This window comes from Candidatus Protochlamydia phocaeensis (assembly GCF_001545115.1).
Lineage (GTDB): Bacteria > Chlamydiota > Chlamydiia > Chlamydiales > Parachlamydiaceae > Protochlamydia_A > Protochlamydia_A phocaeensis.
This window is the reverse complement of sequence record NZ_FCNU01000010.1, coordinates 1-57,267: the sequence shown is the minus strand read 5'-3', so window position 1 is coordinate 57,267 and position 57,267 is coordinate 1. Positions and strand designations below refer to the sequence as shown.

Below are 57,267 nucleotides of genomic sequence, written 5' to 3'. Positions count from 1 at the left end.
AGTTCATCACATCCATTGTCACGGCTTGAGTCGGACATTTTTCTGCACATAGCCCGCAACGAATGCAAAGGTCTTCATCTTTAAGCATGGCCGTTCCCATCTGAGCCAAGTCCTCATCAGTCATAGAGGCCGAATCAACTCCATAGAAGTTATCGACGGCCGCACGCAAATTTCCTTCTCCTAGATCCAAATTGAGCTTGCTGATGGGAACCTGCTTAAGGCAATTGCATGGGCAAACATCGACGCAGCCATTGCACTTAATGCATAAAGTACCGTCAAAAACAGGGGAAATATGGCATTGCAAACAACGGTTGGCCTGCTCGTGGGCCTCTTCGTCCGTGTAATTATTCTCCACCATGTTGAGGTTTTTCACGCGCACGTCCGGCGGCTGCATAGACGGCAAAGCCCATTTGGTGCGCAAATAAGTCTTATCCCGCATAGGAGGGATTTCAGTAAATTCTGCCGAAAATTCCTGATAGGGTTTGGTTCCTCTCAGGTCACTATCGATCGAACGGGCCGCTTCTTGGCCATGGCGAATAGCCGTTATAAACAGCGCCGGTCCAAAAGCCGCATCGCCACCCGCGTAAACGCCTTTGACAGAAGTACGTCCCGATTCTCTTTCGGTTTTAATGACCCCTCGCTCTATTTTCAATTCATCTTTTTTATCCCATCCGTCAAATACGCTTAAGTCCATGGCCTGTCCGATTGCCAAGGCAATGGTATCGCAAGGAATAACGTATTGGCTATCGGGGACATATTTGGGCGCAAATCGTCCCGTATGGTCGAAAAGGGAATAAATGGGCTGCACCCGCAATCCACTCACACGTCCTTGTGCATCGCGCTCGACAGCAATCGGACCGACACGGTTGATGATTTTGATGCCCTCTTCTAGGCCATCCTCAATTTCGAACTCATCAGCAGTCTGCTCGTCGCGCGATTCCAAGCAAACCATGGTCACGGTCTTAGCGCCGTTTCTGACAGAAGTGCGCGCAACGTCGAAGGCAACGTTTCCTCCTCCCACAACCACCATGTGCTCGCCAATTTTCCAAGGCTCGTCTGCGCAGCGCACGCGCAAATACTCAATTCCTCGAATGATATCCGGCTCGTCCGCTCCAGGAATGGGAAGATCGCGGGACTTCCATAAGCCAACGCCGATGAAAACGGCATTGTATGTCTGCATCAGCTCGGTCATTGTAATATCGCGGCCGACTTTCATGTCGTAGTAAATTTTAGCGCCCAAATGTTCAATGGCATAGCATTCATTGATGGCAATTTCATTCTTAAGGCGGTAGGTAGGCACGCCATAGACCAGCATGCCACCCGGCATGCGCATCATTTCGTAAACATCGACGGCATAGCCCAAACGCAGCAAGTCATGCGCGCAAGTCAAAGACGCCACTCCAGCTCCAATGCAAGCGACGCGCAGTCCATTCGGCTGTGGATGGGTCGACCCGCGCGCATAGCTGAATTCAAGCGATTTGATGTGGGCTTCTTTGTCTAAGCCAAACCACTCATCCAAATAGCGCTTCTGCGCACGGATAGTCAGCGTTTTGTCCACGCGGTCGCGACGGCACGTCACCTCGCAAGGAGCGCCGCAAATCATGCCGCAGATGGACGCGAAGGGATTGGGGCCGCGCGCAATTTTATAGCCTTCCAATAAATTGCCGGCATGCAAGGCCAACATATAGCCGCGGCCGTCTGTTTTAACAGGACATCCATCCCGGCAATCAATCTGACGGATAAAATAATCGAGATCAGGCACTGTGACGTCATACAACTCCTTGTATGCCTGAATGATTTTTGTCTCTTGTTCGTCCGTCATGCGCCTTATCTCCCGCTCGCTGCCCTGTCCAAGTCAAATGGATAAGTAAGATAAATCCATCAAAAGCCCTATCCAAATTAAAACTTGTTTTTGTTAGCAATCTAGCAAACTAATTTGTTTTTGAAAAAGATTTTATGATTCTTTTCTACAAGAAATCCAATGCATTTATTGAGGAGACAAGTTGATTATATATATCTTTTTTTTTAACTTTACCTTAAGCCATGCATCCACTTTCGCATGGCAATATCTAAAATTCACCTTTATTTTGGATTGATTTGCCTGGAATTTAGCGTGCAAGCCAAGGCAGAACTGTCTCATTAATAAAAACTGCAAAAGGCAATTTAAATTAAAGATTGCAAATCCTTAAATTCCAAATCAATCATTCCAAAGTTCGGGTTAACTAAGGAGGATAAATTAAGATGGCAACTTTAGATCCAACATCTTCTGCCTCTAAACCTGAGACAATCATAGAAATAAGACCGGAGCCGCACAGAAGGAACAATTCCCTTTCCGGGCAAGACTTGACCGTTCGGGATGTGGCCAGGCATTCGATCAATGCAACAAGCGAAGAGCCTTCAAGACACGGGGTATTAAAATCTGCGGTTAGCTTTTTAAAGGCTGTAACCCCCTCTTCTACAACGACGACTGTCATAGGATTTGTGGCGACAGGCGTCATATGGGCGGCTGGACAAGGTTGTTTATCGGCAGGCCAGCAAATGAACAATCCTATTCTCTATGCAGTTGGGACAGGCTTAACAGATCTTGGCCTATTTATTGTAACGGGAGGCAGCGCTGTAGTGGGAGGCACGATCGCAGGCTCGGTCATCAAACAGGCAATTAAGGAGGAAATTGTTCCTTTGCTTAATGCGCAACAGGAGGCAAGGCTTCCGGTTTGAGTGCCTAAGGAATAAGGATGGCTTGCTTGAACACCAAAAAGCCTCAGAAGGTTTCTTAACACTCATAATCGCCTATATTTGAATTTATTTCCTTTTAAGGGAAAATAACTCGAATCTAAGTCATTAGCGATTTTAGGATGGTTTCTTAGGCTTTTTGGTTTTTGAGGGCATTTACGCTTCGCGAGCTAAATACAGGGACTCGGTTCCCACTTGCAATTGACCAAAGCGAATAGGGTGCTCCACCAATTGAGAGGGATTGACAACCCACTTATTTTCGCGATTTACCTCTTTTTCAATAATTTCAATTAAATGCGGATCTGTCGGATGATTTTGCACACTGACAGAGTGGGTAGCATAGGCTCTGCCAAAGAGGAGGTCTTCTTCAGGATTTTCGCTAAAACGCACGATTTTGCCGTTAAGAGTGATGTAATCGCATTTATAAGCTTCCATTCTTGTTACTAAATTGATCATTCTTTTGCATCTTATTCCTGCAATTCCTTCACGCGTGCGATCATAAAGAGGCGTTCCATCCATAAAATGATGCACTTTTTCGGCAACAAAAAGGGCCGGATGGGTTTGATCCAAATTATTGGCAAGATTCAGGATTGCAAGCTTGTACTCTAACCGTCGGTTATAAGCGGCATACAAATAGCGACATAAAAAATCTACTATTTTTTCAAATGCATTAAGCGCCATATGATTGATTTTTTTATCAATCAAGCGTTCAAAAAAAGGACGCAATGGCTCTACAACAGAGATAGCCATAATCGGCTCGGGAGAGCAACCACTTTGAATTGGATGAACCATAAAACCTCAACGCTATTAACCTGAGTGTAGAGTTTTTTTGCCCTTTGGACTGACGTGAAAGCTTTTGCCATTTGTTCATTTCCGCGGCTTTGGTTCAATCGAAAGGGCAAAAAAATTCCACACTCAGGTTATTTATTATTACTTATTTGTCTTCAAAAGAATTAACAGATAAATTTAAAGATCAAATAAAGGGTAATCATTTTACTAAGGGAAACGTTTATGTCCTCCTCCTTACAAGAACTCGTCAATCTATTGAATGAAATTGGCATGCTCGCCCATGTTCCCCGTTCCGGCTTTGCCTTCTTAGGATCGGGAGAGCAATCTGTTGCTGAGCACAGCTTTCGGGTTGCCCTTATCGCTTATGCGCTGGCTCATCTGTCTTCCGAGCCGGTCGATCGCTACAAACTCATCATGTTATGCCTAGTCCACGATTTGCCGGAATCACGCATTGGCGATCTCAATTACGTTCAAAAGAAATACGTCACAGCCCATTTAAACAAAGCCTTAGAAGATTTAAGCAAGGGATCCGACCTGGGCCCTGAAATTGTCAGTTGGATCGAGGATTATGAGCAAGAAGAAAGCCTTGAAGCGCGCCTGGCCCATGACGCCGATCAGATTGAGCTTTTACTTGTCCTCAAGCGAGAGCAAGAATTGGGAAATGCCCGTGCGCATGACTGGTTTCAAAATGGCCTTAAGCGCATTAAGACGAAGGAGGGAAAACAGCTGGCAGAGGCCATTCAAGAAACAGCTTCGGACCATTGGTGGATGGGCGATCGCGAGGACCCACATTGGATTGATGGCGGTAAAGGAAAAAAGCCTTCTTCCTAGAAGCTGTCCAAAAACCCATAATAACCTATATCACGCCGACTTCTAGAGACAACTCGGATTCAAGCTATTAACCGTTTTAAAGCAGTCTTTTAATCAACTTCTTTCCTATGAAGGCAGACCTAGTTCTGCTTGGAAACGCCTTTCTAAAGAAGGATGAATTTGCAGCGCTTGCTTAAAGGCCGCATATTTTTTTAGCGCTTGCTCGGAATCAATATCTTTTGAACGTCTAATGGCGCGAATGAGTAAATTTTTAGGCGTATGCTCAAGATCGATAAATTCCATTACCTGGGTATGATAGCCCAAGGCCTCTAATAATTGAGACCGGGCTGCATCTGTTGCCAAAGCAGCAAAACGCTCTTTTAAGATGCCATGGTCGAGCAGAGGGGCCAAATCCGGATTGCGCACTTGTTTAAATAACTCATGTTGGCAACATGGCACGCACAAAATTGCCTGGGCCTGCCAGCGGATGGCTTTTTCCAAAGCTGCATCTGTTGCCGTATCGCATGCATGCAAAGAGACGACTAAATCGACAGGCTGCGCCGTTTCATAGCGGTTGATATCGCCTAAAAGAAATTGCAGGTCTTCATACCCCAGCTCTTCGGCCAATTGCTGGCAGTGCTGGATGACGTCTTGCTTTAAATCCAGGCCGATCACATTCACTTGCCGCTTCTGACTAAATTTCAAATAGTGATAGAGGGCAAAAGTCAAATAAGCCTTGCCGCAACCGAAATCAATGATATGCAAAGGGCGGTCTTGCGCTAAATGAGGCAGCACATCATCAATCATTTCAACAAAACGATTGATCTGACGGAATTTATCCATCTTCTGTGCCAATACCTTCCCTTGCGCATTCATGATGCCCAAGCTAACCAAAAAAGGAATCGGCATGCCTTCTGGAAGCAAATATTGCTTAGCTCGGTTATGAGTCAGTGAAAGAGAGTTGCCGGATTTGGAAGGGGGTTTTTGCAAGATCGTTGCCTGGTGCTTCTTGTTGATGAGAATATGGTAATCAGCCTCGGACGTATAAAAAATGCCTTGTTTAAAATGCGCAAACTGCTCTTTGAGAGCGCTCGCGCATTCTTGAGCGGACAGGTTGTAATGAAGGGCTTTCTGCCCGCGCATTTCTGTCGCCTGATAGCAAAGCTGGCCCTGGATCAACAAAGGGCGCAGCGTTAATTTTTGGCTTTCTTGCTTTTTTCTAGGCGAGCTTAAAACAGCTAAAATTAAACACCGCTCTTCAAAAATTCTTTTTAAAATGGAGTCCAAGCTTTCTTTCTGCATGGGCCTCAAGATAGAAAAGAAGAATTGACGAGGCCGGCTTTTTTCCAATCTTCAGCGAACTGCTGCACGCCTTGAGAGGTAAGTGCGTCGTCCTCTATCATTTTTTCAAAAATCTCTTCCTTAAGCGTCACTCCGTAAATCCCTGCTTCTGCGCATTTGATCACTTGCTCGGCACTGCTAAGAGAAGCGCCCAATACCTTGGTTTGCAGGCGGTAATTGTGAAAAATATGCAGGATGCAAGCTAACACTTTCCAAGGATCTTCGCCCGCTTTTTCGATGCGGTTGATATAAGGGGCGACGTAATTGGCTCCTGCCAGGGCGGCCATCAAGGCTTGGCGTGGATGAAAGACGACTGTAGCCATAGTAGGAATGCCTTGCCTAGCTAATAAGTGGATGGCTTCCAGCCCGTTTTTTGTGACGGGAACTTTGACGATAAGGCGGTTGGAAAAATCATATAAGGTCTGCCCTTGTTGGACCATTTCAGTTGTACTTTCAGCAACGACCTGGGCTGCCACAGGCCCTTCCTGATAGTGAAGCAAGTCTTCCAAAATATCTTCCATATTGCGCTTGGCGTAGGCTATGATAGCCGGATTGGTCGTTACTCCTGATAGCAAACCAAAGCGCACCGCTTTTTGTAGTGTTTTAATATTCGCCGAATCAAGCCAGATATCCATTTTTTTTCCTTTTCAATAAGTTAGAAAGCGCCTCAACATGAAGGGATATACCAAGCAACTAGCCGGGATAGAGTTTATTGAGAACGCATTTTTTTCAAAATAAGCCTAATTCCCAAATAACAGACCACAATAACGACCAAACCAATAAAAGCTTCGTCCATGTCTATCTCGATATGCTCAAAAAGAAGAGAGATCCAGGTTGGCCCTAAAAAATATCCAATGGAAAGAAAGGTGGAGGCCCAAAAAATAGCACCCGTATAGGCATATAAGGCAAAGTGTTTAAAGCTCAACTCTGCCATGCCGGCAGAAAAGCCTGTAAAATGGCGCACTCCCGGAATAAAATAGCCAATAAATAGGGTCCACTTGCCAAAACGCTCAAACCACCTTTCGGCTTTTTGAAGATGAAGCTCTGTTAATCCAAAAAAATTTCCATAACGCTGAATAAGGTAATGACCAAGCGTTCGGCCCAATAGATAGCTGATGCTAATGCCGCATAAACTACCTGCATAAGCAGCAATAACGGTTGCAGGAATATTCAAATATCCCTTGCTCATAGCAGTGCCTGCTAGGACCATGAGGGTCTCTTCAGGAACGGGAAGAGCAACAATGCCAATGGTAAGCAAAACAAATAGGGTAATGCTGCCATATTGAACCAACCAAAGAGACAGGGTTTCATGATCGGGTAAATAATCCATTTAATCTGTATGCTCTTATTAATCGTGCTTATTCCAAATAATTTCAGCTTTTTATTTTAATGAGTTGTGTTCATAATTTTCAAAATAAAAGAATAAAAACTACGTTGTAGACGGACGTTTTTGATAGTAATCAATAAATTGTTCTACAATTTTCTCAAATTGCCTGACATAGTGCTGGGTATTCATCCTTTTTTCATATTGTTCAATGGCATGTTTCGACCATTTCTCATACATTGCTTTATCTTGAATGAGTTGGCAGGCTAAGTTAATATAATCTTCTATTTTTCCTGAACGAACGACGTAGTCAATTCCAAAATAAGTTGCTGCATAACGCGCCTGTTGAGGGCCTTTTTCATCGTACATGGAGACGACGGGGCATCCGGCTGCCATGGCATCTAAAATTCCCAGCCCGCTTCCAAAAGGAAATTCATTTAAATATAAGTTCATAGATCTTGCATACTGGCTGGGATTTCGGCACTGCCCTAAAAAGATCACCCGGTCGTTCACGTTATATTCGGCAAATATTTTCCGCCAGACGCTTTCTTTACGAACTTCTCCGATCGGTGCATAAACGGCTTCTGGGCAGCGTTTGAGAATTTCACCGATGGCATGGCACATCTCCGGCGTTAAGCGATTATCCAAGTGATTAGAAATAGTTGTCATGATAAAACTGTCTTTCGGCAGTCTTACAATCTCTCTTGGAAAAGGAAGCTCTTCCCAGTCTTGCCGGATATCAATTGAAAAAGGCAGAACGCAGCTTTCCATCCCTTGCCTGCGAAAAGCGTCATGATTCTGATTATAGGCTTCCTCCGTGCTCAAAATGATCAAATCAAAGCAAGGATAGGAAGGAAGCGTTCCATGATCAAATAAAATACGGATAGGAATATCTGTTGAAGAAGCAACGACGCTGTTAATTTCATCCGGACCATGAAAAACGGCAATGTCGATTTGATGCTGTTCAAGTTGGGATTGAAGTTGGTCCGCGGCCATTTCATAAGTCGAAGACTCGGGATCAATCCAGACGGAGACGAGCGAGGATTTAAGCAAATTGATCGTCAGCTGGCCCCTATGCCATGAGGAAGGGGAAATATAAGGCGCAATCGGATAGGATAGCAAATGATCGCTGATGCGCTCCGAGCTAAAAACAAACAGGTCGAACCACTCGTTGTCAGCAAATGTGCAAAGCGTTCTTAGAAGCTTTGTCGGGGCATGGCCTCCATCGACGATTTGCGGGACAATATGGGCCAGGCGTATCTTGGTTTTAGGAGCGAATGCTCTGGCGATCCTTTTTTGATTGTTTTCTTGGATAATATCCCGCATATAATCCACAGGCAAGGGGCCTAGATCGGCCAGATCAGGAGCCGGGCCTTTATGGGGGTCATACCATTTTAAAAAACCTTGTTCGATGCTAACGGCCATTGCCCGGCTTTTCCCATATCGTTGCGCTTCAATAGAGGAAAGCATTCGTTTTGCCACTTGAAAGAGCCAATTTCCGCTGGGCGTATCTACTTCTAGTTCTTTTTTCGACTGTGTCAAACAACTTGTCAGGGCTTGCATGAATGCCGGCAGCGCGGCTTCTAAAAGAGGAGAAGAAATCATAAAAATCGGCTGCAGCGTTTTGGGAACGTCCCAACGAAGATGCTGACCGTTAAATTGTTCGTTGGGATACAATTCCATGATATACAGGTGGACATGCGGCTCTACCAATAGCGCTTGCAAATCAGTAAATTGCAGCATATGAGAAAAATGCGCAAAGGTCTGAAAGACCAAAATGCACGCCTTTTGACAATAAGGCTGCAGAAAAGCGCGATAGTCCACTCCTTCTAAAGGCTCCAAAAAAATAAGGGGAACCTCTCCTGCTTGTATTTGAATAGGTTGAAGGGGAAGAGCATAGCTAAAAACATGCCAAGGCTGTCTATAAATCCAATATTCTTCTTCTATCAATTTGCCAAAATCAGGCTTTCTCTGCTGCAGCTGTTCCCGTCCTTTCTTTATCTGCCATTTTTTTTCAAATAAAGGCCGATACAAAGGGGGAAGCGGATCTAGAAATCCCTCTTTATTCTCTATTTGTTCTGCTGTTTGATGATTGAAGGCTATAAAGAATTCTTTTAGAGAGTCGGGCGCCTCTAAGTCTTTAAGAACATCCAAGGGGGCAAGATGGCAAGAAAAGAGGACATATTCTTGTTTAATAACGTTCAAAAATTCATTTAACAAAATTTTTAAATGGGACGATTCCTCGCATATGGCTTCCAAGACTAGGCAAGTATGCTTAAATTCCAAGCCGCCTTTAAAGACACAAGCATCCGCATAATTGGCAAAGCGGGAGAAAATTTTCTTCTCTTTAGAATACAGGGCATCATACGCAATAAAAGGATGCGAAATGATTGTGCGCAGGGCTTCCGTCCATTGTCCTCTTTCGTAGAGGTCGATAAAGGCATCGAAGACATCTATTTCTTTTTCTTTCATGCGCTTATTTATTCCTTTTTTAGAACGTGTAGTCAATTCGACATGGGCCCGGATTCGGGGTTATTTTTTCCCTATAACCTGAGTTTAGACTTTTTTTACCCTTTAGACTGAATCAAAGCTGCGGAGACGAACAAATGGCAAAGTAGTCCCTATTAAAAAATAGGGACCCTCTTGTCATTTTCATCTGCAAGAGCTTTCCCATCGCTCCAAAGGGCAAAAAAAACTCCACACTCAGGTCTATGAGAAGAATTCGAATATAGGTTCCTTAGCTAAGCAAGCTTTGTCACAACGACAATAAAAAATTTAAGTAATAAGGACAATAAGATGCCATCTTAATAAAAAATTATTTATTAATAAAGAAGACGTCATTTTATTAAGAAACAATCGCCGACTCGCTAATTGTCTCTCTTCAAAATTATTTTCCCCCGTTAGGGAAAAGAACTCAAATCTAGGCCATTAGCCGTTTTAAGAAATCTTTTAAAACAGAGGCTATTTAAATTGGGTGAAGCATGGTCAAGCAGGCTTTGATTGAATTTACCTCCCGCGGCATTTATTGTCCTAAAGGCCGCTTTTATATTGATCCTTGGAAGCCTGTCAATAAGGCCGTCATTACGCATGCGCATGCAGACCACGCTTATGGAGGCTGCCGCCACTATTTGGCTCAAAAAGACAGCCTTCCCCTTCTAAAATACCGTTTGGGATTAACTGATAGGCAGTGCTATGGGATTGATTATGGAGAGCGCCTTCTCATCAATGGCGTCAAAGTCTCCTTGCATCCGGCGGGACATATTATCGGGTCTGCACAAATTCGCTTAGAAGCGCAAGGAGAAGTATGGGTGGTGTCCGGAGATTATAAGCTTGAAAATGATGGCCTCGCTCCTTCTTTTGAGCCCGTTCCTTGCGATGTCTTCATTACAGAATCCACCTTTGGCCTTCCTTGCTTTCAATGGGAGCCGCAAAAAGCGGTCTTTGAAGAAATCAATGCCTGGTGTCGCTTCAATCGCCAGCAGGGCATCACCTCTATTTTACTTGGATATGCGCTGGGAAAAGCGCAGCGGCTATTGAACGGATTGGATCCCTCTATTGGTCCCCTTTATGCCCATGGAGCAGTTTGGAATATGACAGAGATTATTCGTCAGCAAAGTCCTCTTGCCTTTCCGCCCCTTCAAAAAGTAACGGTTGAAATCCCCAAACAAGCGCTTTTAGGTGGAATAGTGCTTGCCCCTCCTTCCGTTGCGCAAAGCGCATGGATCAACCGCTTTCATCCTTGCCGTACCGGCTATGTATCCGGCTGGATGAGCCTGCGCGGCATTCGTCGCCGAAGAGGAGCAGACCGCGGCTTTGCGCTCTCCGATCATGCCGACTGGCCTGCCCTACAGCAGGCCATCCAAGCCACAGGTGCAAAGCGCATTATCGTGACCCATGGCTTTACCTCTGCTTTTGCCCGCTGGCTGACCGAGCAAGGATATGAGGCGCAAGAAGCGTTTACCATTTATGGAGAAGGAGAGGGCGACCAAGAGGATTGATATGAATGACTTTGTAGAGCTATTTTTAAGGTTAGATCAGACAAATAAAACGCTGGACAAACTTCAGGCCTTAGAAGATTTCCTGCGCCAAGCTGCTCCGTTGGACCGCATATGGATGATTGCCCTTTTTACCGGAAGGCAGCCTAAGCGGACAGTCAGCAGCCGTTATTTAAAGGAATGGGTTCTGGAGAGCACTCATTTGCCCGAATGGCTTTTTGAGGAAACCTATCACGTCATTGGAGACTTGGCAGAGACAATCGCCTTGCTTCTTCCGCCTCCTGCACAAGCAATCCCAAGCTCTTTATCTCAATGGATGCAAAGAATTGAAAGCCTGGCGCAGCAAACGCTTCTCGAGAAGAAAGCCTCTATTTTGGAGTTGTGGAACCAATCGCATGCCAAAGAAAGGCTCGTCTTCAATAAGATCCTCGTTGGAGGATTCCGTTTAGGCGTTTCCCAAAATCTTCTTGTCCGCGCCCTGTCTCAGGTCACGGGCATTGAAAGCAATGTAATTGCCCACCGTCTCATGGGCGAATGGAAGCCGACAGACATTAATCCCGATTTTCTAACTGTCCAAAGCGAAGAGCAAGCGCATTTAACGCGTCCTTATCCTTTCTGCTTAGCTTATCCTCTTGATAAGGAGCTAGAGAAATTGGGCCCTGCCTCCGATTGGTCGGCCGAGTGGAAGTGGGATGGAATCCGCGGACAGCTTGTCCATCGGCAAAATTTTTTAACCATTTGGTCGCGCGGAGAAGAAATAGTCAACGACCGCTTTCCCGAGCTCATGAATTTAAAAGATTTCTTGCCTGACGGCTGCGTCCTGGATGGGGAAATTTTGGCCATCCAAAACGGCTCTCTCCTTCCCTTTCAAATCCTGCAGCAGCGCATCGGACGCAAAAAAATTACCCCTGCGATCTTGAAGCAAATTCCCGTCATTTTTCTAGCATACGACCTGCTGGAATGGAAAGGCGAGGACTGGCGGGCGTATCCTTTTCAGCGCCGCCGTCAGCAGCTGGAACAGCTATTCCAACAACTACCCGCTCAACCCTTTTTAGGCCTCTCTCCCTTGCTTGCCCACCAAAGCTGGGATGAGATTCGAGAAAAAAGGCAAGAGTCGCGCGCGCATATGGCTGAAGGGATCATGTTAAAAAAGAGAGATTCGCCTTATCATGTCGGACGCAAAAAAGGAGATTGGTGGAAGTGGAAAATTGAATCTTTTACCGTTGACGGCGTCCTGCTGTATGCCCAAAAGGGTCATGGATGGCGTGCAAATGTGTATTCGGACTATACCTTTGCCGTTTGGGATCAAGATCAGCTTATTCCCTTTGCCAAAGCTTACTCGGGGCTGACGAAAAAAGAGCTAGCCGAAGTCGATCGCTTTATCAAAACGCATACTTTAGAAAAATTCGGTCCCGTTCGCTCAGTCAAGCCCGCACTTGTTTTTGAAATCGCCTTTGAAGCGATCCAACCCTCCAAGCGCCATAAATCAGGCGTGGCTGTGCGCTTTCCCCGCATTCAACGCTGGCGCCGGGACAAGAAGCCCGAAGATGCCGATACGCTTGAGACCTTGAAAGCCCTGCTTTCCATCCCGAAATAAAGGCTCTCATTCAAAGTTTATAAGAGTTCCTTTCTCCTGTAGACGAAAGCGCTAAAAAACTGTCATAAACCACTCATAACCTGAGTTTGGATTTTTTTGCTTTTGAGACCGAGTTGAAAATGGTCTCAAATGAAAAAGGACAAGCCGGTCAATATTTTTTAATATAGACCGGCTTGTCCCTTGTTCGCATTAGAAGTTATGCGCAGTCGAAAGGCAAAACTCCAAATTCAGGTGTATCGGCTAAATAAGCCCTTCTATTACGGATTAAGCCAATTCAGGGATCACTCTTTGGAATAGATCCTTATCATTATATTCAAGCTTCTTATTGTTCTCTTTTTGCAAGCGTGCCAATCTAGATTTTTCAGCCTCTCCTTGATTAGAGATTGCTGCAGCCAGTTTAGCTCGTTGTTCAAAGAATTTTGCTCCCGCTTTTTCTTTTCCAGCCAATTTAGCCTTGCGGTTTCTCAGCTCAACGTTCCATTTATGAATAGAGGATTTCTTTTGACGCAATGTCCATTCGAACTTGTCAGCAGGCACTTCTCCATCTTTTACTTTTAACAGACTTAATTGACGCTCATTTTCCTCGATCTTATTTAAAGCCCACTCTTTGTTCTCCAATACGTCTTTTCTCACTTGATCGATAGATTGAAAAGCAGCCGATCTTTTTTGCCCTTTAACAGGACGATCATCTTTAAACTCTTGGCTTTTCATTCTTTTATCATATTCAGCATCAGAGAAGAAGCTATACTCTTCGAAGCCCTCTTTCGTTGGCTTATACAACTTTGTTTCCGGGATTAAATCACCGAGCTCATGATCCATCTTAATTTTTTGATAATTAGCCTCAATTCCTTCTAACTGGCTTTCATAACCATCTATATCTTTACCAAGCTTAGTATTTTCGGATTGTAAATCCGTCATTTTCTTGGTTTTAGCATCCACTCTTGTGATAACCACATTCATTGCTTTTAGATAAGCTTCAATCTCTTCAACTTGCTTCTTAATTGCTTCAAAATCAAGCGTTTTCCAATCTGTTCCAGAAAAATTCGGAGGAAGAGGCTCTCCTTCAAAAGGCTTAGGCTCTTCTTTTGGCATTAAATGAGGCAAAGGAAAGCTATTTGTTGTCGTTGAAGGAGGAAGGGGAATCGAATGAATCGGTTGCGGAATAGGATTGCCAATAGGAGGAGAAGGCGGATTTGGAATGAAAGGAAGGGGAGGAGTAGGAATAGATGTCACATGATTGGTCGTTGGGATAGGCGTTAAAGTCTCAGGACTTGGCGTTTTTATCGGCGTTTCTTCGGATTCCTTCCCTTCTAAGGCAAGCCTATCCTTACTTTCAATGACGTTGCCAACAAATTTCATGAGAGCATGTAAATATTCACCTTTCTCTATTTTGCGCTGTCTTTCCGTCCACGACCAACTGAATAAAGTACGGAAAAAGCTCCAAATCCCTGTCGTACTCGCTTTAATTTCCGTTACCCTATCATTTAAGCAAGATTTCAATTCATTGAGCTCTCTAAAGGATTGTTCATTTTTTGTTAAAGCAATCTTATGATTGTTAATAAAATCAGCAACGCGCAAATAAACAACATTTCCCTTTTCACATTTTGTCTTGCTCTTAGGACCAAGCAGCGTAAATTCTCCTGCCGCATTTCGATTAGCTTTGTAACCCATATCAATTCCATTTACAAAACCTTCCGTAACTAGGTGGAATTGACTATATGCTCCATTAGATGAATAAGGATTCATTTATTACACCTCTTTTATTTTTTAATTAAATTAATAAAATTTAAATCAATTATATCAAACTATTTGTTTATTTTAAAATAATATTTTTTAAAGATTTATTTAATTTTTATTGTAAACAATATTTAAAAAACAAAAATCTATAAATTAGTAAATCAAACTTATAAAATTGGCAAAAAAAAACCATGCTCCTATTTTTCAATAGGAGCATGGTTTAGTTGATTTTGATAGGAATCAAAAAGGATAACGCTTATTCGCTTGGAATCTCTATTTTAAGCAATGCATCCTCAAGCTTACTAAAAAGAATTCCTAAATCGTTCTTGGCCTTTATTTGTTCGGAAGAGAGACCGGCCTCTCCAGCCGATTGAGGAGCAAATTTAAATTCCTTGACTTCTTTGCCAGCCAATTTATCTTGACGTCTTTTTAGAGCCAGATTCCATTTACGCATAACCTCTTTTTTTGCTGTCAAGCTCTTCGCAAGATCTGCACCAGAAATCTCGCCGTCCTGTTTTTTTAACTCGGCAACTTCGGGCTCTAGCCTCCTTATATTATCTTGGCAGCTCTTTAACTCGTTCTCTACTTCTTTGAATTTTTTTTCAAAAGCTTTAAGAACGTCGGATCTTTTTTGTCCTTTAAGAGGACGTTCATTTTTAGGACCTTGCATTTTCTCATTAAAAACCGTATCCGAATAAAAGAGGACCTCAAGGCTATTTTTAGAATCGATATTCACCATCATTTTTGTTTCTGGCGCTCCGCTCTCTTCGTCCGCTTTAAGCCTGCCATACGTTTTAGTAATTTTTTCTAGCTTGCTTTCCGCGATTTCTACGTTCTTTCTATTGATTTCTAAGTCTTGTTCTTTTGTTGCCAGATCTTTAATTTTCTTTTCAACTCTACCTAAGACCCCCGTTAAATTGCCGATAAATTCTTGGATTTCTTTAACCTCTTGTTGAATAACCTCATCGGATTCGTTTGCTAAATCTTTAGGAGATTTATTAACGTCAATGCCTTTTGGAGGTGCTTTTTCTCCCTCAAACAATTTAGGCTTAAGTGGAGCGCCCATGACGGGAGGAGGGGGAATGTTACCTGGAAAAGGAGGCGGAATGCCCACCTTAACAGTTGTGGGTTCCGTCTCTATTGTAGGTTTTTTCTCTATAGATTCCTTCTCAATAGACGTTTGCTCCAAAGGAGCTTCTAGTTTCTCCTTCTGAGTTTTTGGGGGAAGAGGAAGATCCGAGAGCTGCTCAGTAGGAAATGGCTCTGTAGAAGAAGGCTGCTTCTTAATACCCGAAAAAAGAGGCGGTTTATTTGGTGATTTTTCTTCTTCTGTCTGCGCTGCTCGCTCTTCTCCAATCGATGCCACCTCTTCTTCTAGACCTTCTGGGGTTTTTATTTGTGCCGATTGAGATTTTTTTTCTTCTACAATTTGTTTTACAAAATCGCGCAGTGTTTCTAAGTACTGTTTTTGTTGGAGTTTTTGAGCTTTAGCTTCAGGATTAAAAAGATAGCGGAAGAAAGCTAGAAAACCGGTTGTATTTTTCTCAATTTTTTCGATATTTTTCTCCACCAATTGTTCTAGTTGCTCCAATTCACCTTTATTTTCTTTGATTAATTTATCTTTATTATCATTAATAAAGTTGGCTACCCTAAAATAAATAATTTCGCCTGATTCCAGACTCTTTCCCTTTCTATCGCCGACTTGCTCAAAGACTCGTTGACCATCGCTGCCTTTATTCACACCTAAATTTTTAACTTCTTGACCTTCTTTAAAGGCCTGGTTGATAATGTTCAACTGAGAAGCCGGATTTGGACCAGAAGATGATACACTACCCATAGCCACCTCTTTAACGTAAAATCTTAGTTATATTTTAATATAGTTTTAATATTATTTTATTAATAAACTCTTGTTTAATTAAATAATCTAATAACTTTTAAATTATATTATAATTAAAATTTATTAAGTTTTCATTAATTTCAGCTTTAAATAAATTAAATTCTAAAATCTTATCCTTTATAGAAGATTTAAAACGCCTATCAAAATCATTTGAACAAAAGCATTCGACTCTGGATGGAAAGGTTGAATACTCTCAAAAAGCTGAGCAAAAATCTGAGTTTAAAATGCCTTTAATGAGCATTTTTTATGCCAGTTCTTGAGAGCGTTTAAAGAAACGGAAAGGCCAAGGAAATGAAGCGTAGAGAGTGGATTAAAGTCCCTTATAACCCATATTTTGAGATTATTTTCTCCCTAAAGCTATAAATTAAGGGAAAAGCACTCGAATCTAGGTCATTAGCAGTTTTAAGCCTAAAGGGATTTTTTAGCTTGATCTTGCAAGCTAAAAATTTCCACATCTACTCCCGGGGAAAATAGCACGTGATCAGGCGGGCGCTGAGGATTGTCAAATCCATTGATGTCAAATAATTGACTATTCCACTTAGAAACTTTAGCTCGGCTCAAGGGATAAGGAACGTGATGAATGCGCCCCTTTGTTAGGCGGTCCCCTTTATCGGCAAATAGGATATAGCGCTCGGTTAAGAAAAATTCCAAGGAACCGGGTTCCGCTAAAAAAAGAGGTCCTTCGCCTTTATAGACAAATTCGATTGGCGTTCCCAGCGGTTCGCATTGGTAATGAATGACCTGCTGGGGATCAATAGACATTTCAATCGTCGTATAGCGATAGGGTAAATACATGAACTGGCGAGCCATTTGCACAACTAATTGTTGGTTGGCATCCAAAGAATAAAACCAAACCCCGGGGACACCTGCCTCGTCATAAACATAGGTTCGACAGTTGAGCTCAAAGAAATTGGACATGCCAGGAAGAGGAGGAAAAAGCTTGGGTTTGACGCCTTCCAAAGAAAAAGGCGTCATGCCGATATAGGCCTTACCTTCAAATGTATCTACAAAAAGGCCTTGAGGAAGCGTTTTTTGGATGGCCTTGGCATCATATTCCCAATGCAGAAAGAGAAGATCGCGCCATTTTTGATCCATGACAGGTGTAAGATTCTGAGGATACTCGCGCACGGCCAGACGGGCAGATAAGGTGGGGTGGGCCATAATACACTCTCTATTAAATTAATATAAAATGCGAAAATCTTCGTGTGGCTGCTCAATGGGAAAATATTGAAGCGTTGCTTCTTCAATTTGATTAGACCCCATTTCCTCTTTTAATCGATTTATAAGATTTTCTAAGGTTTGCTTGGAGCCTTGCGCGTAAATTTCGACAGTGCCGTCCGATAAATTGCGCACCGTTCCTTTGAGTCCCAATCCGAGGGCATGATAGCGTGTTAACGCTCGAAATCCCACTCCTTGAACATTCCCCTTAACAATTGCGCGCATTTCGTAAATTTCCTGGGAAGAATGCTCCATGACTCTCTCTCCTTCAGCTTTATAAGGGACTGAATTCAAAATTGGTTTTTCTGTTATGTAGCATAAAGCGCTAGTTATGCACAACAGTCGACTTCCCGTTCATCAACGTCTTCTTCTATTCCTTCTCCTAAAGGGAAATTTAAAATGAGGTCTTTGATGACGCTCAATTCGCTAGCTTTGCTGATCAGCTCGCGAAATTGCCTGGTTCCCGAAGACTTCTTCAAATACCAGCAACCTACGCGGCGCATATCAACAGAAACCCGATGGTCGTTATGATAGCGCTGCGTCCACAAGAAATGTTCGAACAACGCTTGGCGGCAATCTTCAAGCGTCCGGGGAAGAGCCGGCAGACCTTCTAAATAATGTAAAATGTCTTGCACAATCCAAGGCTGACCCATCGTTCCGCGTGCCACTAAAACGGCATCGCAGCCTGTTTCCGCAAACATTTTAGCCGCCGATGGCCCATCCAAAATATCGCCGTTGCCAATGACTTTAATTGTTGTGGCCGCCTGCTTTCCTTGCTTGATATAGTCCCAATTGGCAGGCCCCCTATAGCCTTGCTGACGTGTCCGTCCGTGAATGCAGATGGCCTTTGCTCCCGCTTGTTCGGCAATTTTGACAATTTCTGCCACCTGAACCTGCTTTTCATCCCATCCAGCTCGAATTTTAACCGTGACCGGAATCTTAACGGCGGCCACCATATTGGCAAGCACATCGCCAATCAAATGCGGGGTTTTCAGCATGCCAGATCCGCTTCCATCTTTTGTAACTTTATCAACCGGACATCCGCAATTTAAATCGACAACGTCAAACCCCAAATCCTCAATGATTTTAGCCGCTTGGCCTGCCAAAGACGGTTTGCTCCCGCATAATTGCCCTCCAATCGGATGCATGTCAGGAGCATAATCTAAAAGATGATAGGTTGCGGGATCATGCCTGACTAGCGCATCCATCTTGACCATTTCGCAATACATTAAGCCGGGGCCATACTTGGCCGACATTTTGCGAAAAGGATAGTCGGAACATCCTGCTAAAGGAGCATAAAAAATGCGATTGGGCAGCTTGAGCTGGCCAAATTGAAGAGGGGCTTGAGAGGACATTTATCTGACGAAACCTACAATTAAATTAATGAGAATATTTTGTACAAAATTCAAGCATAAAAAGGCGACGATGGGCGAAAAATCGATCATGCCCAGCGGAGGAATGAACCGCTTAAAAAAATTGAGATAAGGATCTGTGTAATAAGCAATAAACTGCATCGCCTTATATTCGTAAAGTTGAGGAAACCAAGAAGCGATAATGCGTGCAAATAGCATAAGCGTATAAACTTGAAAAAAAAGATTGATCAATTGAATGATAATAAGCATAAACGAGTCTCGGTCTTAAAGATTGAATGCATTTGTATATACCATAAAGGCCACTAAATAAGGAAAGCCTTCATGAAAGGAGTTAATACGCTTTCTAGCAAGGCTGCCCGAACATTTAAATACCAGTTAGTTTTAATGTTTAATTCTTGTTCTCTTTTTTAAATTACAGGACAAATTAGTTGCTTGAATTAATACAAAAATTCTATTAAACTTCTTAATTTAAAGCATTAAAAAACAGGCAGCATGCTAGAGCTTCTTTCTTCCATCAGATCTATCGGACTCGAGTTAACCGCTTCGTGCATTCGAGGAGCAGAGGTCAGCCAAAAAAAAGGCGCTCCCTCTCTAACGAGACTATTTAGCTTTCCGCTTGACTCCTCATCCAATGTAAAACAGCTTTACATGGAGCATCCCATTTTAGCAACCGGCCTCGCTGGTTCGGAAGTGTTGATCCGCTTTTTACATTTACCTTTAAAAAAAGACAAAGACATCGATGCCGCTTTGGCCTTTCAAGCCGAGCCCTTGCTCCCTTATCCGCCTGATGAGGCGGTCTTTGCCCGCCAGCTATTGCGTCAGGAGCCGGAAGGATCTGATTTGACGCTTTTAGCTGCACGTAAAGATCACGTGCAGACCCATCTGGAACATTGGCAATCGGTTGGGATTGAGCCCGAGAAAATCGGCTGCATTCAAAGCGCCCTGTGCCAATTTGGCAAAACATACATTCATGCCGAATCGGCTTACTTGATGCTGCATATAGATCGCAGTTCCCTAACGTGTGTACTGATCGAGCAAGGCAAATTGATTGCGTCTTTCTCCCAAATTGAAAAGGAGCTTTTTTCTGCCGATCTCGAAGCGCAGCTATCCACAGCATCTTCTCTTGCCCTAACAGATTTTTCGCAAGACACGCTTATTCGCTTGCAGAGAGGGGTGACGAGAATGGGATATGCCTTGTCCAAAGAAAGCAAAGGAGAGGCCTTGGCAGGATTGGTTGTCACAGGAGATATGGTTAAAGTACAAGGACTAGCAGAACAACTGGCGCAAACCGTGCATCTTCCCTTGCTGACCTGTATCGAGGCATCCGACGGTTTTTCGACGCAAGACAAGCATGTCTATGCCATCAGCATTGGTTTGGCATTAAATGCCTTGCCCGCAGCCGATGCAATTGATTTCCGCCAGCAAGAATTGAGCTACCCTCATCCGTGGAAAAGACTGAAGGTTCCCCTCGCCCTGTATTTTATCTTGATGTTGATCTTAAGCGGAACTTTTTACTTTTTCGGCAACTTTTATTTAAGCTATAAGGAAAATTTTCTTAAGCAGGAATATGCCAGCTTATTGGCAGGCATGAACAAATCCTATGATCAATTTGAAGAGGCTTTTTTAGCTAAGGCGCCTGCGGCCCGAGAAAAAAACCAAGGAGAAGTCGTCTCCCTTACACACTTAACCAAAGAAGACTTGCTCGAACGCTTGGCTTTTTTGCAGAAAGACCTGCATGCGACTCCGGACTCTTTCCCTTTGTTTGCCAATATTCCGCGCGTCAGCGATGTCTTGGCCTGGTTGAGCCAGCATCCGACTGTCACGTATGTGGATGAAGAGGGAAATTCGGCTGCACGGCTGCAGATTGAAAACTTTAGCTATATAATCCTTAAACGGCCGATGCAGGGAAAAAAGCAAGAAAAGTATCAAGTCAAAGTGGAATTGGAATTCAGTAGTCCCACTCCTAAATGGGCGCGCGAATTTCACGATGCGTTGATTGCTCCCAATGATTGGATTGATCCCAAGGGAGAGGTCAAGTGGAGCTCAAACCGAGGCCGTTATAAGACATCTTTTTACTTAAAAGATAAAACCACTTATCCTAGTCAATAAATGAATACACTAAAAACTATTCCTCTCCATCGAGCTGTTAGCTATTTGGTCGCCTTAGGGCTTTTGCCTTTTTTAGGCGTTGTTTTTTTGTTCTTCTCGCAAAAAAGCCAGCTGGAAGAGCTCAATGCAACGTTGGAAAGCATCCAACATCAAGCTTTTTTAAAAGAGAAAAAGCAGGCGCTTAATCTCGCCGTCCGTCAACACTTCCGGGATGCCGACCACTTCTATATTGACAAGTATTTAGAAACGCTTGTGTTTTTAGAGCCTGAAATTGAGATGCTGCAAAAAATCACTGCCGATAAAAATTTTGCCGATGACGAGCGGATCAAAAAACGCTTGGAATTTTTAACGAGTCCTGCGAACGGATTGGTGTTTTCTGAAGGGGTTGTTCAATCCTTCCCTCTTTTTCAAGAAACAACGGAAACATTGGTTCATCCGGTCGAAATCAATGCAGCCGACCTACAAAAAATCTTAGCGCGGATCGAAGGCATTGAAATGGCTTCCTTTGCCCCCGGGCCCAACCGTCCCCAACTCGTTGTGACGGAGTTTAAGTTAGATAAAAAGAAAATTAATGAGAAGAACGAGGTTTTTTTACTTAACCTTAAATTGCTGAAACGAGAATTTTTATGACTAAAGCGCATGTGCTCAAACAAGCCGGTTTGTGGATCTGCTTATTTTTGCTCCTCTTTACCTTTTCAGGAGCCAAACGCTGCACGAAAAAGCGGCTTCCGCTGACCAGTATCCATATTATTGACCGCAATGGCTTCGCGGAGACGATCAGCAATAAAGACCGTCTGGATCAATTTCAAAACGTCGATTTTTTAAAATCCCAGCCTTATCAAAAAGTTTTGCGCATCTATGCGCGCGATTCCAAGGGAAATATTCGCTCGGTTGTCACAACGTATTATCCCAACGGCAATCCCAAGCAATTTTTAGAGATTCTGAACGCGCGCGCCAATGGCAACTACTATGAGTGGCATGAAAACGGCGTTATGAGCTTATCGACCCGCATCATAGGGGGATCGCCTGACGTAACAACAGCGGCAGAAAAAACATGGCTGTTTGATGGGCCAAGCTATGCCTGGGATGAAGACGGCAAGCCAGCCGCTGAAATTTTTTATTCTCAGGGTTCTTTAGAGGGCCTATCGATTTATTACCATCCTTGCGGGCAGATCTGGAAGCGCATCCCTTTCTGTAAAAATCAAATTGATGGAACGGTTGAGATCTATAAAACCAACGGCGAGATCCTGCAGCAAATTTCCTATAGCCAAGGGCAAAAACAAGGGCCGGCTTACCGCTATTGGGATATGCAGCACTTGGCCAGCCAAGAAGAATACTGCCAGGGTAAGCTAACCAATGGCCAATATTATGACAAGCAAGGCAATCTGATCGCCGAAGTCAAGCAAGGCTGCGGCTACCGCGCGGTGTTTGGCAAAGACTGCGTTCAAGAGCTTCAAAGCCTTCAAGATGGCTGTTTAGAAGGTGAAGTTAAAGTCTTCAATTCCCTCGGTCAGCTCAAGCGTATTTATCACATCAAAGAGGGGATTAAGCATGGAGAAGAGGTTGAATACTATGAACGCTCGTCTTCTTCCGCTCCGCAGCCAAAGCTGTCCTTTTATTGGTATGAAGGAAAAATTCAGGGGCTAGTGCGCACATGGTATCCAAACGGCGTTGTTGAAAGTCAAAAAGAGATGGCCAATAATGCGCGAAATGGCGTTTTAACTGCCTGGTATCGGGACGGCAGCTTGATGATGATCGAAGAGTATGAAAAAGATCAGTTAATCAGAGGGGATTACTTTCGCAAAGGAGAAAAAATTCCTGTCAGCCAGGTGATTCAAGGAAAAGGAACTGTGACTGTCTTTGATGCCGATGGACACTTTGTACAAAAGATTTCCTATGCGAACGGCAAGCCAGACCTCTGATCTTCAGCCGCGTGCCATTGAAGCACACAAGCAGCTCTGCCGTTTACATTTCAAGCGGATAAGAGAGCAGCTTTCGGAAGAGCGCCGGCAGGAGGCAGCCCAGCTAGCGCACAGCACGCTGCTTGAATCCAGCCGATCGGCACGCTGGGTGCTTTCATATGCAAGCTTCGGCGGCGAGCTATCCTTGGACAGTGTAAACCATCAATTGGCAGCCGAAGGACGCCTTGTCCTTCCGCAAATCGTTGGGCAGGAATTGAAGTTATTTCCAGTGTCTACTCTCGCAGCCCTTCAACCCAATCGCTGGGGAGTAAGAGAACCGGCCGCAACAGATTTGCACGTGCCGATCGATCCCGAAACAATCGACCTGGCTTTTATTCCAGGCCTGGGATTTGATAGCCAAACGAAGCACCGCTTAGGCTATGGCAAAGGATATTACGATCGCCTGCTAAAAGAAATGCCCCAGGCGATAAGCTGGGGCATTGGATTTAAAGAGCAAGTGATGACAAACTTGCCCTTTTCGGCTTATGATATTCCTTTGAGAGATCACTTTCTCTTCTAATTAGACGCCTTTGCTCTTATTAGAATGCGCAACGGGTTCGATCTCTAGCGAACGCTCATAGGCCTTATCTCCCCTATGTTCTATTAGCTCAGCATAGGTAAAAGAAGAATTTCCCTTAGAGTGTTCTTCAAAGGCTTCATTCACTGATTGAAGTTCTCTTTCAATCCAGTTGTTTTTATCATCATGAGAAAGTTTTCTCAAATAAGTAGGCATTTGATGAGAAAATAGCAAGATCTCCTTCATCGTTTCCTGTATCTGAGTATTATACTTCTCAATCCATTTTTTTGATTCGCTGATGTCCTGAGAACTTTTCATCTGTCCTAAAAGCGTTAATTCATCAACGTCTGCACCGGCCTCTTGGAAAAGCGTGGCAATGGATAGGGCATGTTCAGCAATTGAAAGCTTTTTCTGCACGTCTTCATTTGTCTGATCGCTTTGCTTAAGCTGCTCAATATCCATTTTCATATTGGCGATCCTCGTTTCCAATTCGCCCTTGTCTTTCCAATTTCTGCACTGATGGATGATTGCCAAATCTTCTTCTTGCTGCCTTTCAGCAACAATGCGTTTATCTTCAAATCCTTGTTTTCTATTGCTTGCCAAGCCCAAAGTCGCAAAGAAAGGCGTGAGAACAGGAATATCGAATTCTTTCATGCGCTTCATATCTCTTGCATAAGTATCCGATCGCATTGCATTGAAATCATTGGATAAAAATTCATAAATTTTGTGCGACTCTTTTGAAATCCCTTTCCATGTCTCTCGCAAACGCCCATCTTGAATAGATTCAGACTGTAGAGCGTTCCAGATGGCATAAGCGGTTGAAAAATCTTTATGCTCAATTAACGCAACATGGGCCACCTTAATAAAGGCTTCAACGAGGGCTGTTCGTTGCTTGATATCCTCTTGGGCTAAAATAGAATCAATCATGCGATATTTCACCGCATCAAATACTTGGGTCAGCTTGAAGCAATTTGGACAATGCTGTCGGATCAAATGCGATTTATCGCCGCATTCTTGCTTTTTAACTAATTCTTGCTCGGTTAGATTTTTAATTGTAGACGCAAAAACAGCATTCGAGTCTTTAATCGTTTGATTAATTGCTTGGTTATAAAGCTTATAAAAACTGGTTTTTAAATCTCCATGATAACGCATGACATCCTTTGCCCATGCATTCGTACGCATCCTCTGTAAAAGTCCTAAAGCTGCAACCTTATCCTCTTTCATGGCCTCTTGAGCAACATTCAACATTTCCCTAAAGCTTGCGACAATTTCTTTCTTTTTCTTCAAAGCAGCTAAAAAACCTGGATGGGTTTCTAGGTAAATGTCTTTCTGAGGGTTCATCATTAATTGAGCCGATCCTTTATGCCGATCGATTTGATTCAAAAGAAGGCAATAATGCATGGCTTTATTGACTGCTAAAGCGACTTCATAAGGTTTACTCGAAGGAGGAGGTTCGATAATTGCCAATTCATCGCTTCTGGATTCCTGCTTGGTCTCGACCAGTTCCAAATCCGTTTGAATACTTTCTTGCACCTCCGGAACAACCTGATCTTCCGAGAGAGAATCGGATTCATGAAAAGAATCTAAAGCCTGCTCAGATAAAGACCTAAAATTCCCTTTTAAGCGTGCGCTCATTTGATTCATTTCCAATTCATCATTCGCCTCTTCTTCTTGTAAAGATGCGGATGGATTGGATTTTGTGTGGCTAATCAGTTCGACCAAGTCCTGCTCGAGTTTGTTCTCTAAGTCTTGAACAGGAAGAGAGACGATCTCTTTATCTATCAGCTTTTTTCTTTTCTCACTAGACAGAGAACTGATCGATTGACCAGGATTCAAGCGATTAAGTTTTGAAGCCAGATTGGTCTCCTCCCTAGTAGAAGATGTTCTCTTCTTCCTATTGCTGGATTTGACCTTTTCTACTTCGCTCTTTGTTTTATTTGCTTCTATTAAATTCTCGTATTTTGAGATTAAAGAAGAAATATTAGATATATTATTATCATTCATAAAAAAACCAATAAACATGAAATAATTTTTAGTTACTATTTATTATTATAATACAGAAAATAATTAATTACAGTAATTTAAGTGTAATTTTAATGTTTACAATATTAAATTAAGTTAAGAAATATTAAAGCAATGATAAATAATAACAAATTTGTTTAACAAATTAGAGAAAATAGAAAAGGAAGACGGTAAAAGGCAATAAAGGAGAAAATTCTATTTATTTGCTTGTCAATGAATTTTCTCCTTAAATTTTGCTTAGCTCAAGTGATGTTCCCGATCGTGAGGAGGGGTCGAACGTGGTAAAGAATGATAGCCAAATCCCAAGTAAAGAGAAAAGGCGGCAATAAGGGTATGCAAAATAGCATCAGCCAAATTATTGGCTAGGATGCCAAAAATAGGATGATCGAGGTAATAGTAACCCAAAAGAGCCACTAATCCATAAACAATTCCAAATATTTGAAAAAAGATACGAGAGGCATATTCGCTCGTCAAGCCGCATAAAAGGGCAGCCAATCCTGTTGCCAAATGAATGAGGTTATGGAGCAAATTGACATGAAAAAGTCCCAATAGCATCCCGTTTGGATTTACCTGGGGAACAAATCCCAATAAACCGATGATCAGCATGATAACACCAAAGACAATCGCACAAGTTTTTAACATACACGACTCCCTATTTTTTAATTGATTTAAGAGACTATCCACGGTCTCTAAGAGGATAATTTGAAATTGCTAATGGCTTGGATTCAATTTTTTTTACCTAGGAAATGGGAAAAAGAATTGGAACCTAGACGATTATTAACCTGAGTGTGGAGTTTTTTTGCTCTTTTGATGCAGTCGAAAGAGCAAAAAAACTCCACACTCAGAGTATTATGAACTTCACCCCTCTTCCACGCCCTAGGGCGGGTCGTCAATCAGCCAATGGCCCAGATGCGCGGTTATTTTCTCTTAAAGAAAAAAATTAACGACGTTCATTGCCTAATTGACGGCGCGGCCTAATTAATATCGAAGAAGATTTATTTTCTCATAAAATATTTTATCCCTTTAAACAACAAGATTTTTTTTATCTTTTCCTGCTTGATTGCTTTTCCTATTGAAAGTGTGCATAAAGAAAAATCCCAACTAAAGAACAAGGAGATAAACGCGTGAAAGATTTTAAGCACTCTTATTTTCAAATTTCCCATACTCCACAAATGATGGCTTGTATAGAGTGTATGAACGCTTGTGAAGCCTGTGCTCAATTAGCCATTGAAAACGGACTGGGAGAGCTTGCTGCACTGTGCCGCGATTGCGCCGATATTTGCGCTTTGGCCATCAAATTTGAAAATAGACGCTCAAAATGGGCCGTTTCTTTGTGGGACCTCTGTGCACAAGCCTGCCAAGAATGCGCGGATGAATGCGAAAAAAAAGAGAAACCTTATAGCCAAGAATGCGCTCAAATATGCCGCAGGTGCCAAGAGCAAGCGCTTATAGCAGGAGAAGGAAGTTAATATTTATTTTTTTAAAAAATAAAGAGTTTGGAACGCCTTCTTTTGGCTTTTTTTTATCAAAAAAAGGTGCTTTCTCTTCTGGAATCTTAATCCTAAAACAGTTATGATTGAAGCTCATTTTGACTACTTCCATCTGCCTTTAGAAGCCTGCTTAAACGCTACTACGCCTTTCTCATTCAAACCGATCATTAATATGTGCTTACAAATTTAATTATCCTAAATTCAAAGGAGTTTATATGTCGCAACAAGCACCGGATACGGAACGTAAAAAAGCCTTGGGTCTAGCAGTCAGTCAAATTAAAAAACAATTTGGCGAAGGCGCCATCATGGCTTTCGGCAAACATTCCCTGGAAAAAGAGATCAGCGTAATTAAAACAGGCGCTCTTTCTCTAGACATTGCCTTGGGAATCGGCGGTGTTCCACGTGGACGCGTAGTAGAAATCTATGGCCCAGAATCCTCCGGAAAATCAACCTTAGCCATTCACATTGTTGCCAACGCTCAGCGCAATGGCGGCTTAGCGGCTTATATCGACGCCGAGCATGCGTTAGATCCTAGCTATGCCGCTAAAATCGGCGTCAATTTGGATGATCTGCTCATCTCCCAGCCCGATAGTGGAGAAGAGGCGCTGAATATTGCAGAAATGCTTGCCCGCTCCAACGCCGTCGATGTCATCGTCATTGACTCGGTCGCCGCGCTTGTACCCAAGTCGGAATTGGAAGGCGAAATCGGCGATCAATTCATGGGTCTGCAAGCCCGTATGATGTCTCAAGCGCTAAGAAAGCTCACGTCTGCTTTAGCAAAGAGCAATACGTGCGCAATCTTCATCAACCAGATCCGGGATAAAATCGGCGTTGTATATGGCAATCCGGAAACCACAACGGGTGGACGTGCGCTGAAGTTTTATTCTTCTATCCGTCTTGATATCCGCAGAACGGCCGGTATTAAGGGACCCGACAACTCTGAGGTCGGAAACCGCGTCAAAGTAAAGGTCAGCAAAAATAAATTAGCGCCTCCCTTCCAAATCGCTGAATTTGACATTCTTTTTAATGAAGGAATTTCACGAACAGGTTCGGCTATCGATATGGCAACCGAATTTAACATTATCGATAAAAAGGGAGCCTGGTTTAGCTATAAAGGACAACGCTTGGGACAAGGCCGGGAAGCGGTCAGAGAAGAGCTAAAAAATAATAACAAGCTCTTAGAGGAAATTGAAGGGCTTATTTTTCAACATTATAAGGACAACCGCAACAAAATTTCTCATAAAGCGGCAGCAGTAGCAGCGGCTGCAGCAGCAACAGAAGAAGTAGAAGCGGAAGAAGAGCCGGTTGAAGTATAAGACGCCGAGCAAATGAATCGGTAAGAATAAAGGGCTTCTCAAAGAGAAGCCCTTTTTTTTGGCTTAAATCTTTATCCACGAGATAATCCCAATGGGACATATTAAATCGACATTTGGACTGTACCAAAGCCTCGGGTTAAACAATCGTTAAGCAGGTCAATATTAATCAATAAGGACCACTTACAATCGCTTAACCGCAGGAGCATTTCGACTAGTGCGAAATGCTGATTTAATCTTTCCTTTGGTATAAAACAGGGACAGCTATAATGCCTTGATATTTGCGGAATTGATCGCTAATTAAAGAATTAGCAAACTTTATACCCATGTAAGTTCAAAAATTGAATTTAGTAGAGTGAACGCTCAGGAGAGAGAGGTGACTTGTTCGACAAGCCAATCGGCGAGTGCTTGCAATTCAACGGAATGCAGACGCAAATCGACCAACGCCTGTCTAAAGTGCTGAATTTCCTCATTAAATAAGGCAATGGCGGCTTGTTTGCCATAGACATTGGCCAAATTCATGGCATGCTCATGAGAGAGATCTTGGGCCATATCGCCCAAATCATCGGCGATTTGAAAAGCCATGCCAAAATGGGCCGCAGCCTTTTTGACCAATGCCAGCTGCTCCAAATCCCCTCCGCCAAAGATCCACCCTAGCACAAAGGAAATTTCAAACAATGTCACGGTTTTTTTGTTGAGAACCTCTTTGACAGTAGAAAGAGACTGATCGGGAGGAAGGAGGTCTAAAAATTGTCCGCCGGTTGCCCCTTCGATTCCCGTATTATAGACCGCATTTTCTAAAGCGAGGACGCAAAGCAGATCGCTTCGATGGGCTAAAGGATGCGCGCTTTGTTTAAGGCTGTGGGCATTTTTTGCCAAGCAGCCATATCCGGCAGAAATTAACGCATAGGTGGCAAGCAGAGCAATCGATTCTCCATAAACCTTGTGCAGAGTCGGCTTATTTCTTCTTTCTTCGTCATCGTCCATGCAAGGCAAATCATCGGCAATTAAAGAGGCTGTATGGAAATACTCTATCCCCAAAGCTGCTTGAGAAACATCCAGGCCCAAATTTAATGCTTTGGCTATCATCAAGACAAGGGCGGGGCGAAAACGCTTCCCCCCATTTAAGAGCGCATACTCGCATGCATCGCGAAGCGTGCTTTTAGGGCCTAAGTTGGGCATATTATTGCGAATGGATGCCTCAATGGCCATTTTATAGGGCTCTAAAATGGAGAAAAATGAAAGATTGGTCTGCATAAATTACTTGAGCCGTCTGAAAGATTTTATAAGAGGGTTAAACAAATCCTGAATATTAATTAAAAAAGGAAATATTCATTGAATTGCTTTGCTTATTAAGGCGTTAATTATAGGCGATGAACCATTAATTGAATAGAATTTGTCGCTTTTTATTTAATATGGAGTAATAACAACTGCAGCCGACGATTTAATTAAAGAGCGAGAAGGAATAACGCCTCCTATACTTAAGCAGGGATAGCAGCGCACATCTTTTCCCACTAAAGATCCCGGATTGGTTACCGTATTGCAACCAATCTGACTTCTATCGCCAATAATGGCTCCAAATTTACGCAGGCCCGTTGCCAAGCGCTGTTGATTATCACGAACGTAAATTTGTTGATGGTCCAGCTTGAAATTGGCAAGCTTCGTTCCTGCCCCTAAATTCACCTCTTGCCCCAAAATAGAGTCTCCAACATAGGCAAAGTGGGCCGCATGGGCACGATCAAAAAAGACGGCATTTTTTACTTCCGTGTCATGCCCAATCACACACTGATCCCCTGTTAATAAGTTGCCGCGGATATAAGCGCCATGACGGACAACGCAATTTTTCCCAATCCAGCAAGGTCCTTGAATATATGCACCAGGTTCTACAACAGATCCTTCATCAATAAAAATCAATTCAGGATGAATCAGGTAGGCAGAAGGAGAGATCGTGCCCTTCAATTGACCAAGAGGCAAACGCTTTAAATACCCTTCAATTTTAGGCAAAACCAACCATGGCTGAGGATCTCCCTCAAATAAACGGGCGTGGCTAAAAGAGGAGAGATCAAAAAAATAAGAGGTTTGCAAATTCATAGGAAGATCTAATGCTTTAGAGTATAAAACAACTAACCCGAGCATGGAGTTTTTTTGCCCTTTGAACTGATGAGAAAGCTTTTGCAGATGAAAATGGCAAGATGGCCCCTATTTTTTAACATTGACCGCCTTGCCATTTGTTCATCTCTGCAGCTTTGACGCAGTTGAAAGAGTAAAAAACTCCCCGCTCAGGTAACTAATTAAGAATGGCTAGTTGCTTAAAGGAAAATAAACTTTCCACAGCTTCTTCTCAAGAAGAAAATATTAAAAGATAAAATTTATCTTCTTTTTCTATCTCTGTGGATTTGTCTATATAAAGGGCTTTTTTCCTCCATAGCTCGCCGTTGATAACTTGTCAGTCTCCAGTGCAAAAAAGCGCTCCTATAGACAAAGCCCTTTTCTGCCAACAGGCTTTCATTTTCTCTATAAACAAAAATAAGCCGCTTACGAACAATTTCTCCTCTTCGCTATTAAGGGAGCTTATAACCAGAATTTTTAAACAAAATAATGACTTTCAGGAGAACGCCTAATATCCTCAGCAAGGCTATTCTACCAAATCCTTCTCTTATTTAAGTTGCTTGGAGTGTGACATCAATTAGGCAATAAACCCGATGAATTCTTTTCCTTCTTTTAGGGAGAAATGAATTCGAATAAGGTTCATTGCCTAATTGAAGAGACGCTTAGAAAAATGAATTTAAATTATTATGAATTCGAGCACTCTCTCTTATTTTAATATTTTATTAGTAATAAATGATTTTGTTTATTATATTTTGGTTTTTTAATATTTAATCCATATTAGCAGCTTATAGGAAAAAATGCCTTTAAAATTGAGAACGCTTAAAAATACTCCAACTTTTTCTTCTGAAAATTCTTTTTCGTTTCAATTAAGGGTATCTAATTTTTATAAAGGAAGATGTTATAGAATTTTAAACACTAAAAATTTTGGAAAATTCTTATTTATTCTTTCCAAATTAAAAACAACTTCTAAAATTATTATCATTTGCAAAAATCGGAATAACACCTTTAGAGCAGTTTTGGAAAGGCGTCATATTAAAGAAAAAATGGCCTTAATCTTGAACCGCTTAATTCAAAAAAAATTAGTCTTAGCCGATTTCAAGCAATTAAACGATTTAAATATTTCAATAAATAAAGTTGCGCATTTAAGTGCAAAGAAAATAAAAAAAATTCTCTCTTTTGAAGTTCCTTTCTATGGAAAGGATTTTGACTCTTATCTATATGCCTTAGATCTGGCAAAGACGGCCAAGCAATTTAAAATGGCTCTCCTTTCTTTAGAACTCCATAAACAGCGAAAAGGAGCGTATGTAGATTGGATGGAGATTCCGCAATTGGAGCTATTGCTAAACACTAATTCGGCTATTTTTGATGTTCTCGTCAATCCGCCACAAGAAGATCCCGAGGCATCGAACGTTTGGGACCACTACATAGTTAGAAAAAAGGATTGGAATAAATTATATGCCAATTCTAATCAGCAAGACTATGGAAAGATGATGCACCGCGGCATTCAACTTGCAGCTTTTGGCCTAAGGGAAAAGCAATGGAGCGTCGAAGATATGGTCAATTTCCTTGCCTTCCATCGCTGCTGGATCGCTTATCAGATAGGGCATTGCTTCTTTGAGAATTACGGACAAAAAAGAGAAAAACCCTTTCTGACCTCGTTTTCCGGAGAATATCAGGATCTGGGAAAGCGCCTCGAAAAATTAGGCCAATCCATGCCAACAAATGGACTCCAGCTCAAAATAAAAAGAAATGAGAAAACAAATGAGCCTCATTTCATGCAATTTTTTACGCAGATAGAGGAAAAAATCTTTCCTCTTTCCTTCGTTATCTTCACTTGTCACCAAACCCTAGAACATACCCAGCCTTCCCATATTGAAGGCATAATGGACACCGTCTACTCTCTTTATAAAAAGGCTTTGCAAGAAGAAGATTCAAAGATATTGACCGAACAATTGGGCAAGATCTTCTGGTTTGTTTGCCAGGCCAAGCCTTGGAATCTGGGCGATCCCAGCATTGCAGAAATGATGATCCGAACCGTCTGGGCGATCAAGGGGCTAGAAAGTCCTCCCTGGAAAGTTGATCTTATCCCCTGGGTAGAAGTAACCTGCCAACCTGATATTGAAATATTTGCTAAAGACTTTACTTGTTTATTTGAATGGAAGGAATCCAAAGAACAAGCAACATTAAATATGCCCATGTAAATAGTTGCTTGCAACTGATAATTATTATCAAAAACCTTAAATAATTAACTAAACAAAATAAACTATTAAGCTGCAAAATTTTCTAAAGATAGGAAGGAAATTATTCTCCTTTCTACTCTTTTCTTATGGCATGCTTCAGCATCTTGCGCCTGACAACGCAGAAAGCGTGTCTATTCCCTCTATGAAAAGGTTTTGAAAGAGAAAAATGCCAAAAATTGACAGAGCAATTGGGTAGGATCTTTTGGTTCGTTTGCCAAGCCCTGGAGTCTAGGAGATCCGGCATTGCAGAAATGAGGATTAGAACGATTTGGATGATTAAAGAGCAGAGAAATCCTCCTTGGAAGAGAGATCTCATCTCTCGGATTGAGGCGGCCAGCTAACTCGATAGCGATGCGTTTGTAAAAAGCTTTGCTTCTTTCTTTGATGGGAAAAATGGGAAGGCTGATCCTAGCGAACTGTAATCGAAAACACATTTTCCACAACGACTTCTTAGGAAGAGTAATCTTATTAATAAAATATCTCTTCCTCTTCATTCTTTGTGGATTTGTTGATAAAGGCAGCTTTTTACTCGTATTTCCTGTGTTGATGAATTGTCAATGCCTTGTTGCTAGTTGAGCAGATATAGACAGCTGCAAATTTTATCGACCATTTATCTTCTCTCTTGCCAACAAAAAAGTTCGAGTTATGAACAATCTTTCCGAATGATAGGGAATGGAATCCCTACTCATTTTGAGCTCAATTCGGCATAAATTGATTATTTAACTTGAGTAAAGAAAGAATTTAAAATGAATGATTAAGATGACTTGTGTTATACTGCTAAAAACTTTTATTGGTTAATTTTAAGTTAATTTAGTTTATGAATCTGCCGAATCCTCATCCCACCTGCCGTCATTTTAATAACTGTTCCGGATGCAGTGTTGATTTGGCTCTTTCTCCTCCTCCCATTTGGCAGGAAATCGTTGATCATTTTCAAGGCCTCTTAATCCCTTCTTTGTGCCAGGGGCCTTCAACCGAATGGCGCTGCCGGGCAAAATTGGCGGTAAGAGGAAGCGCGGCTCATCCCTTAATTGGACTATTTAAAAGACAGTCGCATGAGGCCGTTTCCATTCCGTTTTGCTTGGTTCATCATCCGCACATCAATGAAGCCGTTGAACGCATCAAGCATTGGATGCGCTTCCATCATTTGCAGCCTTATCAAGAAGATGTGGGAACGGGAGAGATAAGATATTTGCAATTTGTTGTCGAACGCTCCTCTGGCCTTGTGCAGGCCGTCTTTGTGATTAATTGTCGGGACGATTCTTCTCCCGTAGCACAAAAGTGGCATAAGTTGCTCTCCGATTTATTTGAGGAAGATCAAGGGAAATTTTGGCATTCGATTTGGCTGAATTTTAATGGCCGCAAGACCAACACGATTTTTGGCGAGGGATGGGCAAAGGTTAAAGGAAAAGATCTAATTTGGGAGTCTTTTGGGCCGATTTCTGTTTGCTATCAGCCGGCCAATTTTGCTCAAGCCAATCTTAACCTTTTTGAAAGCCTTCTCCATCGCATTTGGGAATGGATATCCCCTAATGCTAAGGTAGCCGAATTTTATGCGGGAATAGGCGTGATTGGACTCTTTATTGCATCCAAATGCGCTTGGGTCAAATGCGAAGAAATCAATCCTTATGCAGAAAGCTGCTTTGACCTGTCTAGAAAACGCCTAAAGCCTGAAGAGGCCGCTAAAATATCTTTTCATTCCGGATCGGCTGAGGATTGCGTTTCCATCATGATAGAAGCGGATACAGTCATTGTCGACCCGCCAAGAAAAGGCCTCAGCAAATTTTTTATGCAGGCTTTAATTCACTCTCCAGTTAAAAAACTAATTTACGTAAGCTGTGGATGGGAATCTTTTAAAAAAGATAACCAAATTCTATTGCAAGAAGGCTGGAGGCTTAAAAAATTGGAGGGCTATGCATTTTTCCCTGGAAGCAACCACATTGAATTGTTGGCTTGTTTTGAAAGATAAAACAGCCTTTTAATCCCTCTTAAGCCGTCTTTTTTTAATTTGGGTTTATAAGAATCGATGCATGACATAGGCATCGACAAGCCCAAATTTTTGATGGTTGAATGCCCCCGGAAGCGTGCCAACGATTTGAAAGCCAACAGCCTTCCAAAGCTTGACAGCTGCCTCATTAGTGGAAACGACAATGTTGAATTGCATGGCTGAAAAGCCAATTCTTTTTGCTTCCGATAGAGCATGGAAGGCCATTTGCTTTCCAATTCCCTTTCCATGCTCTTGTGGATGGACCATAAAAGAGCCATTGGCTACATGGGAGCCGAGCCCGCCCTGATTGGGTTTTAAAATATACGTTCCCACGATTTTATTATCCTTTTCGGCGACATACGTCATCAACGGCGCTATCATCCACGCTTGTTCCGCTTCTTGATAAGAAGTGGCAGGATCGAATACATAGGTATCACCGGATTTGACCACTTGGTGGAAAATGTCCCAAATTTGCGGAAAGTCTGTTTGAATCGCTTGGCGGATGTTGATCATAATCTGGCAGCTCTATTACTTTTAAGTGAAGATTTTTTCGCATCCTTTGTAACCAATCGGTTGCGAAGTTATCAACAATTTTCCCATGGATAGGGAAGATATGATCACTTTTCTAATCAATTAAAAAATAAAAAAACCGTTTTTAGATATGTTGTTGGATAGATTTTAGTTGTTTAAGTCAATTTTTTAAGTTAATTGTCGACACATTTTCCACAATCAAATCTTCTTGCTTATCCTCCTGAAGCAAAGGCTTGTAAAAATGTTTGTTCATGGTGGATCAGCCACTTTTTGCGGGCAATGCCGCCAGCATAGCCGCATAAGGCGCCGTTTATCCCAATTACCCGGTGGCAGGGAATTGCAATCGCAAGTTGATTCGAGCCATTGGCCAATGCAACGGCGCGGACAGCAGCCGGTTTTCCAATTGCCAAAGCAATGTCAGAATAAGAGCGCGTTTCTCCGGCAGGAATTCGCCTTAATTCTTCCCATACCTTTTTTTGAAAGGGAGAGCCGAGCAAGGAGAGAGGGGTCTTAAAGTCCGTTAAATGTCCGTCAAAATACAGCTTTAATTCCTCTTCAATCGAATAAATGGGAGCTGTGCGGCCTGGAAGGATAGAGGCATGAAGCTTTTGCTGCAGGCGCGCAATTTCTCTTTCCAAGCCTCGGCGGTCGGTAAATTCCAATAAATAAAGCGCGTTTTCATCGGCCATGGCAATCATGGGACCAAGCGGTGTATCTAGCCAGGCAGCTTTAAGAATGGCGGAGTGTTTCAATTTACCGGGGGCAGTCCCGATCAAACGGGAAAAGGCGTCGCGAAAACCGCTCCCGGATTCATAACCGGTCGATAGCTGGGCTTCAATGACAGGCTCTCCTCGCTGAATTTGCTTTAACGCCAACTCTATGCGGCGCGCCCGGGCATAGGCAATAAACGTCATGCCGAAACGCTTTTTAAATTGGCGACGCACGGTTGAGGCATCAGCGCCTAGCTTGGCAAAGTCCTTAGCGGTCCAACGTTTTTCCGGATCTTGTTCAATGGCCTCAATGAGAGTTTGCATGAGTCGGGAGGCTTGCTGCGGATGGAAAAGCGGACGGCAGCGCTTGCAAGGGCGGAAAGAAGCCTGAATAGCTTGCTGGGTGGTCTCAAAAAATTCGCAGTTTTCTAGCTTGGGCTTTTTAGCCGAGCAAGTGGGGCGGCAAAAGATCCCCGTCGTTTTGATGCCTACAAAAAAGACGCCTTCATACTCTGTTTTTTTGGCTATAAAGGCTCGATAATAGGCTTGTTTATCTTCTTCTGATATCATATGCGCCTCGCTTGATATCTTCTATTATAGCGCATTTATCAAAAGCTGCCGCCGAAATTCGGGCATGGAATTTTTATCTCCCTCCCTTTTAATGGCAAAGAAGCGCACGTGGAACAGAGCTCAATAAAAGATTGTACAGCCGCGCTGCTCCAGCTCTTGAAACCAATCAGGTGGAACAAAACCCTTATTGAGCCTGACATCGAGCTTTTCCAATTTTTGGAGGGTGCGCAGGCTGGAGGGCAAAGAGAGCAGTTTGTTGCCTCGCAAATCGAGGAAGCGAAGGTTTTTTAAGTTTCCTATTGTATCGGGCAAAGCGGCGAGTTGGTTGGTTCGCAGGTCCAGATCTGTCAAACTCTCCAAACAGCCGATAGAAGGTGGAAGCGTGGCCAATCGGTTGTCTTCCAGCATCAGCTTTCTCAATTGCGTTAGCTGGCCGATAGAATCCGGCAGCGCGCTGATTTGATTGTGCATGGCATGACATTCCCTAAGCTTGCGAAGTTCGCCCAAAGAGGCGGGCAGAGCGATTAAACGGTTATGGTAAAGGCGCAATTCAATGAGGGATTCAAGAACCGGCAAATGAGCGGGAAGAGTTGTAAACAAATTGTGGGAAAGATTTAAATAAGTCAGCTGTTTTAAGAGGGCGAAAGAATCCGGCAAAGAAGCCAGGCTATTGCTGGCCAAATACAGGAATTGAAGCTGCTGGAGCTGGCCGATCGCTTCGGGAAGGGCGGCAATTTGATTGTAGTTGAGATCCAGCACGCGTAAATGGATTAAATGCCCCAATTCATGGGGAAGAGATGGAAGGCTATTGGCGCTTAAATTCAGCCTTTCCAAGCCCGTTAATTTAAAAAGAGAGGCCGGGAGTCCACTTAGCTTGTTCTTGTAAGCGCTAAGGCTTTTTAAGCGTTTTAAAGCAATTAGCTCGCCTGGAAGCTGGGCAATTTGATTGTCGTCCAGCCAAAGCTCTTCTAAATGAGGATGAGTAAAGACTTCTTTTGGAATAGAGGCGAGCTGCTGGGCGGTAAGGTTGAGTGCAAGCATGAGAAGGCTCTTTAATTGGGCAATTCAAGTTTATCAACTTATGAACACAATTTTCCCCACTTCATTCTGTATAACTGGCCATTTTTTGAATGAAGCGCGGCAGGTGAGGATCAGTGCGCGATAAGGGAATAGCACTCAAGTCAAACCAGCGGATTTGATGGAATTCCTCTTGATCGTAGTTAAACCGATGATCCGGGTCTGCTTGTATCACATACCAAAGAGATACATCGGTATGCTGGGCTACGTTTCCGAAGGTTTGATTAACGGTAAGCAAAATAGGTGCGTCAAATAAAAATTCGGCTTCGATGCCCAGTTCTTCCTTCACTTCTCTTCGAACGGTTTCTTTGGGATGTTCGCCAGGCTCTACATGTCCTCCGGGAGGAAGCCAGAGGCTTGCTTTCTTGTGGTCGACGAGCAAAATTTTTTCTCTTTCAGGCGAGACGACAACAAAATAAGACACGAGATGGGTAGCGGGCGTCGCCGGCTTTTGCGTGCGGAAAAGTTCGCTGCCCGATTCAATCCAGCGAAGGACGAAATCAATGTGTTCTTTCTCCACTTGGTCTAAAGGAGTCAATGCCGAGACCAACTGCTGAATTTCAAATCGAACCGTTGCGCTCATAGTGTCTTCCTTAAAAGGTACATTTTGGAATTATTCTCATAGCCTTCTCGAACAAATTCAATCGCATAGCCAAGCTTTTGATAGAAAGGAAGGGCTTCCCAGTCCATTGTATTGACCGTCGCAAAAGAACACAAGCGCTCTCTCCCAATTGCCTCGGCCTCTTTTATCAATTTTGTTCCAAGTCCTTGCTGGCGTAGCTCTTCTTTGATCCACAGCATATCCACATATAGGCAGCCGTAATAGCTAATGCCCGTGGCACCTCCCAAAACTATTCCTTGTTCATCTTTGACGAAGATACCGAATGTTTTGATCGGATGTAAGGCCTTTTTAAGTACAGCCTGTTCATTGATGCCCTCGAAAAGGACATGGGCAGCTTTTTGATCTGGTTCGTCTTGATGCTCAAATCGGTAGTTATTCTGTTTGCTTTGATTCATAGTAAATTCCTTAAAGCTAAAGCAAGAGGGTAATTAGGCTGGATTAGCTAATATTTTTTCCATTTTATAATTAATGAGCGCGACCTGATTTTTGGTGACTGTTTGTTCACAAATAGTGGTAAATCCTTGTTTTTCAAAAAAGGGCTTTGCCGTGATGCTGACTTCGGCAAAAATGCGAGAGATATGCTGCCGCTGCGCTTCTTCATGAATGCGGCGCATCAAAGCCGTTCCAACTCCTCGGCCGATCCACTTATGGTGGCAATAAAAGCAATCAATATGGCCATTGGGCTCAAATTCGGCAAATCCCACGATTTCTTCGCCGATCAAAGCGACAAAGGGCTTGGTTCGGGAAAACTTCTTTTCCCATCCCGCCGGTTCTAGGCTGCTGGAGGGCGCCCAGACATCCACTTGTTCTTTTGTATAGTGCTGCGAATTGATCAAGTGAATGGTATTGAAATAAATGTAGGCCAGTGCCTGAACATCTTCAGGCCGGTATTTTCTGATAACAATGTGAGGAGACATATCTACTGCCTTTAAACAAATGCATGAATGATGGGATATTTTTGAATGCCCGGAAAATTTTAAGATAAAGTTATTGCAGGCCCTCTTATCGCGTAGTAGGCCATTGCGGCAAGGGATAGAATGGCAGCGGCAATCAGGATGAGTTTGGCCGAGAGCAGCAAAAGCGCGCCGCCAAATAGGCAAATAAAGGCATCGCCCAAGACGCGCAAAGATATCTGCACGCCCATCACCTCTCCTTGGATTGCATCGGGAACAGAATCGGAGATTTTAACCGTTATCAGCGTCACGGCAAGACCGATGACAAGGCCGCTTAGGGTAAAAAGAAGCATCATCAAGACCGTAGAATCGGTCAGCACGGTTCCCATTAAGAAGAAGGCAAATCCCAGAATAGAATAGATGACGGCCATGCGCTTTGAAATGCGCGAAGACACGATGGCGGGCAGCCAGCCATTGCCAATGGCAAGGGCAAGGCATAGGGCGCCGTTATAAAAGACAAGCTGGGCAGGATTTAAATCCCACTTCACCGTCAGATAAACGGGGCCGAATTCATAAAAAATGTCGACGGCCAGCGTAAAGCAAGTGGAAGCGATCAAGAGGAATTTCAAGCGTTTGTTTGAGAATAAAACACCTAACCTGTGCGTGAGATTGATGCGCTGCCAAAAAGACCTCTCTTCAGGTGAAGACGGCGTTTTGCTGTCTTTGATCATCAAGAGGGATAGGCCTGTCAGGCCGAAAAAGAGGATGCATATAAAATAAAAAGGCGTGGATGCTGTCAACTCTGCAAATAAACTTTTGTCCGCCATCAAACCTCCCAAGAGAGGGCCTACAAGAAAGGCGATGGAAGAGGCGGCATTGATTCTGCCAAACGTGTCGTGCTTGGAAAGAGCGGTAATATCAGCCGCCATGGCGCGTACAATGGCGATATTGCCCTCCATCAGACCAGCCGTAAAGCGGCTAAGGATCAACAGTCCCAAGTACTGCCATTGAATGGCAATGCCCGATAGCAAGTTGCAAAAAGCGGCAATGAGCAAGCTTCCGGACAAGAGGCGCTTGCGTCCATAATCATCGGATAGGGAGCCAAGAATGGGGGATCCGAGAAATTGGCCAAAAGGATAGGCCGCCAGCGTAATCCCCAGATAGATGGCGCGGCTGGATTCTCCCCAGCTCGCAGGTAAAATGGAATAGTCCGGATTTAAAAAGAGCGCAGGAAAGATGAGGTAAGGCATGGAGATGCCGACAAAGCCCAAAAAAACAATAATTAAGATGACCCAAAATTGACTTTTCTGCCGGCTCTGCTCATTCATGGCTTTTCTCACACTAAAGGCCTATCTTTTTAACCATACCTGAATTTGAATCAAATAGCCTCTAAAATTTTATAATAGCAGATAGCATAAAAAGTTAATTCAAAGAACGTGTCCTATAAATCTAATAATAAAACAGAATCTACTATTTATCAGGTGTTTAAGGTGTCAAGTAATCTGTTTAAAGGACCCACATGGCTTCTTTTTAAAAACTCAGCCAATGCATAAGTCGCTCCTTTCTGCCTAGCTTTGGCAGAATTATCTCCAAAAGGCATCTTGAGAAAGGAAGGAAGCGGCTCTTGAGAATTTAACATATCCTCTAATTCTTCCTTGCTAAGGCGCTCTTGCGATGAGCCTTGGGCATTCTGGGCTGACTTGAAGCGAACGGTTGTAATTACCATCAGGAGGGCAAGGGCCATCAGCTCAAAATGGGCCTTTTCTTGCGCTGTTGGAAGCCGGTCGCCAAGATAGGCATGGAATAGTTCTTGGCGGTATTCTTGGGAAAGGACTACGGAAAATTTCACCACGTCGGAATAATGTTCCTGATGCCATTGTTGGAAATGATGAGGCTTTAACTTACTATGAAACGGCTAAAGATGTGATTGCTGCAAATAATCAAAACCTAATGGTGTGCGAGGAAGCAAGTGTGTACATCGCTGAAGCAACTCAAGATAGCCTCAAGGAACATTGGAAAGTTAACTTCTGGCAGGATATCGATGCTCAGAACCATGTCAGAAATGAAATCGACGATCATCTTTTTGATAAAGTGCGAGGAGAGTTAGGAGTTAACCTGCCTGAAAATCAAATGGATACTTTGATCGAAAATCTAATGAAAATTGCCAAATCGAGGACGGACTGTTGAAAAATACATCACACCAAGTTGAGTACGGCCAAAGTGTCATCCATTTTTCCTTGCAATTTAGCGATCGTAAGACGGTTGCTATATCTGTACATCCAGATTGTCAGGTAATCGTTGCAGCACCCAATGACGCTGATCTTTCCCGAGTCCAAGAGCTAGTGCATAAACGAGCCCGTTGGATTCAAAAGCAACAGCAGTACTTTCAGCAATTTCTTCCGCGAACACCTGCAAGAAGTTATGTAAGTGGAGAAACGCATCTTTATCTCGGTCGTCAATATCGCATAAAGCTGGTTACAGCAGATAAACCCTTATTCAAGCTTTCTGGTGGGCATTTAATCATCCATCATCCAGATCCTTCTTTAGCTGATAATGTAGAGGAGGTTTTATATAGTTGGTATCGGCAGCGCGCGGAACAAAAGTTTAGAGAGCGTTTTAAACTTTGTCTCTCAAAATTTCCTTCAAAACCTTCTATAGTTATGCCGGAGGATCAAGAACTGCATATCCGTAAAATGAAATCTAGATGGGGAAGCTATGCCCCGTCGGGTCGCTTGACGCTAAATCTTGAGCTTATCAAAGCCCCTATCGAATGTATCGACTATGTAATTGCTCACGAACTTTGCCATGCCGTTTATCCCCATCATGGGCCTAAATTTTATAGACTTCTTGAAACAGTGATGCCAAATTATAAAATTAGAAAAGCATCATTAGAACAGATTTTGTCCTAACGAGCGCTGTAAACAATTTCTAGAAAATGACCTAGAAACTATTTTAAATGTTTTTTAGAATTTATAAGCTGGGTTGTTTTCAACCCAGCCCGTTTCTCTTTTAATACTTCGAGTTATGAACTAGCACTAACTTAGCTGCTTCCAATCTCAAAGATTGATTCGGAGAATCAAGAAGTTCTATCAATGCAGTAAGAGCTTTATTCTCTGCTGCTTTTTGAACTTCACTTTTTGTTTCATTTTTTGAAAGTTCTCGTTCTAAGGCCTCAATTTTCTTAGCTTGTTGAGCCCTTACTTCTCGAGCTTTTTTCCAGTTGATTTCTTGATCAGATTGATCAAGTTTTTTCTCAGGGACGAACTGAGGGCCATCATTAGATAAGCCTACGTCATTTTTTTGTGTCAAGATAACACCATTTTAAAAGTTAAACTAATTGAACCCTTCCCATTGAAGGGATTCGATGGTTTTATAGCATAATTTAAAATTTATTTACATGATTTTGAGTTGGATCTCTCTAAGGGGCTTTTTAACATAGAAATCAACCTAGAAAAACCTAGAAGCTTAAGCTTTCTAGGTTCCTATTCATGGTTGTACGATTAAAAGATCGAGATCGAGCCCTTTAGCAGCAAAAGCCTTTTTGAATGGCTGGAAAGCCCCATGCAGCGTTTGGGCTGCTATTTCCCCGATATTTCCATCGTGGTAACTGAGAGGATCGTGTCGCAGACGATATGAAAGATCGAGGTCGAGGGCAACATACATCTTCGAGATTTGGCGTCCTTCGGTCTTTTGACGTTGATATGTTTTTTCCAATTGTTCGGTCGCTTTTTCAAGAAGTGTATTGACCCATTCCTTCTGAAGAGCTTCTTTTGTGACCTGTTGTCTTTGTGTAAGACGTGCTTCATCGGAGGGCAACTGCACGCAACATGGCTTTAGTATCAATGGCCGCAAGAATAGAGCGCGAAGCAAGTGACTGAGTTTTTGCTCTGAGGTCCATTTTTTGAGTGGAATAGCATTTGTTGCGGTCGGGATATTCTCAATAAGAGGAAGGGCGCTGCCGTAGTTACTTCCTTCGAAACCTATGAAAAGAGGAAAGCACTTGATTAAGCCCAATGGAGGCTGAATAGTTTCTTGGAGATAGTTAAGATAGGAGCAGATTGCGTGGTTGAAATTGGTAAAAAAATCATCCCATATTTGAACCTCCCCAGCAATCTTCTCGTCCAATCCATGTCGGGGTGTTTTGGCTTTGCATTCAATAAGATCATAGCTGTTCGCTTTAAGGCGCTTTACAATCAAATCGCAGCCCGGCTCATCTTTTAGTTGTGGAAGAAACGTTAGTATATCTTCGGGATCACATGAGCTTTTGATGAACTGAGCGGAGGTTTTAATTTCTCCCAATAGACCGGCAATCTCAATCGCAAAGGGTTCTAACTTCTCGCTATGATTGAGCGCTCCCCGCGCTTTGTTCGTGAGTTCTTGCCATGACTCGTCAGTAGTTTGGGAGTGAATGATTTGTAGGCGTTCTTCCAACCATTCTATTGGACTTTCGAGGAGCTTACGGTTTATTTCTGGGGAAGAGAGGCGATTATGGTACGCAAGATATCTCACAATCGATTGATAAATCCAAGGGTTACAATAGAAATTATACAGTCTGCGATCTGCGAATTGCTGCGCTTTAACAGGTGCAACAAAGAGTGAATAAAGAAGTGGATATGTTACCTCAAGGTGATCGACAGCGTTCTTGTGTTGCTTTATGAAATCCCCAATGGTAGGGCGAAAAAATTCATCTATGAAATTTGCAATAGCCTTGTCGTACATTTCTTTTAGAACCGGAAACCGTTTTTGAATTTTTTCTATTAGCAGGTATACGGTCTCCCGACTTTTAGGAGGGCCGATATATTCGACAGTGAAGGCTAGTCCTCTTAAAAAAACACTTTCTGCTTTAAGAATTAGGCTTTCATGCAGATTAACAAGCAGATCGGAGAAAAACTTCTCAACATAGGGGATTGCAAAAAATTCAGAGAAAATATGTAAGCCTTCAGGAATATTTGTTCCGTACTGTTCGCAATAGTGTAGCAGCTGCATCAGATGGTCGAGAGCTTGTGCTTGTCCATCGGCACTATCCACTTTGATATTTTCAAATTTTCCATAGCTGATCGCCAAAACAAAATCTTGAAGAAGTTGGTGAGATGATGTTACTTGCATAGTCGTGCCTCTAGAAGGACTAATTTTACCATTGATCGGCTTGTTATACTATCTCTATTTTCCTGCTAATACAGATGGGCATATATGGCTTGAAGCAGCAAATTGCATTGTTTGGAGCTCATAAAAATGGTACATCTTGGAAGTAGATTGAAAATTTAAAAGGGAAAGTGTTTATGTTGAAACCTATAAAGTTAGGAATTTCAGGGGGCATTCTATGGGGATTGTCCATGTTTATTTGCACTATTCTTGCGATCTATACGGGGTACACAGCAAAATTTTTAGAGTTAATGGCTGACATTTATCCTGGTTATTCCATTTCGTGGTGGGGAACTATCGTCGGTTTGGTTTATGGCTTTATAGACGGGTTTGTCGGTCTATTTCTTCTCGCGTGGCTATATAACAAATTGGATCGGTAGGCGAAAAATATGAGCTCTCACACTAATCATCCCAAAAGTGCAGGTTTGAACGGTGCGAAGAGCAGTCTGAAATCGCTTCCCATGCCAGAGCTACAAGAAAAGCTAAAATCGTCGCCGGATGGCCTCAGTCAAGACGAAGCTAAAAAACGGCTAATTCAATATGGACCTAACGAAATTGAAGAAAAAAAAGCCAATCTATTTCTAAAATTCCTCACATATTTTTGGGGTCCAATCCCGTGGATGATCGAAGTTGCTGTGATTCTATCCGCTGTAATTGGACACTGGCCGGATTTTTTCATCATTCTAGTTTTGCTGATTTCCAATGGCGCGGTTGGATTCTGGGAGGAGTACCAAGCGGGCAATGCGATTGCCGCCTTGAAGGCTAAACTAGCGATTAAGGCTCGAGTAAAACGCTGCGGAAAATGGACCTGTATTCTCGCTCGCGAGCTGGTACCTGGCGATACCATTCATTTGCGTTTAGGCGATATTGTGCCTGCAGATGCTCGCTTACTGGCAGGCGATTCTGTAGAGATAGACCAGTCGGCGTTAACTGGAGAATCATTGCCGGTTACACGTAAATCGGCAGAGGTAGTATTTTCAGGTTCAATTATCCGTCAGGGAGAAGTTGATGCGTTAGTCTATGCTACAGGCGGAAACACTTACTTCGGCAAAACGACACAACTCGTAGAAAGGGCTCAGGCTATCAGCCACTTTCAACGTGCAGTTCTGAAAATTGGTAATTATCTAATTCTTCTCGCTGCTTTTTTGGTGGTAGTGATTATCGCTGTCGCCATTTACCGCGGCGATCCGATTCTCACCACATTGCAATTTGCTTTGGTATTGACTGTTGCCGCGATTCCCGTTGCAATGCCAACAGTCTTGTCCGTAACCATGGCAGTCGGTGCGCGCTTGCTAGCCAAGAAAGAGGCAATTGTTAGCAGATTAGTAGCTATTGAGGAATTGGCAGGGGTGGATATCTTGTGTGCAGACAAGACTGGCACTATGACCCAGAACAAATTGACTTTGGGGCAACCATTCTGTGTAAACAATATTTCTATGGATAATGTCATCCTCAATGCTGCTTTGGCTTCTCGAGAAGATAATAACGACATCATTGATTTAGCCGTTCTTGGGGGGTTGAAAAACAAAGAAGAGCTGAATAGTTATCAGATTGTTCATTTCCAACCGTTCGATCCCGTGCATAAACGCACTGAAACAACTGTGAAGGCTACAGATGGACGAACATTTAAAGTGACGAAGGGCGCGCCGCAGGTAATTTTAGAATTGTCGGCAAATGCGGGGCAGATAAAGACGGCTGTTGATAAGGCCATCAACGAATTCGCGGAGCGTGGCTTTCGTTCATTGGGAGTTGCACGTGATGAAGGTGATGGGGAATGGCAGTTTCTTGGTGTTTTGCCTTTGTTTGATCCACCACGAGAAGATGCTAAGGTTACCATCAATACTGCACGTCAGATGGGAGTGAAGATTAAGATGGTCACAGGTGATCAACTGGCCATTGCTCGGGAAACAGCAAAAACATTAGGGCTGGGCACAAATATCTTCGATGCAAGTGGCTTAGGAAATGCAGAGCATAAAGAGACAATGGCAATGGCCGAGTCCATTGTAAAGGCCGATGGTTTTGCGCAGGTATTTCCTGAACATAAGTTTCACATTGTGGATGTCTTACAAAAATGCGGTCACATTGTGGGTATGACAGGCGACGGAGTAAATGATGCTCCCGCATTGAAGAAAGCTGACTGCGGTATCGCTGTTTCCAATGCTACGGATGCGGCACGTGCAGCGGCAGACATGGTCTTATTGACGCCAGGTCTTTCTGTAATCATTGATGCGATTAAAGAAAGTCGGAAAATTTTCCAGCGGATGAATAGTTATGCCATCTACCGTATCGCAGAAACTCTGCGCGTGCTCATATTCATGACACTCGCGATCCTGATTTTTAATTTTTATCCCTTAACAGCCGTGATGATTGTAATCCTAGCTTTACTCAATGACGGTGCCATTCTATCAATAGCCTACGACAACGTTCGTTATCAAAATCAGCCTGAGGCCTGGAATATGCGCGTAGTACTTGGGATTGCTACGGTTTTGGGGGTTATTGGTGTTGTCTCCACCTTTGGTTTATTTTATCTCGGCGAACGCGTTTTTCATCTCGATCGCGCGCATATCCAAACACTAATGTATTTGAAACTATCTGTCGCAGGGCATTTGACAATTTTCCTTACGCGTACGCGTGGTCCATTCTGGTCGATACGCCCAGCACTAATTTTATGGATAGCAGTGCTTGGCACGCAAATTATTGCTACCCTGATTGCTGTTTATGGGCTATTTATGACACCAATTGGATGGAATTGGGCCCTATTCATTTGGGGATACGCTCTTACTTGGTTTCTCTTGAATGATCGATTGAAACTCCTTGCATATCGAATTCTTGATCCTGTCCGATCAAAGACCTGTCTTAGTTAACGACATCTTGATCAATTGTCTTTGACATTACCTGTCATATACCTGGCACAAGAGAGAAAAAGAAGGGCTTAAGAAAAGCGGTCAAGCCTTTGTAAGTGCTTGAGAAAAAAGAATCTGGGTGAGAAGATTTGAACTTCCGACCCCTTGCACCCCATGCAAGTGCGCTAGCCAAGCTGCGCTACACCCAGATATGTGAATTAAACGGCAACAAGCCCTTCAAATTGGAGCTTGGTTTCAAACATGCGAACGGCAATGCGACCGCACTCTTCGATGATTTTTTCCATAGGATCGCCGGCATGAACATTGGCTTGACTGATGTCAACCGAAATGGACGAGCTAAAAGATGCTCCGCCTTTCATCCCTTTTACGCGAAAATTGGCAAACATGCCGTCTTTTTTCTTTGTAATACTAATAAAACGAACAATGTTATTTTGTGCAATATCCATGGCATTCTACCTATAAAGAGTCATTATCATAAAAAGAAGGGAGTTTCTCGTCAATCTAAAGATCAGCCCGAAATCTATTTTGTGAGTCGCAAGCAAAGGCAGCAAAAATTTTGACGAAACAGGGAGGCAGAAGATCGGGATAGTAAAGCACGACGTCCCATGTGTCCGGAAAGCCGGGAATGAAATTGCGCGTCAAACGGGCAAGGACAAAACTGGTATTGTTGGGATCCACTACAGAAAAGCCCATGCAGTTTTGGTCCAAATAGGCAATTGCCACACGTTCTCCCGCCGCATTGTAGAAACTAAACTTGGCCGGTTCGGCAGTGGCGACCTGCCCGTCAATAAAGCCTATTTTGCGGTCATGGGCATCATAGATATCGATTTCTGTTCCCCAGGCATAAAAAAGCCCCAAGCAGAGGATACGGCAAACGCCTTGCCCTTCATAAAGGCCGAAGCGATCGTAAGCATCGTAATGAGTCGCAATATGAAAAACGCTTTTTACCACGTTTCCCATGGGTTGCTTGTCTTTTACCATATCAAATACACTGGAAAAGGTATAATCAATGCGTGAAACGCGGTAATGAATGGGAGAGGGAGGCGGCTCGTTCGCTTCGACTGTACAAATCCAAGAGCCTAATAAGAGCAAAAACAATCCTATCCATTTATTCAAGCGCATGATTTCTTCCTCGATGAGTTAAAGTAAAAAAGAAAGCCTGTTTTTATAGCATTTGCCGAATCAAATAAGCAAGCCTCCGGTTATCAAAATTGCTTTCTATTTCTTTTGCCTTAAAAACGCCTCTCTTTAAAATTTTATCAAGCTTGCCAAGCAAGCTCATTAAAGTAATTAGAGAAAGGAATGAAAATGAAAAAAGTAAAACAAATTAATTTATCGTGGATTGTCGTATCTGATCTGGCCAAGGCCAAGGCCTTCTTTACGGAATGCGTGGGCCTTAAGGTCAGCCAAGATAACGGTGAACATGGTTGGCTCGAATTAAGCGGGCATGACGGCGGGGCTTTATTGGGCGTTGCACAAGCCAGCGAAAATTGTCCCATTCCACCTGGATATAACGCAATCACGACCTTTACTGTAGATAACATCAAGGAATCGGCCGATCAACTGGCCCGCAAAGGAATTGCCTTGATAGGAGACGTGTTGGAAGTTCCAGGAGTCGTTAAACTCCAATTATTTAAAGATGCCGATGGCAATCACTTCCAATTCGCTCAAAATTTGTAATGCGGCGTTTTTTAATCCCTCTCTAAGAGAATAATGGTTTGCTTGTTCATTATTCTCTTCGCCTCTTCTAAATTTTCAACGAATCAGCAGCGATTGCCTAGCCGTTATGGAATTTTCAGTCTTCAAAAACCAATTTTTGCAAAAAATCCCTTAAATTTAGCGCAAAATTGTGGATAAATTGAACATAAACGGCCTTTCTCTTGAAGATAAGTCCCCACTCAATGTTTATGTTGTTTATTTCAAGGCGGCTATCAACAACTTATAAACGAGTTATCAACAATTCAATCAATCCGTGGATTTGTTGCTTTTTGCTGACGAAAATGGCTCTAGAATATGTTATAGCGGGTATTGTCTCTGAAGAAAGGAAATGGCTATCCGAATTAAATGAAAAGTTATGAACAAACCCACAACAACTAAAGAGGAAGAAATACTATTATTTAATTTCTCTTCTTCTTCAACGCCTGTTGAAATGCTAATAAAAAAAGCTTTTGCCCTTTATTTGTCCCCGGCGCAAAATGACGTTGATCGCCGTCCCATGTAAACAGAAAAATTTAGCTTAAATTCTTGAAATCCTGTGATAAGTCGGTTTTAGGCTAATTTCTCTGCATGCGGTAGGCATAAAATCACGAGAGCAAAGGACTATTCTATGATGGGCACCGGCGAAATTTTGGTGATTCTAGTTGTCGTATTGATTTTGTTTGGCGGCAAAAAGCTTCCCGAATTTGCTCAAAGCTTGGGCAAGGGAATCCGTGAATTTAAAAAGGCCTGTTATGGGGAAGATGAACAGCCGATGTCATCCCCTCCTATGCATCATCAGTCCGAAAAAGACGAGAAGGTCGCTGTTTTGCCTGCCGATTCATCAAAGGACCAATAAGCAAACCATGTCCGGACAAGAAGAGTGGAAGAGCATTGGAGGGCATTTAGAGGACTTGCGCTCTACTCTGATTCGCATGATCCTGATTGTGGGCATTGGCTGTTTGGGACTATTTATCTTTTATGAACCGCTATTTCACTCGCTGACGCAGAGTTGGCGCCAGGCAAAGAATTCTGCTCTTTCCAGAGAAATTATTCAGCGCGAGCGAGTCGAAAATCACGGAACGACTGCTTTAACTTATACGCTTCCCCAAAAGGCTTCAGCTGTTCGGGGCGAGAAATTTGAATGGGAAGGAAGCCATCGCGTCCGGATTCCTCCCAACCACTTTATAGAATACGATAGTCCCCAGGTTCCCCAGCTTCTCATTTTGGGACCTCTAGAAGGCTTTTTATTGGCACTCAAGGTCTGCTTTTGGCTTAGCCTGGCCCTAACGTCTCCCTTGTGGGGATGGGTCTTTTTACGCTTTATTTTGCCTGGATTAAACCAAGCCGAGAAAACTCTATTGCTTCCGTTTACCGGCTTGTCGTTTCTTTGGCTGGGATTGGGGGCTGGAATGGCCCACTTTATTACTATTCCGCTGGCCAACCACTATTTAGAGGCTTTTAATGCCCCTTTGGGACAAAACGCCTGGTCCTTGGCCAGCTACATTGATTACTCGTTTCTCTTATATGCAGGCCATGCGGTCGCTTTTGAATTGGGCTTGCTCTTGTTATGCCTAGTTCATTTTCAATGGATCTCGCCGCAATGGCTGGCTGCCAAACGGCGTTATATGATCGTGGGAGCTTTGATCGTAAGCGCCTTATTGACGCCGCCCGATGTGCCCACTCAGCTGATGCTCGCTATTCCCTTGGTCGGTCTTTACGAGCTTGCTATTTTATACGGCAGGTGGAAGCAAAAGCGTGCTTATTTGCCTTTTTATAAATCATGAGCAAGGTTTGCTTCTTCGGATTCCCTTTTAATACTTCCCCTGCTTTTCAGACTCTAGCTGGATAGCATGTCTATCTTACCCTTACATAGACAAGGTCATTTTTATCATGTTCGTCTAAGTAACGCCGCCATTTATCGGCAATCCAGCCAAATTCTTCGATGAGCTCTTTAAAATACGCTTGGTTTAGCGAGTCTACGTTGCCTAAATAGTGAAGATTGATCTGATAGTGCTTTTCATCGACTGTCAGGTAAGTACGAATAGAGGGATGGGAAGGGAATTTATGAGACAGACAGTTTCTAACACTTGAAGGAATATAGTTACCGCCATAGTAAACAGAGGTGCTCAAAGAAAGCTTGGAAGCATCATTGATAAAGCGCACAAAAATGTCTGATCCTTCAAAGGAAACTTTGATCGCGTCTCCCCCTGCTAATTGATTGAATACCTTTTGAAGATCTTTTTCAATTAACATATTTCCCACCAGTTTGAAATGGTTAGTGAGATAAAAAATAGAGATAGTAATCTCTTAATTATATTATAGAAGTTTTGTTGATAAATTTAAATCAATTAATTGAGATTTAGTTAAATAAAAGCAATTTTAATTTTAAATTTTGTTAAATCATTTTTAATAAAAATTAAAAGTGCAAAAAGGATGCCAAAAAAGAGAGAGGAAGAGAAATTTTCTTCATTTAAAGGACAGAAGGAGGTGAAAAAAAGAAGAATTTTTTAAAGGCTTATCCCAAGCGAAGCGACAAAGAGCGATCGCCGGGATAAGCAAATGGAGCTGTTAAAAGGATACCAAAATTAGCGTTATTTATTGCTAAGGGCTTGAGCTTTTTCGGATTTGAGGTGAGAAGTTAGGGTAATTTCAGCTTTAAAGAGCTTGGAGACAGGACAGCCTGCTTTGGCTGCATTGACAGCGGCGTCAAATTTGGCTTGGTCGGCTCCTGGAATATGAGCCGTCAGGTCGAGGTGGCTTTTTGTAATCGCAAAGCCGTCACCGGACTTTTCAAGTGTAATGGTCGCTTTTGTTTCCAATTTTTCGGGAGTGAGGCCGGCCTTGCCAAGTTCGGCGGAAAGAGCCATTGTAAAGCATCCGGCATGGGCTGCAGCCAATAGTTCTTCGGGATTGGTTCCCTTTTCATTTTCAAATCGCGTTCCAAAAGAATAGGGGGTTTGTTTAAAGACGCCGCTCTCCGTAGAAAGATTTCCTTTGCCGTCTTTTAAGCCTCCTTGCCAAACAGCCGATGCGTTGCGTTGCATAATTTCTCTCCTTTTAAACGTCTTTTCCTCAATAATAGATTGTGGAAAAATTGTTAGTTTTGTTGATCAATGGATTGGGAAAAATACTGCTGGGCAGCTTCCATCAGTTGTTGATGCATTTTCTTCCAGGCTTCATAAGACTGCTGGGCATCTGCCATGGCCTTGTTAAGTTCGGCTTCTCTAAAAGTACTGGGGAGGTAAGATGCCGCTGGCAAAGCATGAGCATAATGGGAATAGATAGGATTGTGGGGCGGGGGATCGGAAGGTTCTGCAGGCAATTCTGCACCAGGAATGCGGAGCTGCAAGTTTTGGTCGATAAATGGCCGAGATTGGCCATTAATTTTAGATTGAAAAAGTTTTTCTCGACAACATTCGGAATAGACCACACTTGCCTCCCCAAATAAACACCTATTTCCTTTGTAGAGACTCGTTGGATTCTTATCAAGATGATTTTGAGATATCTTTTGAGCAGTCTTTAGAAGATTTCTTAAAATGCACAATCGCTTATACCTCAGCGTATTTCCTCTTAGAGCGCGCCCCTAGGGAAAAGAACTCGAATCTGATCCATTAGCCATTTTCAATTCCCTGCCGGATTTATTGGATTGCGAGCGCTGCCGCTTAACTTTTCAGCCATTCGGCTAATCTTCCAAAGGCCAAAAAATAGGCGTTTTCCCTTGCTGTTCGAGCAATTCATTGATCTTGGAAAAATGGCGGCAACCAAAGAAGCCATTATTGGCGGAATAAGGGGAAGGATGGGCCGCGGTCAAAATAAAGTGACGCGAGGGCATGCCTGATTCGCGCAAGAAGCGGCACTTGTCTTGAGCTGATTTTCCCCATAGAACAAAAATGACGGGATCTTCTCTTTCTTGCAATTTGCGGACAACTGCGTCCGTGAAGTGTTCCCATCCCCTGCCGTGATGAGAAAGCGGCTCGCCTTGCCGAACTGTTAAAGTGGCATTGAGCAGCAGAATGCCTTGCTTTGCCCAAGGGATTAAACAGCCATTGGAAGGCCGGGGAATATGCACATCGGATTCCAGTTCTTTAAAGATATTTTGCAAAGAAGGAGGGGGCTTCACGCCTTTGGGAACGCTAAAGCTCAAGCCATGGGCTTGTCCTGGGCCGTGATAAGGATCCTGTCCCATCAAAAGCACTTGGGTTTTATGAAAAGGCGTTTGTTGAAAAGCATTAAAAATGAGGTCGCGCGGCGGATAAATAGGCTTGGGAGAGGAGGCATATTCTTTTTCCACAAAAGCAGCCAATTCCGCCACATACGGCTGACTAAGCTCTTCTTTCATCACTTTTTGCCAGCTTGGTTCTAATACAAAAGGCGTAAAAGTGTGTTTTGCCATGGTGACCTCTTCGCTTGATTGAATCTTTATACTCATTAGGTTTAAAACGTTAAATCCATTCGCTGCCTAAGCAATCAGCTGCTGGATTTGTTGCAAAAGAGCGTTTACTTGTTCTTTTTGCGCGGCACTCAGCTCGCAAGGACATTGTTTGAATTGTTGATAGAGCCGCTGCAGGCCTTGAATTAAGCCCGCTCCCATTTTTTGCTGTCGTTTGTCTTCCTGGTCTAAAGGAAAGGCATGGCGGATGACTGTCAGAAGGTCTGTTTTAGATTCGCCGCGATAATTGGCAACGATTTCCTGCTTTTTCTCCAAACTGCCCGTGCGGCTGGCCAGGACATAAACGGCTTGGCGCGGCATTTCTTCAATTTGCGGCCGCAAAGCTTTGGGCATTGCCTCCCAGAAGTCATAATATTGCATTAAATTATAAGGTGTTTGGCGGTTACCATAAGCGGCAATCAGCCAAGCTGTAAAGGCTCCATCGCGGTAACGGATCAGCAGCTGATGGGCTTTTTTAATCCGTTCTCCATGAAGAATAGCCGCTTGGTTATTAATGGCCTTAACCTCTGAAGTTAAGGAAATCAGCGTTTGAAGATCTACCTGCACATTGCTCTCTTCTTGCGCATAGGCCGTTAAAAGCCCTTCTAATGCAAGCTTCTCTTTATCGCTCAGCTCTGAAACGCTGAAAACGCCGGCAAAACTTGTCAGGTTGCCAGTCGCTGATTGCTGGGCCATTGCCGCCATTTTGGACGTATGCGGGGATTTTTTGATGCGCTGCGTGAGGATCGAGTTGACGTCGGCCATGTCCATATCCTTGGGTTCAAATCAATTTTAGATGTAAAACGGCTTTACATGCGAGGTTTATAAGCGTTGAAGAAGTTCTTTGGCGACGGCCAAGTAATCTTCTGCCGCACGGCTATCTGGATCGGTATCGAATACCGGTTTCCCATAAATGGAGGCTTCCGAAACTGAAATATCCCGTCGAATTTTATTCTGCAAGGCCTTATTGGGAAAAGTGCGCTCGATCACTTCCAGGAAAGCTTGGTTGCTTTTTCCGCGCGCGTTCCAAAAAGAGAGGACGACGCCCAAGACATTTAAGGGATGCCGCTGGCCGATGCTGTCCATAAATTGACTCAAGCGCTCCAACCCTTTGACGCTATAAAACTCAGGTGTGACGCAAACGAGCGTGTGCTGAGCGGCAATCAAGGCGGACTCCGTCAGCCAGCAAAGGGAGGGAGGGGTGTCGATGATGGCAAAGTCATACTGAAGGGGGCGGAGCAGATCGCGCAGTTTTTCATGTGAATAACGGTCAGCTGCCAAATTCCCGGTCACCTCTACCCTTTCCAGCCACGTATCGGCTGGAATTAAATCCAAAGAAGAGATGTCCGTCTTTTTAATGACGTCGGAAAGTGTTTTATTGCCTTGTAGAACAGGGGCTAAGCTGTCATTTTCATCGGGATCAAAGCCCAAGCCCGTGGTGAGATTGGCTTGGGCATCGAAATCGATGAGCAACACTTTCTTTTTGTGAAACTTTGACAAAGCAGCTCCCAAATGCAGAGCTGTAGAGGTTTTGGCTGTTCCTCCTTTGAAGCTGCTAATGGCAATCGTTTGCATAGGTTATGTCCTTTCTGTTGCTGACTGAGACGCATAAGGGGATGTTTGAAGGCGTTGCTGCCTCTCTTGGTCGATCTTTTGGATAAATTCGTCGATTTGAATTTCTCCGTGCACGACATTGTCCCGGGTGCGCAAATTCGCTGTCTGGTGCTCCATCTCTTGATCGCCAACGGTCAAGATATAGTTGAATTGAGACAGCTGGGCATTGCGGACCTTTTTGCTGACCGATTCGCTGGAGCTGTCGACTTCCACGTGGAAGCCTGCCTGCTTGAAGCGCTGTGCCAGCTGTTGGGCATAGGGCTCATGGCGGTCAGCTACCGTAATCAAGCGGATCTGACTTGGGCTTAACCAGAGCGGGAATTTGCCTGCATAGTGCTCAATCAAAATGCCCAGGAAGCGTTCGATCGAGCCGAAAATGGCGCGGTGAATCATGACTGGACGTTTGCGAGTTCCGTCTTGAGCGGTGTATTCGAGCTCGAATTTATCCGGAAGTGCCATGTCAAGCTGAATGGTGCCGCACTGCCAGCTACGGTTGATGGCGTCGCGAATGTGAAAATCGATCTTGGGGCCGTAAAAAGCGCCGTCGCCTTCGTTGATGCGGTACTCTCTGCCTGTTTTGTCCAAAGCGCCTTTCAATCCGGCTGTCGCAATTTCCCATTCCTCGTCTGTTCCAATGGTATTCTTCTCTGGACGAGTAGATAGCTCTAAGCGATAAGACAGGCCGAAAGTCGAGTAAATTTCATCGGCAAGCGCTAAAACGGCAGAAATTTCGCCCTCAATATCGGTGGGTTTCATGAAGATATGGGCATCATCTTGGTGGAAGCTGCGCACTCTAAAGAGGCCGGAAAGCGATCCGGAGGGCTCATAGCGGTGCACGTTTCCAATTTCTGCGATGCGCAAGGGCAACTCGCGATAGCTGTGGGTATGGCTGCGATAATAAAGCATGCATCCGGGGCAGTTCATGGGCTTGATGGCAAAGTCGCGTTCCTCGATTTGAGAAGTAAACATATTTTGGCGATAGTTGCTCCAGTGTCCGGAGGTTTCCCACAGCTCACGAGTCATCATGGTCGGCGTTTTAATCTCGACATAGTTGTTGCGGCTCAAGCATTCACGGATATAGGCAACGAGCTGATTCCAAATGATGAGGCCTTTGGGATGAATAAAAGGCATGCCGGGGGCTTCTTCCTTGAGTGAGAAAAGATCGAGCTTTGGTCCCAAAACTTTGTGGTCACGCTTTTTGGCTTCTTCAAGCTGCTGCAGATAGTCTTTCAGCATTTTGCGATCGGGAAAAGAAATGGCATAAATGCGGGTGAGCATTTCGTTATTGGCATCCCCTCTCCAGTAAGCCCCAGCTGTTTTCATGACTTTGATTGCCTTGAGTTTGCCCAAATTGAACAAATGGGGGCCGCGGCAGAGATCGAAAAATTCTCCTTGGCGGTAAGCCGTTAAGGGGCTTCCTTCTTCAAAGCTGTTGATCAGTTCGCACTTGTAGGGATTATGGGCAAATAAGCGCAGCGCCTCTTCTTTGGAGGGCAGCACTTCGCGTTGCGAGACATAATTGGCCGCTACAATGGCCTGCATTTCTTTTTCAATGCGCTCAAAATCTGCATCGGAAATGGTCAAATTGGCGAAATCGTAGTAAAATCCGCTCTCAATAGGCGGACCGATTGTGGGCTGAGCATCCGGCCAAATGCGCAAAATGGCTTGGGCTAATACGTGGGCTGATGTATGCCAAAAAATTTCTTTTCCTTCCGGATCTTCAAAATTCCATAAAATGACGTGATCGCCATGCTTGAGAGAATGGGAAAGGTCAACCGTCTTGCCGTTCACAGATGCTCCCAATGCTTCGCTTGGTCCTTTTAGATTTAATTTATCTGCTAAATCTTTGGCAGTGCTTCCTTCCGGAAGCTCAATGGATGATTGATCTTTCAATGTAATAAGCATGGCTTAACTTCCTTATCTAATAACTTAAAGTGACATAAGTTTACCCGATGGCGAAAAAAAAATGAAGTTTGGAAGAAACGGAATTATCCTACTTTCTTATTTTTTATAAAAAGAACAGTAATTTAACTTTGAAATTTTTTAATTAGAAACCCTCTTTGAATTGCTATTCATGTTTTTCACACCACTTCTTAACGCTTCCCTTATTCAGGTAAAGCGCGCGTCCATTAATTGTTGCCGCAATAATGTCGCTTGCAAGGCCGAATTTAGCTAGAATATTGCAAACAAAAGCCCCTAACCAGTTATGAAAGCGAACGCCTACTTTATTTGTTACAGGATTAGTATCAGTTGCTTGCATTAAAAGAATTAAATAAAATGCGACCGGAAAAAAGAGAAGAGTGCGCGGAATAGGTTAAAATCATTTTATCTCTCAATAAAAATGATAAAATTAACAAAAATTAGGTAGTTCTAAACATGTAATGCTAAATTGTAATAACAGATAAAATATTTGATCATTCCAATATGATTAGCTAGTTTTTTAGAGAAAGATAAAGTTTTTCTTACAAGCCTTGCGACTCTTTGTCTAAGAGTACAATTAAATCTTTCAATATAACTTGTTTTGCCAGATTCTTTTCCAACTGGTCGGTGTTGAGCCC

At 43.2% G+C, this 57,267-nt stretch carries 57 protein-coding genes and 1 tRNA gene (1 of these 58 only partly in view); 20 read left to right on the top strand and 38 right to left on the bottom strand.

Annotated features, from left to right (window positions below):
• Nucleotides 1-1,822 carry the 5' portion of an FAD-dependent oxidoreductase gene (locus BN3769_RS03500; RefSeq protein ID WP_068467629.1) on the bottom strand. The gene continues 23 nt to the left of window position 1, outside the view, so 1,822 of the gene's 1,845 nt are visible here — the first part of the coding sequence; it begins with the start codon at nt 1,820-1,822; its stop codon lies beyond the left edge, outside the window.
• Between the two features lie 419 nt (nt 1,823-2,241).
• Here BN3769_RS03500 and BN3769_RS03495 point away from each other — a divergent pair, with 419 nt between their 5' ends.
• Nucleotides 2,242-2,718, top strand: coding sequence for a hypothetical protein (locus BN3769_RS03495; protein ID WP_068467628.1), 477 nt, complete (start codon nt 2,242-2,244; stop codon nt 2,716-2,718).
• Between the two features lie 171 nt (nt 2,719-2,889).
• Here the strand turns inward: BN3769_RS03495 and BN3769_RS03490 are convergent, their stop codons facing one another.
• Complete coding sequence (locus BN3769_RS03490) at nt 2,890-3,525, bottom strand: hypothetical protein (RefSeq protein ID WP_068467626.1); 636 nt, start codon at nt 3,523-3,525, stop codon at nt 2,890-2,892.
• Between the two features lie 219 nt (nt 3,526-3,744).
• Between BN3769_RS03490 and BN3769_RS03485 the strand changes: the two genes are divergently transcribed.
• Nucleotides 3,745-4,353 carry an HD domain-containing protein gene (locus BN3769_RS03485; RefSeq protein WP_068467624.1) on the top strand — a complete coding sequence of 203 codons (609 nt, stop codon included), beginning with the start codon at nt 3,745-3,747 and terminating at the stop codon, nt 4,351-4,353.
• 105 nt (nt 4,354-4,458) lie between these two features.
• On the opposite strand, the gene BN3769_RS03480 is transcribed toward BN3769_RS03485, so the two are convergent.
• The 4 genes from BN3769_RS03480 to BN3769_RS03465 form a co-directional block, all read right to left on the bottom strand.
• Nucleotides 4,459-5,634, bottom strand: coding sequence for a class I SAM-dependent methyltransferase (locus BN3769_RS03480; protein WP_068467622.1), 1,176 nt, complete (start codon nt 5,632-5,634; stop codon nt 4,459-4,461).
• A 5-nt stretch (nt 5,635-5,639) separates the two neighbouring features.
• Nucleotides 5,640-6,308 (bottom strand): transaldolase family protein, encoded by a 669-nt coding sequence (locus BN3769_RS03475; protein WP_068467620.1) that lies wholly within the window; start codon nt 6,306-6,308, stop codon nt 5,640-5,642.
• A 74-nt stretch (nt 6,309-6,382) separates the two neighbouring features.
• Nucleotides 6,383-7,003: a DedA family protein gene (locus BN3769_RS03470; RefSeq protein WP_068467618.1), complete on the bottom strand. Its 621-nt coding sequence runs from the start codon at nt 7,001-7,003 to the stop codon at nt 6,383-6,385.
• Nucleotides 7,004-7,102: 99 nt separating this feature from the next.
• A complete protein-coding gene (locus BN3769_RS03465) occupies nt 7,103-9,469 on the bottom strand; it encodes a glycosyltransferase (RefSeq protein WP_068467616.1) in 2,367 nt (788 codons plus the stop codon).
• 509 nt (nt 9,470-9,978) lie between these two features.
• On the opposite strand from BN3769_RS03465, the gene BN3769_RS03460 reads away from it, so the two are divergent.
• Complete coding sequence (locus BN3769_RS03460; protein ID WP_068467614.1) at nt 9,979-10,995, top strand: ligase-associated DNA damage response exonuclease; 1,017 nt, start codon at nt 9,979-9,981, stop codon at nt 10,993-10,995.
• 1 nt (nt 10,996) lies between these two features.
• On the top strand, nt 10,997-12,589 hold the full coding sequence (locus BN3769_RS03455) for an ATP-dependent DNA ligase (RefSeq protein ID WP_068467612.1): 1,593 nt from the start codon (nt 10,997-10,999) through the stop codon (nt 12,587-12,589).
• Between the two features lie 264 nt (nt 12,590-12,853).
• Here the strand turns inward: BN3769_RS03455 and BN3769_RS03450 are convergent, their stop codons facing one another.
• From BN3769_RS03450 to BN3769_RS03425, 6 genes are all read right to left on the bottom strand, one after another.
• The gene (locus tag BN3769_RS03450; RefSeq protein ID WP_068467595.1) at nt 12,854-14,335 is read right to left on the bottom strand and encodes a coiled-coil domain-containing protein; all 1,482 of its coding nucleotides are present in this window, start codon (nt 14,333-14,335) and stop codon (nt 12,854-12,856) included.
• Nucleotides 14,336-14,582: 247 nt separating this feature from the next.
• A complete protein-coding gene (locus BN3769_RS03445) occupies nt 14,583-16,163 on the bottom strand; it encodes a hypothetical protein (protein WP_068467593.1) in 1,581 nt (526 codons plus the stop codon).
• Nucleotides 16,164-16,631: 468 nt separating this feature from the next.
• On the bottom strand, nt 16,632-17,384 hold the full coding sequence (locus tag BN3769_RS03440; RefSeq protein WP_068467591.1) for a YqjF family protein: 753 nt from the start codon (nt 17,382-17,384) through the stop codon (nt 16,632-16,634).
• Between the two features lie 18 nt (nt 17,385-17,402).
• Entirely contained in the window at nt 17,403-17,696 is a 294-nt protein-coding gene (locus BN3769_RS03435; protein ID WP_068467589.1) for an acylphosphatase, read from the bottom strand.
• A gap of 74 nt (nt 17,697-17,770) precedes the next feature.
• Nucleotides 17,771-18,796, bottom strand: a complete 1,026-nt coding sequence (gene dusB, locus BN3769_RS03430) for a tRNA dihydrouridine synthase DusB (RefSeq protein WP_068467587.1) — start codon at nt 18,794-18,796, stop codon at nt 17,771-17,773.
• Nucleotides 18,797-19,063 (bottom strand): YggT family protein, encoded by a 267-nt coding sequence (locus BN3769_RS03425; protein WP_068467585.1) that lies wholly within the window; start codon nt 19,061-19,063, stop codon nt 18,797-18,799. It lies immediately after the preceding gene.
• A 243-nt stretch (nt 19,064-19,306) separates the two neighbouring features.
• On the opposite strand from BN3769_RS03425, the gene pilM reads away from it, so the two are divergent.
• The 4 genes from pilM to BN3769_RS03405 are packed head-to-tail and all read left to right on the top strand — an operon-like array spanning nt 19,307 to nt 23,404.
• Nucleotides 19,307-20,923 (top strand): type IV pilus biogenesis protein PilM, encoded by a 1,617-nt coding sequence (pilM, locus tag BN3769_RS03420; RefSeq protein WP_068467583.1) that lies wholly within the window; start codon nt 19,307-19,309, stop codon nt 20,921-20,923.
• Entirely contained in the window at nt 20,924-21,553 is a 630-nt protein-coding gene (locus BN3769_RS03415) for a hypothetical protein (protein WP_068467581.1), read from the top strand.
• Nucleotides 21,550-22,845 carry a toxin-antitoxin system YwqK family antitoxin gene (locus BN3769_RS03410; RefSeq protein ID WP_068467580.1) on the top strand — a complete coding sequence of 432 codons (1,296 nt, stop codon included), beginning with the start codon at nt 21,550-21,552 and terminating at the stop codon, nt 22,843-22,845. The genes BN3769_RS03415 and BN3769_RS03410 overlap by 4 nt, the downstream gene beginning before the upstream one ends.
• Nucleotides 22,820-23,404, top strand: a complete 585-nt coding sequence (locus BN3769_RS03405) for a 5-formyltetrahydrofolate cyclo-ligase (protein ID WP_068467579.1) — start codon at nt 22,820-22,822, stop codon at nt 23,402-23,404. Before BN3769_RS03410 ends, BN3769_RS03405 begins: the two co-directional genes overlap by 26 nt.
• Here BN3769_RS03405 and BN3769_RS03400 read toward each other — a convergent pair whose 3' ends face one another.
• Nucleotides 23,405-25,405 (bottom strand): RasGEF domain-containing protein, encoded by a 2,001-nt coding sequence (locus BN3769_RS03400; RefSeq protein ID WP_195155541.1) that lies wholly within the window; start codon nt 25,403-25,405, stop codon nt 23,405-23,407. It lies immediately after the preceding gene.
• Between the two features lie 255 nt (nt 25,406-25,660).
• Nucleotides 25,661-26,065, bottom strand: coding sequence for a DUF4383 domain-containing protein (locus tag BN3769_RS03395; RefSeq protein ID WP_068467575.1), 405 nt, complete (start codon nt 26,063-26,065; stop codon nt 25,661-25,663).
• 482 nt (nt 26,066-26,547) lie between these two features.
• Here BN3769_RS03395 and BN3769_RS03390 point away from each other — a divergent pair, with 482 nt between their 5' ends.
• Nucleotides 26,548-26,892, top strand: coding sequence for a four-helix bundle copper-binding protein (locus BN3769_RS03390; RefSeq protein WP_228840606.1), 345 nt, complete (start codon nt 26,548-26,550; stop codon nt 26,890-26,892).
• Nucleotides 26,893-27,128: 236 nt separating this feature from the next.
• Nucleotides 27,129-28,229 carry a recombinase RecA gene (gene recA, locus BN3769_RS03385; RefSeq protein WP_068467573.1) on the top strand — a complete coding sequence of 367 codons (1,101 nt, stop codon included), beginning with the start codon at nt 27,129-27,131 and terminating at the stop codon, nt 28,227-28,229.
• Between the two features lie 360 nt (nt 28,230-28,589).
• On the opposite strand, the gene BN3769_RS03380 is transcribed toward recA, so the two are convergent.
• Together BN3769_RS03380 and BN3769_RS03375 are read right to left on the bottom strand one after the other, a co-directional pair.
• The gene (locus BN3769_RS03380; RefSeq protein WP_068467572.1) at nt 28,590-29,483 is read right to left on the bottom strand and encodes a polyprenyl synthetase family protein; all 894 of its coding nucleotides are present in this window, start codon (nt 29,481-29,483) and stop codon (nt 28,590-28,592) included.
• Nucleotides 29,484-29,636: 153 nt separating this feature from the next.
• Nucleotides 29,637-30,317 carry an acyltransferase gene (locus BN3769_RS03375; protein WP_068467723.1) on the bottom strand — a complete coding sequence of 227 codons (681 nt, stop codon included), beginning with the start codon at nt 30,315-30,317 and terminating at the stop codon, nt 29,637-29,639.
• A gap of 1,034 nt (nt 30,318-31,351) precedes the next feature.
• Between BN3769_RS03375 and BN3769_RS03370 the strand changes: the two genes are divergently transcribed.
• Both BN3769_RS03370 and BN3769_RS03360 read left to right on the top strand, forming a co-directional pair.
• Nucleotides 31,352-32,536 (top strand): hypothetical protein, encoded by a 1,185-nt coding sequence (locus BN3769_RS03370; protein ID WP_195155540.1) that lies wholly within the window; start codon nt 31,352-31,354, stop codon nt 32,534-32,536.
• Between the two features lie 856 nt (nt 32,537-33,392).
• Nucleotides 33,393-34,541: a class I SAM-dependent RNA methyltransferase gene (locus BN3769_RS03360; protein WP_068467569.1), complete on the top strand. Its 1,149-nt coding sequence runs from the start codon at nt 33,393-33,395 to the stop codon at nt 34,539-34,541.
• Between the two features lie 45 nt (nt 34,542-34,586).
• Here BN3769_RS03360 and BN3769_RS03355 read toward each other — a convergent pair whose 3' ends face one another.
• From BN3769_RS03355 to BN3769_RS03320, 8 genes are all read right to left on the bottom strand, one after another.
• On the bottom strand, nt 34,587-35,072 hold the full coding sequence (locus tag BN3769_RS03355) for a GNAT family N-acetyltransferase (protein ID WP_228840605.1): 486 nt from the start codon (nt 35,070-35,072) through the stop codon (nt 34,587-34,589).
• 230 nt (nt 35,073-35,302) lie between these two features.
• Nucleotides 35,303-36,370 (bottom strand): bifunctional transcriptional activator/DNA repair enzyme AdaA, encoded by a 1,068-nt coding sequence (locus BN3769_RS15120; RefSeq protein ID WP_068467566.1) that lies wholly within the window; start codon nt 36,368-36,370, stop codon nt 35,303-35,305.
• A 120-nt stretch (nt 36,371-36,490) separates the two neighbouring features.
• On the bottom strand, nt 36,491-37,411 hold the full coding sequence (locus BN3769_RS03345) for a leucine-rich repeat domain-containing protein (protein WP_068467563.1): 921 nt from the start codon (nt 37,409-37,411) through the stop codon (nt 36,491-36,493).
• Nucleotides 37,412-37,472: 61 nt separating this feature from the next.
• Entirely contained in the window at nt 37,473-38,030 is a 558-nt protein-coding gene (locus BN3769_RS03340) for an NUDIX hydrolase (protein ID WP_068467561.1), read from the bottom strand.
• Nucleotides 38,027-38,464 carry a GNAT family N-acetyltransferase gene (locus tag BN3769_RS03335; protein ID WP_068467559.1) on the bottom strand — a complete coding sequence of 146 codons (438 nt, stop codon included), beginning with the start codon at nt 38,462-38,464 and terminating at the stop codon, nt 38,027-38,029. Before BN3769_RS03335 ends, BN3769_RS03340 begins: the two co-directional genes overlap by 4 nt.
• A 33-nt stretch (nt 38,465-38,497) precedes the next feature.
• Nucleotides 38,498-38,986, bottom strand: coding sequence for a GNAT family N-acetyltransferase (locus BN3769_RS03330; RefSeq protein WP_068467557.1), 489 nt, complete (start codon nt 38,984-38,986; stop codon nt 38,498-38,500).
• Nucleotides 38,987-39,045: 59 nt separating this feature from the next.
• Entirely contained in the window at nt 39,046-40,290 is a 1,245-nt protein-coding gene (locus BN3769_RS03325; RefSeq protein ID WP_068467555.1) for an MFS transporter, read from the bottom strand.
• A 149-nt stretch (nt 40,291-40,439) separates the two neighbouring features.
• Entirely contained in the window at nt 40,440-40,814 is a 375-nt protein-coding gene (locus tag BN3769_RS03320; RefSeq protein WP_068467553.1) for a hypothetical protein, read from the bottom strand.
• Between the two features lie 119 nt (nt 40,815-40,933).
• On the opposite strand from BN3769_RS03320, the gene BN3769_RS03315 reads away from it, so the two are divergent.
• Both BN3769_RS03315 and BN3769_RS03310 read left to right on the top strand, forming a co-directional pair.
• On the top strand, nt 40,934-41,149 hold the full coding sequence (locus tag BN3769_RS03315) for a hypothetical protein (RefSeq protein ID WP_154017806.1): 216 nt from the start codon (nt 40,934-40,936) through the stop codon (nt 41,147-41,149).
• A complete protein-coding gene (locus BN3769_RS03310; protein WP_068467549.1) occupies nt 41,146-41,871 on the top strand; it encodes a M48 family metallopeptidase in 726 nt (241 codons plus the stop codon). Before BN3769_RS03315 ends, BN3769_RS03310 begins: the two co-directional genes overlap by 4 nt.
• 100 nt (nt 41,872-41,971) lie before the next feature.
• Here the strand turns inward: BN3769_RS03310 and BN3769_RS03305 are convergent, their stop codons facing one another.
• Both BN3769_RS03305 and BN3769_RS03300 read right to left on the bottom strand, forming a co-directional pair.
• Nucleotides 41,972-42,271: a hypothetical protein gene (locus BN3769_RS03305; RefSeq protein WP_068467548.1), complete on the bottom strand. Its 300-nt coding sequence runs from the start codon at nt 42,269-42,271 to the stop codon at nt 41,972-41,974.
• 177 nt (nt 42,272-42,448) lie between these two features.
• Nucleotides 42,449-44,068: a hypothetical protein gene (locus BN3769_RS03300; RefSeq protein ID WP_068467546.1), complete on the bottom strand. Its 1,620-nt coding sequence runs from the start codon at nt 44,066-44,068 to the stop codon at nt 42,449-42,451.
• 173 nt (nt 44,069-44,241) lie between these two features.
• Between BN3769_RS03300 and BN3769_RS03295 the strand changes: the two genes are divergently transcribed.
• Both BN3769_RS03295 and BN3769_RS03290 read left to right on the top strand, forming a co-directional pair.
• Entirely contained in the window at nt 44,242-44,484 is a 243-nt protein-coding gene (locus BN3769_RS03295; RefSeq protein WP_068467544.1) for a bacteriophage holin, read from the top strand.
• 81 nt (nt 44,485-44,565) lie between these two features.
• Nucleotides 44,566-46,968, top strand: coding sequence for a plasma-membrane proton-efflux P-type ATPase (locus BN3769_RS03290; protein ID WP_420885315.1), 2,403 nt, complete (start codon nt 44,566-44,568; stop codon nt 46,966-46,968).
• 113 nt (nt 46,969-47,081) lie between these two features.
• On the opposite strand, the gene BN3769_RS03285 is transcribed toward BN3769_RS03290, so the two are convergent.
• The 3 genes from BN3769_RS03285 to BN3769_RS03275 all read right to left on the bottom strand — a co-directional run bounded on the left by BN3769_RS03285 (nt 47,082) and on the right by BN3769_RS03275 (nt 48,090).
• Nucleotides 47,082-47,156: transfer RNA gene (locus tag BN3769_RS03285), tRNA-Pro, on the bottom strand.
• 9 nt (nt 47,157-47,165) lie between these two features.
• Nucleotides 47,166-47,414 carry a hypothetical protein gene (locus BN3769_RS03280; protein ID WP_068467542.1) on the bottom strand — a complete coding sequence of 83 codons (249 nt, stop codon included), beginning with the start codon at nt 47,412-47,414 and terminating at the stop codon, nt 47,166-47,168.
• A 55-nt stretch (nt 47,415-47,469) separates the two neighbouring features.
• Complete coding sequence (locus BN3769_RS03275) at nt 47,470-48,090, bottom strand: hypothetical protein (protein ID WP_068467541.1); 621 nt, start codon at nt 48,088-48,090, stop codon at nt 47,470-47,472.
• A gap of 186 nt (nt 48,091-48,276) precedes the next feature.
• On the opposite strand from BN3769_RS03275, the gene BN3769_RS03270 reads away from it, so the two are divergent.
• The 4 genes from BN3769_RS03270 (at nt 48,277) to tatC (ending at nt 50,450) form a co-directional block, all read left to right on the top strand.
• On the top strand, nt 48,277-48,648 hold the full coding sequence (locus tag BN3769_RS03270; protein ID WP_068467540.1) for a VOC family protein: 372 nt from the start codon (nt 48,277-48,279) through the stop codon (nt 48,646-48,648).
• Nucleotides 48,649-49,042: 394 nt separating this feature from the next.
• Entirely contained in the window at nt 49,043-49,189 is a 147-nt protein-coding gene (locus BN3769_RS14655) for a hypothetical protein (RefSeq protein ID WP_154017805.1), read from the top strand.
• Between the two features lie 105 nt (nt 49,190-49,294).
• Nucleotides 49,295-49,522 carry a twin-arginine translocase TatA/TatE family subunit gene (gene tatA / locus BN3769_RS03265; protein WP_068467537.1) on the top strand — a complete coding sequence of 76 codons (228 nt, stop codon included), beginning with the start codon at nt 49,295-49,297 and terminating at the stop codon, nt 49,520-49,522.
• Between the two features lie 7 nt (nt 49,523-49,529).
• A complete protein-coding gene (tatC, locus tag BN3769_RS03260) occupies nt 49,530-50,450 on the top strand; it encodes a twin-arginine translocase subunit TatC (RefSeq protein ID WP_068467535.1) in 921 nt (306 codons plus the stop codon).
• 70 nt (nt 50,451-50,520) lie between these two features.
• On the opposite strand, the gene BN3769_RS03255 is transcribed toward tatC, so the two are convergent.
• The 9 genes from BN3769_RS03255 to BN3769_RS14350 all read right to left on the bottom strand — a co-directional run.
• On the bottom strand, nt 50,521-50,919 hold the full coding sequence (locus tag BN3769_RS03255) for a hypothetical protein (protein WP_228840604.1): 399 nt from the start codon (nt 50,917-50,919) through the stop codon (nt 50,521-50,523).
• Between the two features lie 338 nt (nt 50,920-51,257).
• A complete protein-coding gene (locus BN3769_RS03250; protein ID WP_068467533.1) occupies nt 51,258-51,710 on the bottom strand; it encodes an OsmC family protein in 453 nt (150 codons plus the stop codon).
• Nucleotides 51,711-51,763: 53 nt separating this feature from the next.
• Nucleotides 51,764-52,096, bottom strand: coding sequence for a hypothetical protein (locus tag BN3769_RS03245; protein WP_068467531.1), 333 nt, complete (start codon nt 52,094-52,096; stop codon nt 51,764-51,766).
• A 252-nt stretch (nt 52,097-52,348) separates the two neighbouring features.
• Entirely contained in the window at nt 52,349-53,059 is a 711-nt protein-coding gene (gene ung / locus BN3769_RS03240; RefSeq protein ID WP_068467529.1) for a uracil-DNA glycosylase, read from the bottom strand.
• A 66-nt stretch (nt 53,060-53,125) separates the two neighbouring features.
• A complete protein-coding gene (locus BN3769_RS03235) occupies nt 53,126-53,860 on the bottom strand; it encodes a CT583 family protein (protein ID WP_068467527.1) in 735 nt (244 codons plus the stop codon).
• Between the two features lie 57 nt (nt 53,861-53,917).
• Nucleotides 53,918-54,670 carry a ParA family protein gene (locus BN3769_RS03230; protein ID WP_068467525.1) on the bottom strand — a complete coding sequence of 251 codons (753 nt, stop codon included), beginning with the start codon at nt 54,668-54,670 and terminating at the stop codon, nt 53,918-53,920.
• A gap of 3 nt (nt 54,671-54,673) precedes the next feature.
• Nucleotides 54,674-56,614, bottom strand: a complete 1,941-nt coding sequence (gene thrS / locus BN3769_RS03225) for a threonine--tRNA ligase (RefSeq protein WP_068467523.1) — start codon at nt 56,612-56,614, stop codon at nt 54,674-54,676.
• Between the two features lie 163 nt (nt 56,615-56,777).
• The gene (locus BN3769_RS14650) at nt 56,778-56,969 is read right to left on the bottom strand and encodes a hypothetical protein (RefSeq protein ID WP_154017804.1); all 192 of its coding nucleotides are present in this window, start codon (nt 56,967-56,969) and stop codon (nt 56,778-56,780) included.
• 110 nt (nt 56,970-57,079) lie between these two features.
• On the bottom strand, nt 57,080-57,267 hold a 188-nt coding region (locus tag BN3769_RS14350; RefSeq protein ID WP_228840602.1), incomplete at its 5' end, for an IS1 family transposase.

Coding starts and splice junctions, on each gene's coding strand:
- tatC (WP_068467535.1), top strand. CDS start 49,530: ATGTCCGGACAAGAAGAGTGGAAGAGCATTGGAGGGCATTTAGAGGAC.
- BN3769_RS03405 (WP_068467579.1), top strand. CDS start 22,820: ATGCGAACGGCAAGCCAGACCTCTGATCTTCAGCCGCGTGCCATTGAA.
- BN3769_RS03450 (WP_068467595.1), bottom strand. CDS start 14,335: ATGAATCCTTATTCATCTAATGGAGCATATAGTCAATTCCACCTAGTT.
- BN3769_RS03275 (WP_068467541.1), bottom strand. CDS start 48,090: ATGCGCTTGAATAAATGGATAGGATTGTTTTTGCTCTTATTAGGCTCT.
- BN3769_RS03445 (WP_068467593.1), bottom strand. CDS start 16,163: ATGGGTAGTGTATCATCTTCTGGTCCAAATCCGGCTTCTCAGTTGAAC.
- BN3769_RS03295 (WP_068467544.1), top strand. CDS start 44,242: ATGTTGAAACCTATAAAGTTAGGAATTTCAGGGGGCATTCTATGGGGA.
- BN3769_RS03235 (WP_068467527.1), bottom strand. CDS start 53,860: ATGGCCGACGTCAACTCGATCCTCACGCAGCGCATCAAAAAATCCCCG.
- BN3769_RS03440 (WP_068467591.1), bottom strand. CDS start 17,384: ATGGCCCACCCCACCTTATCTGCCCGTCTGGCCGTGCGCGAGTATCCT.
- BN3769_RS03410 (WP_068467580.1), top strand. CDS start 21,550: ATGACTAAAGCGCATGTGCTCAAACAAGCCGGTTTGTGGATCTGCTTA.
- BN3769_RS03395 (WP_068467575.1), bottom strand. CDS start 26,065: ATGTTAAAAACTTGTGCGATTGTCTTTGGTGTTATCATGCTGATCATC.
- BN3769_RS03230 (WP_068467525.1), bottom strand. CDS start 54,670: ATGCAAACGATTGCCATTAGCAGCTTCAAAGGAGGAACAGCCAAAACC.
- BN3769_RS03330 (WP_068467557.1), bottom strand. CDS start 38,986: ATGTCTCCTCACATTGTTATCAGAAAATACCGGCCTGAAGATGTTCAG.
- BN3769_RS03355 (WP_228840605.1), bottom strand. CDS start 35,072: ATGATCAACATCCGCCAAGCGATTCAAACAGACTTTCCGCAAATTTGG.
- BN3769_RS03255 (WP_228840604.1), bottom strand. CDS start 50,919: ATGTTAATTGAAAAAGATCTTCAAAAGGTATTCAATCAATTAGCAGGG.
- BN3769_RS03480 (WP_068467622.1), bottom strand. CDS start 5,634: ATGCAGAAAGAAAGCTTGGACTCCATTTTAAAAAGAATTTTTGAAGAG.
- recA (WP_068467573.1), top strand. CDS start 27,129: ATGTCGCAACAAGCACCGGATACGGAACGTAAAAAAGCCTTGGGTCTA.
- BN3769_RS03380 (WP_068467572.1), bottom strand. CDS start 29,483: ATGCAGACCAATCTTTCATTTTTCTCCATTTTAGAGCCCTATAAAATG.
- BN3769_RS03270 (WP_068467540.1), top strand. CDS start 48,277: ATGAAAAAAGTAAAACAAATTAATTTATCGTGGATTGTCGTATCTGAT.
- BN3769_RS03455 (WP_068467612.1), top strand. CDS start 10,997: ATGAATGACTTTGTAGAGCTATTTTTAAGGTTAGATCAGACAAATAAA.
- BN3769_RS03435 (WP_068467589.1), bottom strand. CDS start 17,696: ATGGAGCATTCTTCCCAGGAAATTTACGAAATGCGCGCAATTGTTAAG.
- BN3769_RS03340 (WP_068467561.1), bottom strand. CDS start 38,030: ATGAGCGCAACGGTTCGATTTGAAATTCAGCAGTTGGTCTCGGCATTG.
- ung (WP_068467529.1), bottom strand. CDS start 53,059: ATGGCAAAACACACTTTTACGCCTTTTGTATTAGAACCAAGCTGGCAA.
- BN3769_RS14655 (WP_154017805.1), top strand. CDS start 49,043: ATGAACAAACCCACAACAACTAAAGAGGAAGAAATACTATTATTTAAT.
- BN3769_RS03335 (WP_068467559.1), bottom strand. CDS start 38,464: ATGAATCAAAGCAAACAGAATAACTACCGATTTGAGCATCAAGACGAA.
- BN3769_RS03470 (WP_068467618.1), bottom strand. CDS start 7,003: ATGGATTATTTACCCGATCATGAAACCCTGTCTCTTTGGTTGGTTCAA.
- BN3769_RS03460 (WP_068467614.1), top strand. CDS start 9,979: ATGGTCAAGCAGGCTTTGATTGAATTTACCTCCCGCGGCATTTATTGT.
- BN3769_RS03485 (WP_068467624.1), top strand. CDS start 3,745: ATGTCCTCCTCCTTACAAGAACTCGTCAATCTATTGAATGAAATTGGC.
- BN3769_RS03375 (WP_068467723.1), bottom strand. CDS start 30,317: ATGAATTTGCAAACCTCTTATTTTTTTGATCTCTCCTCTTTTAGCCAC.
- BN3769_RS03495 (WP_068467628.1), top strand. CDS start 2,242: ATGGCAACTTTAGATCCAACATCTTCTGCCTCTAAACCTGAGACAATC.
- dusB (WP_068467587.1), bottom strand. CDS start 18,796: ATGTCCTCTCAAGCCCCTCTTCAATTTGGCCAGCTCAAGCTGCCCAAT.
- tatA (WP_068467537.1), top strand. CDS start 49,295: ATGATGGGCACCGGCGAAATTTTGGTGATTCTAGTTGTCGTATTGATT.
- BN3769_RS03250 (WP_068467533.1), bottom strand. CDS start 51,710: ATGCAACGCAACGCATCGGCTGTTTGGCAAGGAGGCTTAAAAGACGGC.
- BN3769_RS03425 (WP_068467585.1), bottom strand. CDS start 19,063: ATGCTTATTATCATTCAATTGATCAATCTTTTTTTTCAAGTTTATACG.
- thrS (WP_068467523.1), bottom strand. CDS start 56,614: ATGCTTATTACATTGAAAGATCAATCATCCATTGAGCTTCCGGAAGGA.
- BN3769_RS03400 (WP_195155541.1), bottom strand. CDS start 25,405: ATGAATGATAATAATATATCTAATATTTCTTCTTTAATCTCAAAATAC.
- BN3769_RS14650 (WP_154017804.1), bottom strand. CDS start 56,969: ATGCAAGCAACTGATACTAATCCTGTAACAAATAAAGTAGGCGTTCGC.
- BN3769_RS03325 (WP_068467555.1), bottom strand. CDS start 40,290: ATGAATGAGCAGAGCCGGCAGAAAAGTCAATTTTGGGTCATCTTAATT.
- BN3769_RS03465 (WP_068467616.1), bottom strand. CDS start 9,469: ATGAAAGAAAAAGAAATAGATGTCTTCGATGCCTTTATCGACCTCTAC.
- BN3769_RS03415 (WP_068467581.1), top strand. CDS start 20,924: ATGAATACACTAAAAACTATTCCTCTCCATCGAGCTGTTAGCTATTTG.
- BN3769_RS15120 (WP_068467566.1), bottom strand. CDS start 36,370: ATGATATCAGAAGAAGATAAACAAGCCTATTATCGAGCCTTTATAGCC.
- BN3769_RS03290 (WP_420885315.1), top strand. CDS start 44,566: ATGCCAGAGCTACAAGAAAAGCTAAAATCGTCGCCGGATGGCCTCAGT.
- BN3769_RS03475 (WP_068467620.1), bottom strand. CDS start 6,308: ATGGATATCTGGCTTGATTCGGCGAATATTAAAACACTACAAAAAGCG.
- BN3769_RS03280 (WP_068467542.1), bottom strand. CDS start 47,414: ATGGATATTGCACAAAATAACATTGTTCGTTTTATTAGTATTACAAAG.
- BN3769_RS03345 (WP_068467563.1), bottom strand. CDS start 37,411: ATGCTTGCACTCAACCTTACCGCCCAGCAGCTCGCCTCTATTCCAAAA.
- BN3769_RS03300 (WP_068467546.1), bottom strand. CDS start 44,068: ATGCAAGTAACATCATCTCACCAACTTCTTCAAGATTTTGTTTTGGCG.
- BN3769_RS03490 (WP_068467626.1), bottom strand. CDS start 3,525: ATGGTTCATCCAATTCAAAGTGGTTGCTCTCCCGAGCCGATTATGGCT.
- BN3769_RS03360 (WP_068467569.1), top strand. CDS start 33,393: ATGAATCTGCCGAATCCTCATCCCACCTGCCGTCATTTTAATAACTGT.
- pilM (WP_068467583.1), top strand. CDS start 19,307: ATGCTAGAGCTTCTTTCTTCCATCAGATCTATCGGACTCGAGTTAACC.